The 57671-nt window shown below is 36.5% G+C and carries 47 protein-coding genes, 1 tRNA gene and 2 pseudogenes (2 of these 50 cut by a window edge); 24 read left to right on the forward strand and 26 right to left on the reverse strand.

The genetic code is table 11. The features are described from left to right. The 3 genes from Bccel_RS19715 to Bccel_RS19720 all read right to left on the reverse strand — a co-directional run. Positions 1-62, reverse strand: a tRNA-Tyr gene (locus Bccel_RS19715); it reaches 24 nt to the left of the window's first position. 110 nt (positions 63-172) lie between these two features. After that, positions 173-310, reverse strand: a complete 138-nt coding sequence (locus tag Bccel_RS30330) for a hypothetical protein (protein WP_154673418.1) — start codon at positions 308-310, stop codon at positions 173-175. Positions 311-631: 321 nt separating this feature from the next. Continuing rightward, positions 632-1108 (reverse strand): hypothetical protein, encoded by a 477-nt coding sequence (locus Bccel_RS19720; RefSeq protein ID WP_050753659.1) that lies wholly within the window; start codon positions 1106-1108, stop codon positions 632-634. 237 nt (positions 1109-1345) lie between these two features. Between Bccel_RS19720 and Bccel_RS19725 the strand changes: the two genes are divergently transcribed. Together Bccel_RS19725 and Bccel_RS29135 are read left to right on the forward strand one after the other, a co-directional pair. Next, the gene (locus tag Bccel_RS19725; protein WP_036936175.1) at positions 1346-2056 is read left to right on the forward strand and encodes a DUF421 domain-containing protein; all 711 of its coding nucleotides are present in this window, start codon (positions 1346-1348) and stop codon (positions 2054-2056) included. 212 nt (positions 2057-2268) lie between these two features. Then, positions 2269-2445: a DUF1540 domain-containing protein gene (locus Bccel_RS29135; protein WP_081926728.1), complete on the forward strand. Its 177-nt coding sequence runs from the start codon at positions 2269-2271 to the stop codon at positions 2443-2445. Between the two features lie 114 nt (positions 2446-2559). Here Bccel_RS29135 and Bccel_RS19730 read toward each other — a convergent pair whose 3' ends face one another. Together Bccel_RS19730 and Bccel_RS29140 are read right to left on the reverse strand one after the other, a co-directional pair. Continuing rightward, the gene (locus Bccel_RS19730; RefSeq protein WP_036936172.1) at positions 2560-3693 is read right to left on the reverse strand and encodes a right-handed parallel beta-helix repeat-containing protein; all 1134 of its coding nucleotides are present in this window, start codon (positions 3691-3693) and stop codon (positions 2560-2562) included. Positions 3694-3863: 170 nt separating this feature from the next. Continuing rightward, the gene (locus Bccel_RS29140) at positions 3864-4697 is read right to left on the reverse strand and encodes a LysM peptidoglycan-binding domain-containing protein (protein ID WP_081926727.1); all 834 of its coding nucleotides are present in this window, start codon (positions 4695-4697) and stop codon (positions 3864-3866) included. A 126-nt stretch (positions 4698-4823) separates the two neighbouring features. Between Bccel_RS29140 and Bccel_RS19740 the strand changes: the two genes are divergently transcribed. Further along, complete coding sequence (locus Bccel_RS19740) at positions 4824-5567, forward strand: hypothetical protein (RefSeq protein ID WP_036936170.1); 744 nt, start codon at positions 4824-4826, stop codon at positions 5565-5567. Positions 5568-5639: 72 nt separating this feature from the next. Here the strand turns inward: Bccel_RS19740 and Bccel_RS19745 are convergent, their stop codons facing one another. The 4 genes and pseudogenes from Bccel_RS19745 to Bccel_RS32640 all read right to left on the reverse strand — a co-directional run bounded on the left by Bccel_RS19745 (position 5640) and on the right by Bccel_RS32640 (position 10050). Beyond that, positions 5640-6734 carry a GerAB/ArcD/ProY family transporter gene (locus Bccel_RS19745; RefSeq protein ID WP_036936167.1) on the reverse strand — a complete coding sequence of 365 codons (1095 nt, stop codon included), beginning with the start codon at positions 6732-6734 and terminating at the stop codon, positions 5640-5642. Positions 6735-6774: 40 nt separating this feature from the next. Continuing rightward, a complete protein-coding gene (locus Bccel_RS19750) occupies positions 6775-6954 on the reverse strand; it encodes a hypothetical protein (protein ID WP_036936164.1) in 180 nt (59 codons plus the stop codon). Then, positions 6951-8258, reverse strand: coding sequence for a Ger(x)C family spore germination protein (locus tag Bccel_RS19755; protein ID WP_036936162.1), 1308 nt, complete (start codon positions 8256-8258; stop codon positions 6951-6953). Before Bccel_RS19755 ends, Bccel_RS19750 begins: the two co-directional genes overlap by 4 nt. Then, positions 8258-10050, reverse strand: a pseudogene (locus Bccel_RS32640) (spore germination protein). The gene Bccel_RS19755 and the pseudogene Bccel_RS32640 overlap by 1 nt, the downstream one beginning before the upstream one ends. A gap of 204 nt (positions 10051-10254) precedes the next feature. Here Bccel_RS32640 and Bccel_RS19765 point away from each other — a divergent pair. The 5 genes from Bccel_RS19765 (at position 10255) to Bccel_RS30335 (ending at position 14885) form a co-directional block, all read left to right on the forward strand. Then, on the forward strand, positions 10255-10464 hold the full coding sequence (locus Bccel_RS19765) for a hypothetical protein (RefSeq protein ID WP_036936159.1): 210 nt from the start codon (positions 10255-10257) through the stop codon (positions 10462-10464). 107 nt (positions 10465-10571) lie between these two features. Next, positions 10572-12353, forward strand: coding sequence for a spore germination protein (locus tag Bccel_RS19770; protein WP_036936155.1), 1782 nt, complete (start codon positions 10572-10574; stop codon positions 12351-12353). Then, positions 12350-13447 (forward strand): GerAB/ArcD/ProY family transporter, encoded by a 1098-nt coding sequence (locus tag Bccel_RS19775; RefSeq protein WP_036936152.1) that lies wholly within the window; start codon positions 12350-12352, stop codon positions 13445-13447. The genes Bccel_RS19770 and Bccel_RS19775 overlap by 4 nt, the downstream gene beginning before the upstream one ends. Further along, positions 13440-14723, forward strand: coding sequence for a Ger(x)C family spore germination protein (locus tag Bccel_RS19780; protein ID WP_036936150.1), 1284 nt, complete (start codon positions 13440-13442; stop codon positions 14721-14723). The genes Bccel_RS19775 and Bccel_RS19780 overlap by 8 nt, the downstream gene beginning before the upstream one ends. Continuing rightward, on the forward strand, positions 14724-14885 hold the full coding sequence (locus Bccel_RS30335; protein ID WP_154673417.1) for a hypothetical protein: 162 nt from the start codon (positions 14724-14726) through the stop codon (positions 14883-14885). A gap of 81 nt (positions 14886-14966) precedes the next feature. Here the strand turns inward: Bccel_RS30335 and Bccel_RS19785 are convergent, their stop codons facing one another. Next, complete coding sequence (locus Bccel_RS19785) at positions 14967-15155, reverse strand: DUF1858 domain-containing protein (RefSeq protein ID WP_036936147.1); 189 nt, start codon at positions 15153-15155, stop codon at positions 14967-14969. A gap of 273 nt (positions 15156-15428) precedes the next feature. Between Bccel_RS19785 and Bccel_RS19790 the strand changes: the two genes are divergently transcribed. Next, positions 15429-16139: a L,D-transpeptidase family protein gene (locus Bccel_RS19790; RefSeq protein ID WP_036936145.1), complete on the forward strand. Its 711-nt coding sequence runs from the start codon at positions 15429-15431 to the stop codon at positions 16137-16139. Between the two features lie 13 nt (positions 16140-16152). Here the strand turns inward: Bccel_RS19790 and Bccel_RS19795 are convergent, their stop codons facing one another. Together Bccel_RS19795 and Bccel_RS19800 are read right to left on the reverse strand one after the other, a co-directional pair. Beyond that, on the reverse strand, positions 16153-17598 hold the full coding sequence (locus Bccel_RS19795; RefSeq protein WP_036936142.1) for a DEAD/DEAH box helicase: 1446 nt from the start codon (positions 17596-17598) through the stop codon (positions 16153-16155). 51 nt (positions 17599-17649) lie between these two features. After that, on the reverse strand, positions 17650-18348 hold the full coding sequence (locus Bccel_RS19800; protein WP_036936140.1) for a DUF6796 family protein: 699 nt from the start codon (positions 18346-18348) through the stop codon (positions 17650-17652). Positions 18349-18678: 330 nt separating this feature from the next. Between Bccel_RS19800 and Bccel_RS19805 the strand changes: the two genes are divergently transcribed. From Bccel_RS19805 to Bccel_RS30340, 4 genes are read left to right on the forward strand one after another with little or no spacing between them, the layout of a single operon-like run. Next, positions 18679-20451 carry a spore germination protein gene (locus Bccel_RS19805; RefSeq protein ID WP_036936137.1) on the forward strand — a complete coding sequence of 591 codons (1773 nt, stop codon included), beginning with the start codon at positions 18679-18681 and terminating at the stop codon, positions 20449-20451. After that, the gene (locus Bccel_RS19810; protein ID WP_242857033.1) at positions 20441-21553 is read left to right on the forward strand and encodes a GerAB/ArcD/ProY family transporter; all 1113 of its coding nucleotides are present in this window, start codon (positions 20441-20443) and stop codon (positions 21551-21553) included. Before Bccel_RS19805 ends, Bccel_RS19810 begins: the two co-directional genes overlap by 11 nt. Further along, on the forward strand, positions 21540-22850 hold the full coding sequence (locus Bccel_RS19815) for a Ger(x)C family spore germination protein (protein WP_242853041.1): 1311 nt from the start codon (positions 21540-21542) through the stop codon (positions 22848-22850). Before Bccel_RS19810 ends, Bccel_RS19815 begins: the two co-directional genes overlap by 14 nt. Further along, positions 22850-23020, forward strand: a complete 171-nt coding sequence (locus Bccel_RS30340) for a hypothetical protein (RefSeq protein ID WP_154673416.1) — start codon at positions 22850-22852, stop codon at positions 23018-23020. Before Bccel_RS19815 ends, Bccel_RS30340 begins: the two co-directional genes overlap by 1 nt. A 367-nt stretch (positions 23021-23387) precedes the next feature. On the opposite strand, the gene Bccel_RS30345 is transcribed toward Bccel_RS30340, so the two are convergent. Beyond that, on the reverse strand, positions 23388-23555 hold the full coding sequence (locus tag Bccel_RS30345) for a hypothetical protein (RefSeq protein ID WP_154673414.1): 168 nt from the start codon (positions 23553-23555) through the stop codon (positions 23388-23390). Positions 23556-23691: 136 nt separating this feature from the next. After that, on the reverse strand, positions 23692-23868 hold the full coding sequence (locus Bccel_RS30350) for a hypothetical protein (protein WP_154673413.1): 177 nt from the start codon (positions 23866-23868) through the stop codon (positions 23692-23694). A gap of 272 nt (positions 23869-24140) precedes the next feature. Between Bccel_RS30350 and Bccel_RS19820 the strand changes: the two genes are divergently transcribed. From Bccel_RS19820 to Bccel_RS19835, 4 genes are read left to right on the forward strand one after another with little or no spacing between them, the layout of a single operon-like run. Beyond that, positions 24141-25667 (forward strand): spore germination protein, encoded by a 1527-nt coding sequence (locus Bccel_RS19820; protein WP_050753660.1) that lies wholly within the window; start codon positions 24141-24143, stop codon positions 25665-25667. An 8-nt stretch (positions 25668-25675) separates the two neighbouring features. Further along, entirely contained in the window at positions 25676-26893 is a 1218-nt protein-coding gene (locus tag Bccel_RS19825) for a Ger(x)C family spore germination protein (RefSeq protein ID WP_036936130.1), read from the forward strand. A gap of 2 nt (positions 26894-26895) precedes the next feature. Then, entirely contained in the window at positions 26896-27096 is a 201-nt protein-coding gene (locus Bccel_RS19830) for a hypothetical protein (protein ID WP_036936128.1), read from the forward strand. Positions 27097-27102: 6 nt separating this feature from the next. Continuing rightward, positions 27103-28191: a GerAB/ArcD/ProY family transporter gene (locus Bccel_RS19835; RefSeq protein WP_036936126.1), complete on the forward strand. Its 1089-nt coding sequence runs from the start codon at positions 27103-27105 to the stop codon at positions 28189-28191. A 496-nt stretch (positions 28192-28687) separates the two neighbouring features. Here Bccel_RS19835 and gdhA read toward each other — a convergent pair whose 3' ends face one another. Continuing rightward, the gene (gene gdhA / locus Bccel_RS19840) at positions 28688-30025 is read right to left on the reverse strand and encodes an NADP-specific glutamate dehydrogenase (RefSeq protein WP_036936125.1); all 1338 of its coding nucleotides are present in this window, start codon (positions 30023-30025) and stop codon (positions 28688-28690) included. Between the two features lie 344 nt (positions 30026-30369). Beyond that, a complete protein-coding gene (locus Bccel_RS19845; RefSeq protein WP_036936122.1) occupies positions 30370-31767 on the reverse strand; it encodes an IS1182 family transposase in 1398 nt (465 codons plus the stop codon). Between the two features lie 568 nt (positions 31768-32335). On the opposite strand from Bccel_RS19845, the gene Bccel_RS19850 reads away from it, so the two are divergent. The 3 genes from Bccel_RS19850 to Bccel_RS19860 all read left to right on the forward strand — a co-directional run bounded on the left by Bccel_RS19850 (position 32336) and on the right by Bccel_RS19860 (position 36335). Further along, on the forward strand, positions 32336-33181 hold the full coding sequence (locus Bccel_RS19850; RefSeq protein ID WP_036936120.1) for a sulfide/dihydroorotate dehydrogenase-like FAD/NAD-binding protein: 846 nt from the start codon (positions 32336-32338) through the stop codon (positions 33179-33181). After that, complete coding sequence (gene gltA, locus Bccel_RS19855; protein WP_036936118.1) at positions 33174-34565, forward strand: NADPH-dependent glutamate synthase; 1392 nt, start codon at positions 33174-33176, stop codon at positions 34563-34565. Before Bccel_RS19850 ends, gltA begins: the two co-directional genes overlap by 8 nt. A gap of 147 nt (positions 34566-34712) precedes the next feature. Further along, on the forward strand, positions 34713-36335 hold the full coding sequence (locus Bccel_RS19860; protein WP_050753035.1) for an IS1182 family transposase: 1623 nt from the start codon (positions 34713-34715) through the stop codon (positions 36333-36335). 199 nt (positions 36336-36534) lie between these two features. Here Bccel_RS19860 and Bccel_RS19865 read toward each other — a convergent pair whose 3' ends face one another. Then, positions 36535-36756 (reverse strand): YuzB family protein, encoded by a 222-nt coding sequence (locus Bccel_RS19865; RefSeq protein WP_036937660.1) that lies wholly within the window; start codon positions 36754-36756, stop codon positions 36535-36537. Between the two features lie 250 nt (positions 36757-37006). Between Bccel_RS19865 and Bccel_RS19870 the strand changes: the two genes are divergently transcribed. Both Bccel_RS19870 and trpB read left to right on the forward strand, forming a co-directional pair. Next, positions 37007-37597, forward strand: coding sequence for a cupin domain-containing protein (locus tag Bccel_RS19870; RefSeq protein ID WP_036937658.1), 591 nt, complete (start codon positions 37007-37009; stop codon positions 37595-37597). A gap of 139 nt (positions 37598-37736) precedes the next feature. Further along, positions 37737-38921 carry a tryptophan synthase subunit beta gene (gene trpB, locus Bccel_RS19875; protein ID WP_036937656.1) on the forward strand — a complete coding sequence of 395 codons (1185 nt, stop codon included), beginning with the start codon at positions 37737-37739 and terminating at the stop codon, positions 38919-38921. A 62-nt stretch (positions 38922-38983) separates the two neighbouring features. Here trpB and Bccel_RS19880 read toward each other — a convergent pair whose 3' ends face one another. The 3 genes from Bccel_RS19880 to Bccel_RS19885 form a co-directional block, all read right to left on the reverse strand. Then, positions 38984-39298: a hypothetical protein gene (locus tag Bccel_RS19880; protein ID WP_036937655.1), complete on the reverse strand. Its 315-nt coding sequence runs from the start codon at positions 39296-39298 to the stop codon at positions 38984-38986. 227 nt (positions 39299-39525) lie between these two features. Further along, positions 39526-39678 (reverse strand): hypothetical protein, encoded by a 153-nt coding sequence (locus Bccel_RS30355; protein ID WP_154673433.1) that lies wholly within the window; start codon positions 39676-39678, stop codon positions 39526-39528. A 251-nt stretch (positions 39679-39929) separates the two neighbouring features. Then, the gene (locus Bccel_RS19885) at positions 39930-42377 is read right to left on the reverse strand and encodes a glycoside hydrolase family 3 C-terminal domain-containing protein (protein WP_050753661.1); all 2448 of its coding nucleotides are present in this window, start codon (positions 42375-42377) and stop codon (positions 39930-39932) included. A gap of 392 nt (positions 42378-42769) precedes the next feature. Here Bccel_RS19885 and Bccel_RS32180 point away from each other — a divergent pair. Next, positions 42770-43660, forward strand: a pseudogene (locus Bccel_RS32180) (damage-control phosphatase ARMT1 family protein). 92 nt (positions 43661-43752) lie between these two features. Here Bccel_RS32180 and Bccel_RS19900 read toward each other — a convergent pair. From Bccel_RS19900 to Bccel_RS19910, 3 genes are all read right to left on the reverse strand, one after another. After that, a complete protein-coding gene (locus Bccel_RS19900; RefSeq protein WP_036937645.1) occupies positions 43753-44961 on the reverse strand; it encodes an amidohydrolase family protein in 1209 nt (402 codons plus the stop codon). A 52-nt stretch (positions 44962-45013) separates the two neighbouring features. Continuing rightward, the gene (gene ppsA / locus Bccel_RS19905; RefSeq protein WP_036937643.1) at positions 45014-47671 is read right to left on the reverse strand and encodes a phosphoenolpyruvate synthase; all 2658 of its coding nucleotides are present in this window, start codon (positions 47669-47671) and stop codon (positions 45014-45016) included. Positions 47672-47846: 175 nt separating this feature from the next. Continuing rightward, positions 47847-48356: a hypothetical protein gene (locus Bccel_RS19910; RefSeq protein WP_242853066.1), complete on the reverse strand. Its 510-nt coding sequence runs from the start codon at positions 48354-48356 to the stop codon at positions 47847-47849. Between the two features lie 243 nt (positions 48357-48599). On the opposite strand from Bccel_RS19910, the gene Bccel_RS19915 reads away from it, so the two are divergent. Then, entirely contained in the window at positions 48600-50012 is a 1413-nt protein-coding gene (locus tag Bccel_RS19915) for a PQQ-dependent sugar dehydrogenase (protein ID WP_036937637.1), read from the forward strand. A gap of 371 nt (positions 50013-50383) precedes the next feature. Here the strand turns inward: Bccel_RS19915 and Bccel_RS19920 are convergent, their stop codons facing one another. The 3 genes in view from Bccel_RS19920 to Bccel_RS19930 are tightly spaced (at most 56 nt apart) and all read right to left on the reverse strand, a layout consistent with a single transcriptional unit that may run on beyond the window. Continuing rightward, positions 50384-50893: a DUF6630 family protein gene (locus tag Bccel_RS19920; protein ID WP_036937635.1), complete on the reverse strand. Its 510-nt coding sequence runs from the start codon at positions 50891-50893 to the stop codon at positions 50384-50386. A gap of 56 nt (positions 50894-50949) precedes the next feature. Continuing rightward, positions 50950-51738 (reverse strand): hypothetical protein, encoded by a 789-nt coding sequence (locus tag Bccel_RS19925; RefSeq protein ID WP_036937633.1) that lies wholly within the window; start codon positions 51736-51738, stop codon positions 50950-50952. Positions 51739-51762: 24 nt separating this feature from the next. Further along, positions 51763-57671, reverse strand: the 3' portion of a protein-coding gene (locus Bccel_RS19930; RefSeq protein ID WP_036937631.1) for an Ig-like domain-containing protein. It continues 3874 nt past the right edge of the window; only the last 5909 of its 9783 coding nucleotides appear in the window; the start codon falls outside the window, past its right edge; it ends in the stop codon at positions 51763-51765.

Genomic DNA, 57671 nt, shown 5'->3' on the forward strand with positions numbered 1-57671 from the left:
CACCGGTGTTTCACTGTCACGGTTTTACAGACCGCTGCCTTCTACGCTCGGCACACTCACCCATATGATGTTTGATTCATGCAAAATCCCAAAAATAAATAAAGAGAGCAGTTATCCTTTTTTAGGACTTAACCACTCTCTTTAATAAATGCCGTTATGTAAAACCCTAAATTCAACCCGGGTATAACCTTTCTCTGCATTTATACAATAGAGGATTAAGCCAATGTATATAATTATAAATACCTGGTTTACTTGATCCTTCTAATATCATATTCCTTTGTTCAAGTTTATCGTTTGCTAATCTATACATTGTAATCCTCCCTTCTCTTACTTATTAATTTTGCCTGAGATAACTAATGTCAGCAACATTTTCCAAGGCATAGTGATTAATATTTTACTACAAATAACAACTTCATGTCAATACTTATTTTTCATTTTTAGTACTATTTTTTATTTAATCCCTATTTTCCTGTTGTTGCATTGATAATAATTAGGAAATAAAATAAAAAGTGCTTAATCTATTAAATTTGCCTTATATACCGATGAAGATTTCAATGCTTGTTCTGCCAAATGTTAGATTAATACACTTTTTATTCAATTATAGTTCTAATCTAAAGCCCTAATTTAGATATTAATATGGGTATGGATAGCCTCTAAAGCCACCATAATAACCTGGATAGCCATAATAACCAGGATAACCGTAATAGAATGGACGTCTTCTGCGAATCAAGCTGCCTATTAACAATGCACCTATAAAATCTCTCAGTATACGTCTTCCCCCTCCATAAAACTGTCTGTCACCTTCAGTAGCACCTTCCTTTGTTGCCGCCTCGACATCTGCTTCTACCTTGTTGTATACTTCATCTATCATTGATTCCAACTGTTTATGGTTCGGTGTATGCATCTGACCTTGAGTATTAGCCATCATATCACAAACACTTTCAACAGCTGGCTGAATGATGTTGTATGTTGTAGGATACATTTCTTCAAGCTGCTGCTGAGGCATTGTGGCCATCTGTACATACTGAGTAGGCATTGCCGCCATTTGTGTAGGCTGCTGAATAGGCATCGCCGCCATTTGCATGTAATTGCGATCAAAGTATTGCATATATGATCCTCCTAAATACAAAACTAGTTTTAAAACACTCTTTACTGTATATGTTATGCATTTAAGATTATCAAGGTTACAATAATTAGTTGTTATGTTGATAATACATTTCAACCACCACAAAAGCTTTTTTACAGCAAATTTACATAATTGATAGTAAATAAAATGATTAATTTTGAAGAAAATATATTAAACATAAAAATTAATAGAATTTAAATATAATGTTGAGGTGACACTTTGGACCAGTTAATATTAGTTTCCTGGAAATCAGCTTTAATATTTGCCATGCTGGTTATACTATCAAGAAGCATAGGAAGAAAGCTTCTTGCCCAGATGTCCTACTTTGATTTTACAGTTGCAATAACAATCGGCTCCATATCAGGTTCTTACGTAGTACAAATGGTTAAGGGTATGTGGGTCCTTATTGCTCCAATATTGCTGGCATTGCTCGCAATATTCTTTGACTATATTCATTTAAAAGGCCTGCGTATAAGGAAGATTGCTGAAGGAGAGCCTGTGGTGGTAATACAGAACGGTCAAGTTATGGAAAAAAACATGTTGAAATTGCGATACCATTTGGATAATTTGGAATCCCAACTTAGAGATAAGGGTATATTCGACTTTAATGAAGTAGAATTTGCTGTTTTAGAGCCTCACGGACAATTGAGTGTTTTAAAGAAGTCACAGTATCTTCCAATTACACCTGACGATATGAATATTAATACAAAATATAAAGGGTTATCTACAGAAATAATAAAAGACGGGAAAGTACTGGAAAAAAATCTCAGACAGAATAATCTGTCAAATGATTGGCTCAATCAAGAATTGAAAAATCGTAATATAAGCAATATATCTGACATTATGTATGCAGCACTTAACACAAGCGGAGTTCTATATGTCAGCCTGAAGCAGAGTAAATTTAAATACATTCAGAAAGTAGAGGATTGATCTAACTCCGGTTATTAAGTTCACTGGCTTCACATAATTTAGTATATACTGGTGCATAATTTTCCATCTTGTTCCTTGGATTTATATTTTGGTATTTAAGGCATAGAAAATGATTTCAGTATTTATTATTTGCATTGGTGAAACAATATATATGAAAATCAGTTAATTGATTTTAAATAATAAACAATAGAACTATTCAAGGAGGGTATAGTATGTCAGTTAAAAAAATGGATAGACCTAACAGTGGAATTAAATGTGTTGTAAATTCATGTCATTATTATATGTCCGGAGATTATTGTGCTGCTGAAAGGATAGAAGTACAGCCACGAAATGCAGCAGATTCACAGGAAACAGACTGTGCAACATTTATACCTGAAGCGAAAGCCTAAACTATATTAAAAGTGTTATTAATATAATAAAACAGATAAACAGCGAAGTCTAATAACATTTAAAATAGCAAAATAATTAAATCTGGGGGATCACTCCCCCAGACAAACAAAACTTTACTTTAAGAATTCGCCCTTATAAAAAGTATTGTCACTTATATCTGTATTTTCAAAAACCACTGAATCCTTATTTTTAGCCAAGTGTACACATTTATTTTTATTTATCTTTGAATCTTTTACAACAACTTTTTCGCTCAGCTTTATGTTGAATAATGAATAATCATAAAAACTATATTCCGGATCGTAACCGGTATAGTTATCCTTAAAATTACATTTATTAAATAAAATATTACTGCTGTTATCGACATTTACAAGGTCAAATTCACGATTCTCTGTAAAACTTGAATTTATAAATTCAATATCTTTACAGTCCTTAACTGTCATAATATAATAAGTGCAATCATAAATCTTCGAATCAACAAACTTTAGCTTTTCCACACCTTCTATATTAAGTCCTTCAGTACCGCATCCATATAACTCTGATTTGTTTATATCAATACTTGTTGAGTCTTTAAAGCTGTAAACTCCACCGACACAAGACCCTTCCTCAGTGTGTCCTGCCTTAATATTGCTTATTTTAACACCATCAGCATTAATAAAACTTAAAACATATGCATATCTTGGTTCAACTATTATTTCTGAAGGTTCTTGACCCATACCTTCAATAGTCAAATTATTAATATCCTTTACAACCAGTTCATTTCCATCGAACACTTCCTGCCAATAAACTTGTTTGTTTTCACTGTAAGTTTGCTTTAGTTTTGAAAGATTATATATACCTGGCTTTAGCAATATTTTTTTATTGGATCCAAGTTCTTTTACCAACTCTTCAGGTGTGCTTACGGTTACTTCCTTCTGTTCCTTTATCTCCTTTGTTTCTTTTGTATCTTCAAAAGGTTTATTACCTACATAAACACTGTTGGACTCACCATCCCAGCTGACTGGTTTGCCAAGTGCTTCAGATACAGCCCTTACCGGCAAGTAAGTAGTCCCGTTATATATAAACGGTTCAATATCATTTCCCTTTGCATCTTTAGGTTGTACCAGCTTTCCATCAACATAAAGCTTTATATTGTTATAAACTGCATTAATTGCCTTCCCAACAGGATCTGCAAAGCCTGTAAAAACTGCAGCGGATATAAAAGCTGTTGTTACAACCCCCGTCATAAATCCTTTAATTTCTTTTTTCATAAAATTATTCTCCTATAGTTTATCTTTTTAAATGGTAACTTTATCCCACTCAGTACTTATTTTAGCTCCAATGTCAAAACATATCAATAGTTATTTTGCCTTATATAGGTTTGTATATATAATCACGTCAACCACCGGAGCTTTGCTCATTTGCTGCAATATAATATTTATCACACAAAAATTGTTTTAAGCATTGCATATAGACTTGGTCCTAGCCCTTCTGCCGCTTCAGTATTTGGAATAGAAACAGTAAACCTGAACAAATAATTTCCTATCCTGATAAGGATTATATTCTTAGACAAAGTGTTGCTGGAAGCATGCAGGAAAAATACCGCATTTCTAAAGAAAGGATCAAAAATCTCTTCTCCCTTCATTTCAACAGGAGTACCAACATATTGCAGCTCAAGCATTGAATTTGTTCGTATCATATTTGTATCTGCATTAAGCGGAAGCATCTCGATCCTCACATCAAAACCGCTGTCATAATTTGAAAACACTAAATCTCTTCCCGGTTCTTCACCTGTAAATGTAAAATTATTCAGAATATATATATAATATCCCTGATAACTTCTATATAGTCTGGCTTCTCTGTATTCAGTCTGTCCTTCCACAAATACCGGAATATTTTTTATAAGAAGCAATGTTCCTGTAACATACGGAATGCATATCCTTTGGCCTATCATAAGCCTATACGGATTTATTCCGGGATTTGCTCTAAGAAGAGTTTCAAGGGGTAATCCTATGATATCCGCTATTTCATAGAGTGTATCTCTGTGTCGTATTGAATAATAATACCCTGCGGTACACTGTGGTGCCTGAAGTCCCGAGGGAATGCAAATCACCTGGCCAATGGACAAACGGTTTGGATTGATTCCCGGATTGGTATTCATTATTGCTGCAAAACTTGTGTTATAACGCCTTGCAATGCTGTAAAGAGTATCCCCTGCTTTTACGGTATAAGCCACCGAGTTTGCAGGACATTGTCGGTAATGCTGTTCAAACATATTCCTTAACCTCAAAAATTAACATTATATGTTAATATATTATTTGATTTTTGAATATGACACCTAATTATTAATGGGGGCATATTGATATAATGTGCAATTTATTGTCACCATAAAGGAGATCTTATGTATAGTTATAGGCCTGAAGCGGCAAACCCCAATATTATCGCCCATGCAAGAGGGGATGTAAACGGAAACCGTATACCGGACAATGTATTTTTAACAGGCATAAAAACACCGGATAGTCCATTTGTACAAAATATTATGTTATTGATTCAGGATGGAGCTACTAATAAACCAACCATAATACCATTTGAAGAAAATGCAGGATACAATCCTACACTTTTTTTAGGTGATTTTACAGGAGACGGAGTGGATGACATCCTAATTAGCATTGCTTCCGGCGGTAGCGGAGGAACAATGTATCATTACATATTTTCATTTTTCAACAATATATCGCATCTGTTGTTTGACTATAAAGTATTTGATGAGAAATTTGAATATGAAGTTAATTACAGAAATAATTACAAGGTTGAAGTGCTCAGTACCATAAACAATAAAAAATATGTTTTGGACATATCAATCAAGGGTAAAGACTATTTAAATGAAATCTATGATAATAATGGTAATCTTAAAAGTCCTATTGCCGGATTTGTTAATCCGTTAAGCGGTTTATACCCTGTAGACTTTGATTCAAATAGAGTATTTGAGCTTCTGACTTACCAAAAAATCGCAGGAAGGTATAATGCAGATTCATTAGGTTATGTATTAAATACTTTAAAATGGCAGAATAATAGTTTCTCTTTGTTAAATCAAAACATAGCTATATTTGGAGCAGAACAAAATCCATTGAGGTTTTGTCAACCTTGATGGTCGTAGTGAGAAATTGTGGTGTAGTATACACCATAATTTCTCAGACAGTGAAAATAAATCATACACAAATCAAGCTTTACCATGCTTCTTCTTCCTTGCTCTAGCTATAAGGAGCAATATAATGGTCATTCCAAAAGTAACAGTCCATGCCCAGTTTCTGAAATAATTAACCTCAAGCTTTACTGCATCTACAAGATTATCGGGAAGAAAACTTATGGTCATTATAAGAATGGCAAAAGGCAGAATAAGCGGCTTATAATACTCCAGCTTAAATGTCTTTTTAAAAGTGTGAAGAATAAAATAAAAATTCACCGTTACAAAAAGCAATGATGCTGCAGCCCATATAATAATAAAGACCGACTCTATTCTTTGGAAAAACCTTCCGTAATTAATAAGCCTCGCAAGATGAAATATTGGAATAGTCCTCTCAAGAGCCAATGGAACAGGTAAGACAGTGATAAAAATCAATGCCGATATAAAGAGAAAAAATGATGAAAAGCCTAAAGCCCAAAAACCTGATACTTTAAAATTCTTATTTGTCCTTATATACGGTGCCATAAGAAACAGCAGCAGTAGTTCTGCAAATATAGACACTTTCATGGCCCCATCACCAAAGATTTTGTAAGCTCCTTCCCCCATGATGGGCAGCAACTGCGAAAAGTCTACGTAATTTGAAACTCCCACCAAAATAATAAGGAATCCTATCGCTATGGCAGGCACTGCAATTGCGTGAAGCCTTGCAATAGCCTCCAATCCAAAGTAAGCACCTGCTACCATGCACACAAGGAAAAAGAGCTCTACAAAACTAAGAGGTGAATTTGTAAGTGCTACTAATTTCATATTTTCACTGAATGTTCTAAGGTACACAGTTGTAACATATATCAAGAAGAACATTACAGTAACACCCACTAATATTCTGATTGTGCCTCCACCAACATGTTCTCCGATATCAATAAGGTCCTTACCCTCCATAGGTTTATAAAGCCTTTGTATTATATAAAAACCTAAAAACGCCAAAAGAGAAACATATATGGTAAAAATCCATCCTGCGGTACCACCCTGTTCTGTAGCCATTCGAGGGTAGTTTAGAAATATTTTAGTGCATATTACATTAATAAGAATAGTTACTACTTCCCAATTACCGAAAACAATTTTCTTTTCCATTAAAGTCTCCTACCCTTTTACTTTTGCTTTACCCTTATCCCTAGCCTTCCCGAACAAATAATGCATATAGAGGAAGGACTACTGTAACCAATGCAACAAGAAAAACCATTGCAGCTCCAAGTTTGTTTTTTCTTTTCCATGTCCATATGCCAAAGCTTATTACATAAGCAGCTATCCATAGTAATAAAATTAATATAAAAATCCTGTCTGTAGTTATCATTTGTCGTTTTCCTCCGTACCCTCAGAGCCAACTGATGGAAGAGTCTTCAATATAAGTCCTGGCCGTCTTATTTTGAGATTTATATCCACATTAAAAGTTGCATCTTTATATTTCGATTTCCAGTTGTATTTCTCCCACTCTTTCCATGTCAAAAAATACTTTTTTGCATAAGATCCAAAGCCGCAAATGTCGGAATTAAAGTCCTTCGATGTCTTCTCTAGAAATCTATGCATCTCTTTACCTATTAGTTCTTCTACATATTTTTCTAGTAAATTTGTCAATTCTCCCTGCTCATAATCCACTGTGCTTTGAATAGATAAAATATCTGCCTCCAAGATGATTTTTACATCTATATAAGGTTTCTCGTCAACCAGTTTCACCTTATGCTGTGGTCTTCTGCTTTGCTTGATATCCAGAAGAACAAATTTCCCCTCCTCTTTTTGGTCGGGTATAGTCCAGTAAGCATGTCCATATTCGCCTGTTGCCAATAGAAGATATTTTGAATCAGTACCGTCCATTTCCCCTACCATTTTATCTCCGTTAAACACTGCAAGACCCATGTTCTCCGTATCAACCCCGCCTGTTTTTGTTACAGTGCCGGCAAAAAAATCTCCTCCTATAGGAACCTTATGCCCTCTTTCTCTGAAGGTTGATTTTTCAACACTAAAATCATCGGATGACTTGAAACTCCCTATCCCCCCCAATATCGCTACAGGATCCTTGTATAACGACTCGGAATACTTATAAAAATCATGGAACTGTGAATTTGGAATAAGTCCGGTATAGCTGTAGCTCTGGAAGGCAAGCTCATAGTATTTTGATGGATTTAATACCAACTCGGGTTTTACACCTTTTAAGTATTCTTCAGCAGAATTTCTTGAAACTACCATATACATACTCGGCCTGAATTCTCTGCCCCTTAGTAAAGCATGAAGGTAGGCTTCCAGTCCTTCCCTTGCAAGTTCCTCGGAAAACACCACAACCTTGTTATGGGACAAATTAATCTGCTTGCTTGTAAAAGTATTGGCCATATTGATCCCTGCATAAATGGAAGGTGCCTCAACAGTAATGTTACTATATGGCGGCTCTCCTCCACCACCTCCACCGCCTCCACCGCTCTCCCCTCCTGCATGAGGTTTTGCTATCTGAAATGTCAGTTTCAGATAATTGGTTTTACCTTTATCGAGTCCTAATGCAATGACATACCCAAGTTCGTCCACCTCTTTTTTGTCAAAGCATCCCGTCATAAGGCTGCAAAGTGAGACTAAAATAATGATCACACTTACTGCTCTTTTTAATTTCATTATTCTTCCTCTCCTTCATCTTCGCTATTGTTATTACTCCTATCCCATGCCCTGCTGTATTTGGGCTGCATTTTATCTTTCTTTGTATTCATATAATCAGGCCGTTTTTCTTGTTTCCATATAGGTGCCTTTAAAATATTCTCAACAAAGCTGCCCGATGTGCGTGGTGCAAAAGGTGATATATAAGGCACTCCAAAGGACTTTGCACTAACAAACCATAATGCAAGTAGGAATATTCCTGTAGTGATCCCTAAAAATCCTGCTGATACAGCCAGAAGTATAAATGCAAACCTTAATACCCTGAAAGCAAAGCCTGCTGAAAAGTTGGGTATGGCAAAGGAACCAATTCCTGTAACTGCAACAATTATAATAAGTATAGGACTTACAATATTGGCAGCAACAGCAGCCTGTCCAAGTATCAAAGCTCCTATGATACCAAGTGTAGGACCTATTGGTCCTGGAATCCTTATACCCGCTTCACGTATAAGCTCAAAGGATACTTCCATGATAAGCACTTCTATTATAGCCGGAAAAGGCACCCTTTCACGGGCTGATGCTACCGCGAGAAGCAAGTCTGTAGGAATCATCTCGTGGTGAAAGTCTGTTATGGCTAAATATAAACCAGGCAGCAGCAGTGACATTAAAACTGCACCAATTCTTACAATTCTCAAAAGGTTTGCATAAGGAAACCTTAGATAGTTATCTTCCGCTGCATGGACCAGATCATGATTAGTAATTGGAACCACAATAACAAAGGGACTGCCGCTCATTATAATAGCCACACGGCCTTCGGCAAGCATTGCAGATACCCTGTCCGGCCTTTCGGTGGCTAATACCTGGGGTGTTGGTAAGAATGGGTTATCCTCAATAAACTGTTCAAGCTCTCCAGTGTCCAGGATATGGTCCACTTTGATTTTTTCAGGCGCCTCCTAACTTCCTTTACAAGAGAGTCGTTGGCTATATCTTTTATATAAAGTATGGAACAAGGAGTTTTGCTCCTTCTTCCTATCTGTATGTTTTCTACAATAAGATTTTCATCCTTAAGCCTCTTTCTTACGAGCGAGGTATTTCCCCTTAAAGATTCATTAAATCCCTCCTGGGGGCCACGTATTACCAGCTCAGTGTTTGGCCTTTCAACGCCTCTTGCCTGCCATCCCTTCACATCGGCCGTAAAAGCTACACTTAAACCTTCGATATAAATACCACAGCCGCCGAAATTAACATCATCAACCACATCCTGATGTTCCGAAACTTCTTTTATCTGGTTGTGGGGCAGTATATTACCTTTGATATATTCAGCAATATCTTTTGCCTGGCTTTTAATATCCAGACTGGACAGCATCATGAGGGGCTGCAGTATATCAGAATTTACAACCTTCCTATCCACCATACCGTCGATAAAAACCATAAAGGCAGGTATAGCCTTTTCTTTTACAATAATATCAAACTCTCGAATCACAATATCTCCATTGTTTGGAACGGAGAATTTATTCTTTATGAATTTCAGGTTTTCTGAAAGCTTACCGCTTATATCAGACTTTTTATCTTTTTCCTTTTCTTCTGGCTTATCACTTTTAGAGCTGGCAAGCTTTGTAAGAACCCCTTCACTCTTCTTTTTAGGAGGTTCTTCTTTTTTTTGAGGCTTTTCCTCCTCATTAAGCTCAACTTCCCTTTGTGTTTCCTTCAAAATGAAAGGCTCTGTTTTTGTGGGCTCTCTAAAGGAAATCAGGTTTAAGAAAATCTTTTTAATATCAATCAATTGGTTCACTCCTTTTAAAGCCAGTTTTACCATCGTATAACCATCAAGACTTATTATTGGCAATTAAAAAGATAAATATACAGGTATTAATACACCATAATTTCCTAGACATAAACAAATTTTAATAAAAACTTTCAAGATTTTATAAATAATTGATTACAACTTAAATAAAAGGGGATACTAAGTAAAAATCAATGAAAATAAACAGTTATTCTAATAATGAGAGAAGGTATTTATATGAGATTAAGTGATATGAAACCTGATGATGAAGTAATAGTTTTTGATAAATTAAGCAGAAAAATTCGGAAAAGGCAGGGAAAATATATTGCATCAAACAGCAATTTCCTGACTATACAATTCCAGCATTATAAAGATACTTTGCTTATGTCCGATTTAAAACAGGGAAAGGCACAAATATTCAAAGATACCGAAGCAATTACATTTTGATTTACCTATTATATATTAGATTCATATGAAAATTTTGTATCACATGTATTAGCAATACAGACAAATACTACTTATTAAGGGATATTACCAAATAAGTAGGTGAATATATGCAAGAAATTTTTCGTGGGATAAAAAATTTGTTTTCATATAACGAATCTAAAAGTAATAAATTGGACTTCGAACTTTTAGAAACATCAAATGAAGACGCAAAAGATGAGTCAGAAATTCCCAGTGATAACAAACAAAATGCGACTGGCGAAATCAAGAAGTATACATTAGAGCAAAGAGAACAGCTAAAAGTGCCTTTAAGCGTCAGTCAATGGAATGAAAAAAACAGTGAAAAAAAACATGCTGTTAACCCACAGGAATCACAAAAAGGCATGCTGTATTCCCAATTGTCAGAGAACATTCAAGAAATCAAGCATAGATTCAATATGCCCAAAAATAAGGACATCATTATAAGAGAGTTCAATATTGCCAGAAAAATAAGTGCATGCCTTGTTTTTCTGGAGGGAATGGTTGATAAAACCGTAATCAACCAATTTATACTGTCACAGCTTATGGATACTAATAATTTTACTGATTTTGACGGAAACTGCCCCATAGATTATATAGAAAGAAATGTATTATCCATAAATCAGGTATTCAAAACAAATAAGTTTAGTGATATTATAATGCAGGTTTTAAGCGGTGTTTCAACACTTCTAATAGATGGCTGTGATGAGTGCCTTCTTATCGAAAGCAGGGGCTATGAGAAAAGAAGCGTTGAATCACCAAAAACCGAGTCAGTTATAAGAGGGTCCCAAGAAGGCTTTACCGAAAACCTTCGGACAAACATAACTCTAATCCGGCGAATAATTAAAGACTCAGAGCTTATTACGGAGACTGTTTCTATAGGAAAAAGAAGCCACACTAACTGTGCCATACTTTACATTGAAAATATAACAAACTCAAATCTGATCAAAGAAGTTAAAAGAAGGCTGTCAGGTATAAATATAGATTTTATTGATGGAGATGGAATGGTGGAACAGCTTATTGAGGATAATCCTTTTATGCTCTTCCCACAGGTGATAAACACAGAAAGACCTGACAGGGCAGCATCTTTTCTAATGGAAGGACAGGTTGTGCTAATCACTGAAGGTTCCCCCTTTGCCATCGCTCTACCTGTAACATTTTTCGGTCTTTATCACACATCGGAAGATTCTATGGTCCGATGGCCCTACGGCACATTTTTAAGACTGATAAGGGTAATAGGCATTACCCTGTCGTACCTTTTCCCTGCCTTATACATTGCTACTACCCTATATCATAAGGAGATGATTCCCACACAATTACTAGCTGCAATTGCACAATCCAGAGAAAATGTGCCCTTTCCTGCTGTTGTTGAAATACTGATGATGGAATTAGCATTTGAGCTAATACGTGAAGGCGGTATTCGTGTGCCTGGTGTTATAGGCCAAACAATAGGCATTGTAGGGGCATTGATACTTGGTCAGGCAGCTGTTTCAGCGGGACTTATCAGTCCAATTATGATAATAATTGTTGCAGTTACCGGATTAGGAAGTTTTGTAACCCCCAGCTATTCCTTATCACTTGGTTTAAGAATTGCAAGGTTTGTTTTTACAATATCAGGTGCCTTAGCAGGCTTTCTAGGTGTAGCTGTTGCCCTTACAGTAATAGGATGTATAGTTTGCAATATGAAGTCCTTCGGTGTACCCTTCTTCTCACCCATTGCTCCAAAAACCAAAGCAAATCCTGATATTATTATAAGGCAACCCTTATGGAATCAGAAGATACGACCTGATTATCTTAATCAAAAAAACAGAAAACGTCAGGGAGACAACCCTATGGGGTGGAAAAACGGCAAAGGAGGGAATGGCAAAAAATGACACAAGAAGGGAAGTTCGGAGTTCATGAAGCTGTTTGCCTTTTGACAATAACCTCTGTGGCTAAAGTATTTTATACCAGTCCTGCACTTCTTGTGGGTATTGTCGGTACCGCAAGCTGGTACATGACACTGATATCTGCAGCTACCGCTGCTTTTGGTTTCACATTTATCTACTTTTTGCTAAAAAGGTTTCCAGGGAAAAATTTAATGGAAATATACGACAATGTGCTTGGCCGCTTTTTAGGATTTTTATTCTCACTTATGCTTTTATTTATTTTAACAACTACAGGCATATCAAATCTAAGGGAGTTTTCAGATGTACTTAAAGTCTATGTATATCCCGATAGTCCGTTAGGTTACTTGATGGGAATTATATTATTCACAGCTGCTATATTAAGCTTTTTAGGTTTGGAAACCATAGCAAGGTACTCTAAATTTGTTGGATATGCTTTGATATTTGGGTTTGTATTGGTAATGATACTATCAATACAGAACTATGAATTTTTCAGAATATTTCCTTTATTAGGTCATGGTATTAAAACTACAGTATATACCGGGATAATGCGCAGTTCAGCTTATGCAGAAATCATAATAATTGGTATCTTCGCAGGATCACTTCAGGGAATTTCCCATATAAAAAGGGCTGCTTATACAAGTTTTATGTTGGCAGGAATTATCGTCTCGTTTTCTTTACTGGCGTATGTAATGTCTTTCCCTTATACCGTAGCACAGGAGCTTACCGCACCTATGTACGAAATGGTTGGAGTTATTAACTACGGAAGCTTTTTTCAGAGAGTAGAACCGATTTTCCTTTTTGTATGGAGTATTAGTTCATTGATCTCCATTACTGTGTTATTTTACATGGCACTTTTAGTATACTGCCATATGTTTAGAATAAATGATAAAAAGCCGCTTATTATACCATTTAGTATAATATTTTTTGCTCTGGCTTCTATGCCTTTAAGCATCATCCATCTAATAAAAGGATTAATACAAATATTAAGGTCCTTTAGCTGGACTTTCTTTTTTATTCCGCCAATAGTTACCTTAATTACAGCAACAATATTAAAAAAGAAAGGATCTACCAATGCGTAGGATAATTATACTTTTTATATCAATCATAGTTTTTATCACAACTGCTGCTGCACTTACTTCATGTTATGATGCCCGTGAAATATCAGATCTGTCTTATGTCACTGCGGTAGGGGTAGACCGGGGTGTATCGGATAAATGGAGGCTCACCATGCAATTACGCTCCATGTCGGGTGAAGGAAACGGTTCGGAATCTGGAGGAGGCGGGGGAGCCGGCAAATCTAAATATACAACTATGACCATTGAAGCCCCGGCATTTATTTCTGCAGTAGAATTAGCAAATACAAGCCTTCCCCGCAAAGTAACCTTTATTCATACAAGGCTCCTGGTTTTTTCTGAGGACTTTGCAAAAAGCGGACTATTGGGTGAGTTTATTGCACCCATAGTAAGGTTTAGGGAGTTCAGGCGGTCTATGAATATAGTAGTAAGTAAGGAACCGGCAGAGGAGTTTATAAATAACCTTAAGCCGACAATTGGCAATACCGTTGTAAGGGATATTGAGGAACTTTTGAAGCAAACAGAAGAAACCGGGTACCTGCCATCTGTTACCCTTTATGAATTGTACAACGGCTTAAAGTCCGCTTATCGTCAGCCTATTGCTATTGCCGGAGCTGTCAATAAAGGAGAAAATTTCAGTGAGAAGGGTGAGCTTTGGGGGAATAAATTTAACATTTCAGGGGATTATTATGCGGGAGATGTGGTGAAAAAAGGCGGAAACAATATAGAATTACTGGGTTGTATAGTTTCGGACGGTGATAAGATGGTAGGAAAACTGACTGGCTATGAAACACGAATGATGATGATTGTAAGAGGAATATTTCAAAAGGGGACATTAGTGCTGCGTGATCCTAAAAAGCCCGAGCTTGTTTTTGGTGCCTTATTAAAAGAGGTATCACATCCAAAGATAAAAGTCGGGTTTGAAGGTGAAAAACCTTTAATAGACCTTAAGATTAACATGCATGGTGATATAACCGCAATACAGAGCAGGGTAAACTATGAGTCCCCCGAGATGCTCCCTATACTGGAAAAAGAAGTAGAAAAAAGCTTGGAAGAAGGTATTAGGCGTACCATAGATAAGTGCAAGGCCTTAGACAGTGATGTATTCTTTTTCGGTACTTATGCCGTAAGGCACTTCGGTACAATCGAAGAATGGGAGAAATACAACTGGAATAAACATTTTAAAGATGCTCAAGTGAATGTAGATGTAAAATTCAAAATAAGACGCACTGGAACACAAATAATGAGTGCACCTATAATTTCAAAGGAGGGAACAGAATAGATGAAATATATATTAATTCTATTAATACTATTACCTTCCATATATACCTTTAATTTTGCAATATACAGTTGGAAGAAAAAAAGAAGACCCTCAGCTATAGGGTCGGTATTGATGGCAATAATTTCGGTGGCACTTCCCATATTCTTACTATTTTCAGATTAGATGACATTATAATTATCTTTATATACAATAGAGGAGAAACAATGCTCTCCTCTAAAAATATCGCTCAATTGATTTTTATATTTAGCCTTGATTTAATGCTTCCAGCAATTTGTCAATGCTTATACCATGGACCATTGATGCTTCTTCCAATGTCTCAGCCTGTGAAGACGGGCATCCTATGCATCCCATACCAAAGCTCATTAAGATCTGTGCTGCCTGGGGGTTAGTCCTTATTACCTGTCCTATAGTCATTTCCTTAGTTACCTTCATGTTAATATCCTCCTCATTTTTTATTAACTCTATTGTATTAATTAAATAAAAATCTGTCTAAAACGTTATATACCCATTATTTAATGGTATATCACTTTTTTATTTTTATTATCTCACATTTTATTTTTTCCAAATCCATGCTTTTTATTACCGCACCTCCAAATAGAATCAATGGGCCCCATAATTTTCATATAAAATCTCTGATTACATGAATGAGACTTTCTGCCATTCTATAATCCTTCATACCGCATATATATTTATGGGGTGAAATTGATGATTGTTATTATAAAAAAAGGCCAACTTTTTTTGCTGATATCCCTCATATTAGTTACATTAGTATTTGAAGGCGGTTACCGCATTTATTATATGGAAAACAGCAAGGCAAGGCATGCAATAAAAAATCAACCTGAGTATATGATACTGGTACAGGTAGATGAAAAAACATTATATTTATTTGAAGATGGCAAATGCATTAAGCAGTATATGATAGCCTCAGGCCATCCGAAATGGCCTTCTCCTATAGGTAACTGGAAAATTATAAACAAAAGCAAATGGGGTGAAGGATTTGGTGGGCGTTGGATGGGACTGAATGTCCAATGGGGGGAATATGGGATCCATGGAACAATGGACCAAGGCTCCATCGGCAGAGCCGCAAGTCATGGCTGTATCCGTATGTTTAACCGGGACGTTAAAGAATTATATGATATAGTTCCAATAGGCACTCCTGTAATAATCAAAAACGGTACCTTTGGGCCTTTTGGAACAGGCTTCAGAAAATTAATGCCTGGAGACAGGGGAGCAGACGTCCTGGCTGTACAGAAAAGGCTTAAAGAGCTTGGTTATTTTAAGGGATATGAATCAGGAATATATGAGGATGATTTAAAAAGAGCCCTTATTAAATTTCTAAAAGACAATAATCTTAAAGTAGACACCTCAATTACCCGTCGTGTTTATAATGCCATGGGCTTTAAGGAATTTGAATAAGCAGAGAAGTGTTTTACATATCCACTCTGCTTACCTTGCGAATCCTTCCTTTAATAGGCCTGTCCTGTAATTCTGCTAATACCATTTCTCCCTTATTGTTCAATACTTCCACAAAAGTTGATACATCCATTATATTGATGATACCTATATCATCTGCAGTAATCCCCTTTATATTGCACAAAGTACCCACAACATCAACCGGCCTCATCTTTGTTTTCTTACCTGCATTGATATGCAGTTTAATTATATCCTTACTAAGCTGTGCACCTTTTATTTCTTTAATTTCCGGTGCTGCATTTGCCTTCTCGACAAATTCATGTTTTAAACTGCTTACCGTTTCTCTATCAGGCTTTTCCTTCAAGGGAATTTCTTTACCGATATATTTATATATATTATAAAGAAGCTTATCTTCATTTGGAGTTACAAAAGTTATTGCCCTGCCCTCTTTGTCTATACGCCCTGTTCTGCCTATTCTGTGTACATAGCTTTCACTGTCTCTAGGTATATCGTAGTTGATGACAAGTGAAATATCATCTATGTCAATACCCCTGGCTGCGACATCTGTTGCAATAAGATACCTGAAACAGCCTTGCCTGAAATCATTAATTGCTCTTAGCCTATCACGCTGCTCCATTCCTCCGTGAATCCTTACACAAGCGTAATTTAAATCTGATAGTTTATTATAAACCTGATCAACCATTAGCTTTGTGTTACAGAATATTATACAGCTGTCTGGGTTTTCAACTACGGTTATATCACGTAAAAGCTGCATCTTATCCCTTTGATCTACGGCATACCTTTCCTGATAAATTCTCTCAATCGCAGGGTTTTGATCTTCAATTTCCACGTATATGGGCTGTCTCATATATTTTTCACATAAAGCCTTTACGTCTTTAGGCATTGTAGCTGATAAAAGGACAGTAACTCTCTCTATTGGCAAACTGTTTATTATAGTCTCAATTTGTTCAATAAACCCCATATCCAACATTTCATCAGCTTCGTCTATAATAAGATATTTTATTTTTGATGTATCAAATGTTTCTCTTTCAAGATGGTCTATAATACGTCCTGGGGTGCCAACCACCACATGGGTCTTTTGCCGGATCTCCTTTTGCTGATTATAAAAGGGAGACTTACCCACTATTGCAGCAACTTTAAGCCGCTTAAACCTGCCGATATTAAAAATATCTTCTTTTACCTGCATTGCAAGTTCCCTGGTAGGAGCAACAACTAATGCTTGTGGTTTATTCTCTTCCCAATCCACCAATTCGCAAATGGGAATAGCAAAAGCTGCTGTCTTTCCGCTTCCAGTCTGTGACTTCACTATTATATCCTTTCCTTCCAATATGGCCGGTATAACCTGATGCTGCACACTAGTAGGTTTTTTATAATTCAGCATGTCTACTGCTTTTTTTATTTCATCACTTAATCTATATTTGTCAAAATTAATTCTTTCCATTTTTCCTTCTCTTTCTAAATGTTTTGCAATAATCATTTTACATTTTTAATATTAGTCTTCGGTGCTTTTCAATTCTTTATAAATTACAAATGTTGATAAACTCATAAATACCAAGGTGGATATATTAAAATATGCCGGACCTATAAACCCGCCAATTGGAGCCGGAAGTATATAAATCACAGGAAATATTATAAGCGAAACACAAAGTGGGTTAAATACCGCCATCCATTTAGGATATCTCGTTTTGCCTCTGATTACCAGCAGCACAAAAATTATTGAGCTAACTAGAAGCTCAAACATCATTATAAAAACAATTATCTTCCAGTAGAAATCAAACTTTTCGACTATCGCAGATGTAATTTCATTTCCAGGCTCTGCTTTATGAAATAACTTCCACCCTGTTCCAATATAAGCATAGGATATGTGAAACGCAACTCCCATCATGAGTGCATGAGCAGCAGTAATTACTGCCATCAACGGTATTACTCTACCTGAGGGTTTTAATCCATAGTATATGGAAATTAACCCTGCTATCTGGAAAGGCAGCACAATAATGCCCATAAAAGTACCTACAGTTATTCTCCAGCTCGGTAAATAAGCCATGCTCTCTGTTCCGAGCTTTAGAAATGAATTTGCTGAATTGGGTCTTCCAATCAATATAAAATCGCTTATTATCGTAAGTAAAACACCTGCTATTCCTATTAATCCTAATACCAATACAATCCTTGCCTTGCCGGCTTTATCATCCAAATTCTCTATTCCTTCTTTTCAAATAAAATGGTGTGTAAAACCAATTATACCATAGTTAAAGGCTTCGCCCTACCCTTTTGGTAAATGTATTCCCATTAAAGACAATACTCTCGTTTAAATTCTTGATTTCCATAAAAACGCCTCCTCTCATATTATATTTTGCCAATATATTATTTTCATTCACTGTCCTTTTATTTCAAGGTAATTACTCACAGTTCAATCATTAAGTTAATGCAATATTTTGGAACTAACATACATGACTAACTTTCTCCATTTATGCAAATTATAAAATGCGTATAAGTTTATCAATAAATGCTGAAGGTGGTACTTATGGCAAAGAAATCAAATGCTTTAATAAAACTTTTATCCTATATAATATACAAGGAAAAGAAGAGAGTTAAAGAATTCTATATTCCTGAGGCTGACGAAATCAGGAAACAGCAGGATAACCTCAAATCCAATAGTGAGGGTAATACAACCTCTCAAGAGCAGAAAAGGAAGGATATTAAAAAACCTGTCCCAATTTTTGAAGATGGAGAGAAAAAAAATTTAGAACCAAAAAAGGCTGATGACAATACAATTACTAATAATATTAGTGAGAACATGAATTATATCAAAACAAAGTTTAACGCACCAGTTAACAAGGATATAGTTATTCGAGAATTAATGATCTCCAAAAAGCATAAAGCTTTTATTGCTTACATAGACGGAATGATTGATAAGAATGTGGTTAATAATTCTATATTGCGCCCGCTCCTAAATGCTGAAAAGTTTAAAGACAAAGATACGGACTGCCAACTGGACTACATATTACAAAGTGTATTAGAAACCAATCAAAATAAAAAGATAACCAAGCACAGTGATGTGGTTTTTGAATTACTATCAGGGAACACCCTTCTATATGTTGATGGCTGTGATTTTTATGTTTCGAATGAAACCAAGGGTTTTCCTGCCAGAGGAGTGGAAAAACCTGTCATTGAAGGCGTTATAGCCGGGGCACAGGAAGCTTTTAACGAGAGCCTAAAAACCAATATAGCACTTGTGAGGAAAATTGTTAAGAACCATAATCTCACTACAGAGTATATAAAAGTCGGCGAAAGAAGTCAAAGTTTGGTTGCCATTATGTATATTAACGGGATTACAAATCCTGCTATTGTTGATGAAGTAAAGCGAAGACTGGAAAGCCTCGACATAGATTTAAATTTGGGAGATGGAATGATAGAACAGCTAATTGAGGACAATACTTTTTCTATAATTCCAACTATGCTGGCCACTGAAAGGCCGGATAGAACCGCCGCCCATATCGTTGAGGGCAGGGTTGCGATTTTTTGTGAAGGCGTCCCTTTTGTGAAGATTGTACCCATCACGCTTTCAGCACTCATTCACAGCCCGGAGGACGCCTATATCCGTTTCCCTTACGGTACATTATTACGATGGATAAGGTTACTTGGAATATTTTTTGCAGCATTGCTCCCTGGGCTTTATTTAGCAATTACCAACTTCCACCAGGAAATGATTCCTACAGAGCTTTTGATTGCCATTGCAAAGGCAAAAGAAAATGTACCTTTTCCAACAATTGTGGAAGTTATTCTCATGGAACTCTCTTTTGAGCTTATTCGTGAAGCAGGTATCAGAATACCGGGTATAGTTGGTAATACACTGGGCATCATCGGTGCTTTGATTTTAGGGCAGGCAGCTGTTCAAGCAAATATTGTAAGCCCCGTTTTGATTATCGTTGTGGCAATCACAGGGCTTGGGAATTTTGCTGTACCCAATTATGAACTGGCATTAGGCATAAGACTTATAAGGTTTGGATTCATAGCATTTGGATTCTTATTTGGATTTTATGGTATAGTAGCCCTTGTTATGCTCATCGGAATTTATCTGGCAAGTCAAAAGTCCTTTGGAGTACCTCTATTAGCTAATGTTGCACCAAAAACATCAAGAAGTAATGACCTAATAATGAGATACCCAGTCTGGAAGCAGGAAAGAAGGCCTGACCCTTTAAACCCATTGGATTCTAAAAGACAACCTAAGATTTCAAGAAAGTGGACTCAGGAAGACCCCAATTATAGCTATGACCGGGAGGATAATGATGATTAAGGAAGGCAAAATAGGTACTATGGAAGCAATCAGTATCTCTACAATATTTTTAACCACCAAGGCATTTTATATAAATCCCGGTACTGTTATTAAGCTTACCGGTACTGCTGGCTGGTATACAACGCAAATATCTGTATTAGGAAGCGTATTACTTTTCATGATAGTTTATCTCTTAATGAAGAGATTTCCTGGAAACGATCTTATCAATATATTTGATATCGTAACGGGTAGATTCCTCGGAAAAATATTTTCACTGATATTCTGTGGTTTCTTTGTATATTATTCAGGAATAAGCATAAGGGAATTTGTTGAAATGATAAAGGCATATATACTCCCGTACACGCCGCCAAGTGCGATTATATTTCTCTTTATTGGTGTTGTTCTGGCATATGCATATGTAGGACTTGAGGGAATAGCCAGAATGGGATATATCAGTTTTATTGTTATACTTATTGGATTAATACTGATATTAGTATTACCCTCTCCCTATTATGAAATAGACAACATCTTTCCAATGGGAGGCTATGGTTTAGGTGCATCTATCCAGTACGGTCTTTTAAGAACATCTGCATATTCTGAAGTCATTTTCTTAGCATTTATTGTAAAACCCCTTCAAGGGATTAAGAATTTTAAAAAAGTCGGTTTACTTAGCTTGTTGTTTGCAGGAATTATTATAGGAACAATTATCCTATGCAGCCTCCTGGCATTTGAATATCCTCAGGGGGGCGAGAATTTGTCTGCACTGTTCCAACTGTCGAGAATAGTTTACTTTAGCAGGTTTTTTCAGAGGATAGAGACTATTTTCATTTTTATATGGGTAATGGCTTCAGTTATAACGGTATCATTAACTTTTTACCTCTCAGTCAGCACTTTTTGTAAAACATTTAGAATTTCTAAACATAGACCTTATTTGCTTCCTTTTGCCTTTTTCACTTTTTTGGTTACTTTGCTGCCGGAGAATATTTCAGAAATTGTGCAGGTACACACCAATTTTTTAAGGTCCTACAGTATGTTCATCGTATATCTTATACCCATTTTGGTATTGTTAATTGCAATTATCCGTGGTAAGAAAGGAGTGAATAAAGAAGGTGAAAAAGTATAGTATACTGCTCTTTACAATCATAATTATATTTATACTGACAAGCTGCACTACAGATAGACATGAAGTTGACGATCAGGTTTACACATTGGTTATTGGGTGCGACAAGGGTATTCATAACAAAGTAAGAATCACTGTACAGTTTCCCACTTATAAAGAAAGCGGTGGGAGCGGCAGTCTGGAGAAAAAAGGCGGAGGAAGCAGTGAAGAAATATCCGGCACAATAGTTGAGACTATAGAGGCCTCCTCTATACTTGAGGGCATCAACCTTTTAAACACTGCTACCACAAGAAGAATATCCTTCGTTCACACCAAAACCATTATATTTTCGGAAGTAATGGCAAGAGAAGGTGTAAAAGACTATCTCCAGCCAATCGCACGCTTCAGGGAAGCACGAAGAATTATGCAAATCATAGTTTGCAAGGGAGCTGCGGAAGATTTTATAAGAGAAAACAAAACACAGATTGGCGAGAGTTTGGCAAAAGCCATGGAACTTGCTGCATCTCAATCGGAAAATAACGGATATTTCCCGGAAGTACCCTTTCAGGAGTTTTACACTGCAGCAATATCGCCCTACAGGCAGGCGTTCACCTTATATGCCGGTATCAACGAGTTTAAAACTTTAGAGCCTGAAAGCGAAGAGAGTGCCAATAAAACTTCGCCTTTAATAACAGAATTTAATGCACAGCCCGGTGAAATACCAAGGAAAGGGAGCCGAAAAATTGAATTTGCTGGAACAGCAGTATTTAACGGAGAAAAGATGGTCGGAAGCCTTACTACTTATGAAACAAGATACTTCTTAATGGTAACCGGGCGTTTTAATAAAGGTATATTTACTATAGAGGATAAAAACAGCCCAGGTGATGCTATTCCCCTTGACCTTAGACCGGGAAGAACCCCTAAAATCGACGCACATTTTGAAAACGGTGTTCCGATTATCAATGTTAAACTAAGTATGGAGGCAGACCTTGGGGCTATTCAAAGCAGAGTAGCGTATGAAAAGTTAAATAAAATTAAGGAATTAAATAAATATGTAGAATCAATAATTAAGGAAGGTGTTGAGAAAACTATAAGAAAAACTCAGCAAGAGTGGAATACTGACATTTTCGGCTTTGGCAAAAAGATTGCCCATAGCTTCTTTACAGTTACGGAATTTGAGCAATATAACTGGCTGAAACATTACAAGGAAGCTAAAGTCAATGTTGAGGTGCTTGCAAATGTACGAAGGACAGGGCTTATGATGAATTCTTCAAAGATTCGTAATAATGAAGAAACTATCCTGTCTAAGGAGGAAAAATAATGGCCTATATTTTTATACTTTTCATGGCATGCTGTAATACTTATACCTTAACCTACGGGTTTCACCAATGGAAAAAGGAGGACAACAAACTAGGAGGTGCAGCAACTGTTATCTTCGCTGCACTTGCTACTCTGCTTCCTGCGGCGGTTTTATTGATAAAGAGCTCATGAATCAAAGTATTTTTGTACCAGTTTTTCTGCTGTACGGGTTGCCAAAGCTTGCGTGGTCAAAGCCCATTCGCATTGTACATTCAATATGTCCGAAAGTGGCCGGCCAATCTGAACAAACTTTTTCTTAGCCCCTGCTTTTACAAGCATATCCGCGGCTATTCGACACAGCTGATCACGCTTTCTTGCATCATTTAAGGACGGAGTATACCATACCCTCTACCCACCCATGGGTTATGAGGCAATCTGGAATTAAGCCATAATCGGGGTGAGTCAATGGCACCTGCAGCCAATACAATGGCTTTAGCATATAGTTTTCCGGTTTCCCCTGTCCAAGTATCTCGGTAAGTAACACCACATTTCCTGTTGTTTATGCAAGAGGAAGATAGCTTATATTTGTGGAACGCAAAGGGTTTGTTCCTACTGCTTGCTCCTGGGGTAGTATTGCGTTGGGCTGCGGGCGAAGCAAAGGGCTAATCACATCCTTGGTTTTGCCATATTGCCACCCTTGCTTTCTTTCCCCTAATTCCTTAGCCATAACCATCCCTCATCCGCCTGCTCCAATAACTATTACATCTGCATCGTAATACATATAATCCTCCTGATTTATTAACAATAACTGTATATGATTGGTTAGTTTATGTTAAAGTAGGTCCCGAGTAGCCAATTTGCTGTCAACTGATAGGAGTATACTGTAATACTCTTTCTTCCGATGTGAGGAGGCGGATAGTGTCATAGCCTGCACATTCCGAATAATATCCAAACATGGTATACCGATTAATCAAATCAACTACCATCTGTATCCAGTTTCCATTATATTTAAACGGTACTGGTAAAATTTCCAGATCCACCTTTAACTTCTCCAAGTAATTTAAAGTTAAAAGTCGATCATGACGTGATAAGGAGCAAAAAACTCCCCCAGCAAAATAGATAAATCCAACTTACTATCTTTAATTATTTAAGTAGCTCATTAAATGTTACAAAATATATCAAATTGGAAAAATATCAGGATAATCTAAAAATGCGGCAGATATGAATAGACCTTTTAAAACATATATCTATATGAATGATTAAGAAAATATGAGGAATAATAATAAAATGTTAATATTAGGAGTGATAAGTGTTGTTTAGGTTCAGAATGAACAAAAATGACGTTAAGGCCATGGATTTGGATGAAAAGTCTGAAATCAATAAATTAGAAATAACTACAGAAAATATCAAAAAGATTTTATCCGACAGCAGTGACATAAACTATCAGGTTCATTATATAAATAGCTCTCGTCATATTCCCGTTTCGGTAATTTTCATTGATGGATTGGTTAATTCAAAAATTATCAATGACGATATACTAAAACCTTTGACCCAGCAAAAAATTTTAAAAGAGGTAAAGAATTTTGATGATATTATTGAGCTTATAGAACATGGAACAGTATATCACTCTTCCAGAAAGTTGCAAAATACACTAGGAGATACTCTGGATAGTATCTTGGATGGTTCAGTAGCATTGGTATTTGACAAGGAAAAGAAAGCCATCACCTTTGATACCAAAGGCTTTGAAAAAAGGGCAATCACCGAACCCACTACCGAGAATGCTTTAAAGGGAGCAAAGGATTCATTTATTGAGGTTCTGAGGGTAAATACATCATTGGTGCGCCGTAAAGTTCGTACGCCCAATTTGCGCATAAAAGAAACTATCATAGGACATAGAACAAAAACACCTGTTGCTGTAGTATATATTGAAAACCTGACCAATGACAAAATTGTCAAAGAAGTCTTTAGGCGTTTGGAAGAGATCGATATCGATGCGGTAATCACCCCAGGGCATATTGAAGAATATATCATAGATAATAAACGCACGGTGTTTCCACTGATAATGAGCACTGAAAGAACCGACAAATTTTGTCATAATATAATTGAGGGAAGAGTTGGACTTATAGTTGACGGTGTACCGGTAACCTACATTATTCCAGCATCTGTGAGCATGTTTTATCAGGCTCCTGAGGATTATGCACAAAACTATGTTATAAGCACATTTATTCGAATTATAAGGTATGTAGGTGCACTGGTGACATTATTTTTACCTGCATTTTATGTTTCTATAACCACCTTTCATCAGGAGATGATTCCCACTGTTCTCGCTGTTTCAATTATTAAAAGCAAGGCTGAAGTGCCTTTTCCGACAATAACTTCAGTTTTCATAATGCTGATAGCCTTTGAGGTTCTGCTTGAAGCTGGACTTAGGCTGCCAAGGGCTATCGGTCAGGCAGTATCGATTATTGGTGCATTGGTGGTAGGACAAGCCGCTGTTCAGGCAAAACTCATATCACCTGTTGTCGTAATAGTTGTTGCGGCTACAGGTATTTCCAGCTTTATAATGCCCAATCAAGATTACTCAAATGCTATAAGGATTTTCCGGCTTGTGTTTGTGGTATGTGCATCCATAGCCGGCCTTTATGGACTTTCCCTTGCTTTCATAGTCCTTGTGTATCATTTAAACACCATTGAAACTTTCGGCCTTCCTTACTTTACTCCATTTGTAGCTAATGAAGGACGAGATCTCACTAAGGATACATTGATACGAGTTCCTCTATATTTAATGAAAAAAAGGCCTTCAAGCCTTAAGACTACTAATAAAAAGCGTCAGAAGTAAGGTGAATTATGAAAAAAATTCTTTTTAGTATAGTGCTCCTATTGCTAGTAATTTGTTCAACAGGATGCAATATAGATTTTTTACCTCCGCGTAGAGAAATTGATGACTTGCATCTGGTTCAAGTAATTGGCATTGATAAGTTGCTAGACACCTCCAATAATATGATGTTAACTGTAGCAAGTCAAAAAATTACTGATGAAGGCGGCGGGCAGGAAACACAAGGAAAGAGCGGTGAAGGTACATCAAACCCCGGTGGAAAAGCACTTATTGAGACTTCTGTAGGAAAAACAATCTTTGACGCAGCCCGAAATATCCAGACCCACAGTGATAAAACAATATTTTGGGCACATACCGAATATTACCTTGTCAGTGAGGAAGCAGCAAAAGAAAACATCGTAAAATATATAGACTTTTTTACACGTGACCACGAGCTTCGAATTGACGCAAAGATATATATAGTCAAAGGCTCAACAGCTAAAGAGGTGATAGAAGCTGTTAACAAGACAGAGTTCTTTGTTATTGACAAGCTGAAAAGCCTGGGAAGAAATATCAAGTTACTCAGCATATCTGAGGAAATGAAAGTATCTGAATTGATGAGGTTTATTGATCTCCACCATTCCTCTGCACGTGTACCTTGTATGGAACTAGTCAATCGTGAAAGGGGAAACAAGAAAATATTAGATATGGACATATACGGCTATGCAATATTCAAAGACCTGAAACTGGTTGGATTTATTGGAAAAGATATATCTCGCGGTATAAACCTGCTTACAGATAAAGTTGATTCCTCCATTGTTGTTGTAAAGGATTTATCTGGGCAGGAAGTATCTATTGAAATTACCAGGAATAATACTGAGGTCATCCCTCATTTTATTGGTGACAATCTTACAGAAGTTACAATAAAGGCAAAGGTGACAAGCAATTTAGGTGAAGTTCATTCTCACATGAAAGTTTTAAACGAAAACTCAATTCATTACATGGAAGCACAGCAATCAGATATTCTAAAGAGAGAAATGGAAGATGTCCTCAAAAGGGTATTGGAAATGAAATCGGATTGTCTTGAAATTTGTGACAAAATAAGAATGAAAAGCCCTTTAAAATGGCATAAAATTGAAAAGCATTGGCTGCAAATTATTCCAACTCTAAGGTTTAATATCGAAGTTGAATCCAAAATAGAAAGAACCTATGACTTGAGAGAACCAAGCGGCTATAGAGGAAAGGAATAGACATGATTTACTTAATAATCGTAATTTTAATCATAAGCATTTTTGATATTAAAGATATGAAGAAAAATAATCAAAAAAAAGACATGATTGTATATATATCATTTATGCTGCTTATTGGAGTTTTTGGGATTCTTTATTTATCAAACCCCGATCAGGACAGTCTCTCGGAAATATTTCTTTCATTAGTTGGGCAGGAGGGCTAATAGTAAATGCTCGCATCAAAAGAGAAAATATCAACACGTCAGGCAGTAATTCTGTTTCTGACCCTCGTTTATTCCCCAGCTATCCGTATATTCCCCGTTTTTTCAGCAAAAATTGGGGAACGTGCAGGATGGCTGACACCTATTTTGGCCGTATTACCTCTTATTTGCCTTGTATATACCATGAATGCATTATTTAAGAGGGAAAAAGAAGCCAACCTCTCTGATATGCTTATTAAAATTTTAGGAAGGATTCCCGGAAGAATATTACTTTTCATATACATTTTATGGCTAATGGTTTTACTGAGTTTGTATGTAAGGTATTTTGCTGAAAGGTTCTTGACATCATTACTTCCCAATACTCCGATGCCGTTTTTTACTTTTACTATTCTAATAGTCGTATTTTATGTCGTTCGAGGTGGAATAGTCCCATTAACCAGAACCACAGAGTTCCTTTTTCTTGCTTTCTCTGTAATATTTATTATTATATTTATGTTAACTCTTACTAATGTTAAAATAACAAATCTTCTCCCTGTAACTTACTATGATATTTGGCCTATCACAAAGTCTACCTATTCTATTCTTGGTATATGGGGTTATTTTACTTTTATCTTCTTTTTCGGAGATAAGATAAACGACAAGGAACATATCAGAAGATTTGGTCTTCAGGGTGCTGTCTATTTGGTAATTGTGACTTTATTGCTTCTAATACAGACCATTGGAGTATATGGTTATACCATTATAGAGCGTTTATCCATGCCTTATTTTGTAGTTGCAAAAAGCATATCCATATTGGATACCATTGAAAGAATAGAGTCTGTGGTCCTTGCATTTTGGATAATAGTAGACTTCGTAATAATATCTGTTTTTATGTATATAATATTAAGTATGATTAAATCCCTTTTTAATCTTACAGGTGCAAAGTCTCTTATTAGTCCGGTTACTATATTTACATTTATATTTTCATTTTACCTAGCCAAAAATAGCTTTGAGTTATCAAATTTTTCAAGCTATATAGGTTTGCCAATTAATATAGTATTAGGATTTATTATTCCATTTATTTTGCTTATGATAGGAAAGGTGCGAAGAGTAATATGATAAAGCTTGCCCTACGTTTTCTTGCAGTTTTTTCCCGCTAATTTTGCATAGTGACTAACAATCATTCAATAACCCAAAAGCCTGCACCAGAATACTTATTATCCGCAGGCATTTTGCAATTTATATATTAATGACATTCATTTCTTCCATTAAAATTATTCTTCCAAATCCGGAGTATAATTATTGCATTCCATCTTCAATTTTGTTTGTTGATAAGGTAATCCTGAAACAGTACAAAAGAATTCGTCAACATTTTCGAATTTAAAAAAGCAAAGATTTTTGCAGAAATAACAATTCTTTTCACAATACATATTGTTCCCTCCGTTGGGTTAAATATATCCGACGCCCTTGCCGGAATGTAGGAAATTTATACTTACATTCATATTATGATAGAATTATATCAAAATTGAATTGATTTGAAAATAATTTTCATAAAAAATAGCCTGCTGTTTAATTTCAACAGAAGGCTATTTTTGAGATTTTGGAATGTTTTATCTTAGTATGCTATACCATGTGCATACATTGCATCTGCAACTTTCAAGAATCCAGCGATATTAGCACCCATAACAAGGTTGTCTTCATCACCGTATTCTTTCGCTGCCGCACTTGCAGCTTTGTATATGTTAATCATTATATTCTTTAATTTAGCATCAACTTCTTCAAATGTCCATGAATATCTCATGCTATTCTGGCACATTTCAAGAGCTGAAGTAGCAACTCCACCTGCGTTTGCTGCTTTTGCAGGGCCATAGATAATTTTGTTTTTGAGGAAAACATCAACTGCTTCTGGAGTTGATGGCATATTAGCACCTTCTCCAACTGCATAGCATCCGTTAGCAACAAGAGTCTTAGCAGAGTTCTCATCAATTTCATTCTGAGTAGCACTTGGAAGAGCGATGTCACACTTGATTGACCATATTCCTGCACAACCTTCAGTGTACTTCGCATTTGGATGGAATTTAACGTATTCGCTAATTCTCTTTCTTTCAACTTCTTTAAGTTTCTTAACTGTATCTAATTTGATTCCGTCTGGATCATAGATATAACCGTTTGAATCACTTAATGCAACAACCTTACCACCTAATTGGTGAACTTTTTCAGTTGCATATATAGCAACGTTACCTGAACCTGATACAACAACTGTTGTTCCTTTGAATGATTTTCCCTTAGCTTTTAAAGCTTCATCCATGAAGTAGCAGAGTCCGTATCCAGTAGCTTCAGTTCTTGCCAAACTACCACCCCAAGTTAATCCCTTACCAGTTAAAACACCAGTAAAGTCGTTTCTTAAACGTTTGTATTGTCCATACATGAAACCGATTTCTCTTGCTCCTGTTCCGATATCTCCAGCAGGAACATCTGTATTTTCACCGATATGTCTTTGTAATTCTGTCATAAAACTCTGGCAAAAACGCATAACTTCTCCATCGGACTTACCTTTTGGATCAAAGTCACTTCCGCCTTTACCGCCGCCTATTGGCAAACCAGTCAATGAGTTTTTGAATATTTGCTCGAATCCGAGGAATTTAAGTATACTTGCATTAACTGAAGGATGAAGTCTCAAACCACCCTTGTATGGACCAATTGCACTGTTAAACTGAATTCTGAATCCTCTGTTTACATGTACCTTACCATTGTCGTCAACCCATGGCACTCTGAAGAAAATTTGTCTTTCAGGTTCAACTATTCTGTCAAATATTCCAGCAGCAACCCATTCAGGTTTCTTTTCAGCTACAGGCTCTATTGACTCCAATACTTCCTTAACTGCCTGATGGAATTCAGGTTCATTTGGATTTCTTTTGATTACATTTTCCATTACACTTGCGAGTATTTTCATGATAAAAAACCCCCTACCGTTTTAATTTGTTATTATTATTTCAAATGCTATAAACTATTAAATTACATAACGTAACCCTACATTATTATAACCATTACAAAAGCACAGTATTCTTAGAATAACAACTGCAATTGGCTATGGTAATAAAAACTCTTATAGCATCCAATTTCAACATATGCATCATTGCACATCATACAGGCATACGCCATCGTCCAGGCTGTCCGAAAATTAAATTTTTAGATATTTTACAACATTATGCAATTTTAAATATAGAATAATGATTGGAATCTGGAAAGTTTGAAAAATAACACTTATTAAATTACCCTACATTCACCTAAATCATCTTAAATTGAAGCGACTATTTCCTTTGTTCCTTTGATGTTTATTAACCTTTTCATATTATAACAAAAGAAAGCTAGGCCTGTTTCGCCTGAAACAAGCTTTTTGCCACGAAGTAAGAAATATTCAAAATTCATAACTCTTTTTAGTGTTCCAAATGGATGTTCCACAATCATTTGTCTTTTTTTGTACTTAGCACCATTAGCATTAAATCGTTCTATAGCATTTTCAACTATCTCTTCCTTTGGGTTGCGTTCAATGTGACGACCATATTTTGATGTTGTGCATTTATCCCGATATGGGCAATTTTGGCACTCTTCATAATTATAATAAATTTTCATCTTTACATCTTCACTTTTTGAACGCATATATAATTTTTTCCCAGCCGGGCAAATGTACATGTCATTATCCTTGTCATATATAAACTTTTCTTTTATATATCCAGAATCGATATTTGGTGTTACTACTTTTTGTTTTGGAACATATGGCACAATTCCGTTTTCTTCACACTTTATAATATCTTCACTTTTAAAATATGCTTTATCTGCTAATACTTCTATACTGTCAACTCCCAATTTCTCCTTTGCATTTTTAGCTACATCATATAACAACCCTTGATCAACTGCATCATTTCTCACTTCATAATCTATTATTAATTTGTTTTTCTCATCTACTGCTGTTTGTACATTGTAGCCAATTATTGTTCCTTTTGTATTACCAGTTTTCATTCTTTTTGCATCAGGATCAGTTAAGCTTATTCCTGAGGTATCGTTAAGCACTTCTTTAAGTTCATTGTAGAGCTCTTTCTTTTCTTCAAGGACTTTAATTCTATCGCTAATTTCTTTTGTTGCTTCTTTACAATCATTTTCTTCCAATGCTTTTAAATATTCCTTTAACTTTTCCTCTGTCAACTCTTCCATGAATTTAAGTTTCTTTAAAGTATAATATTTACTCTTGGCCGCATCTGCTCTTATTTTAGTCCCATCTATAGCAATTAATTCTTTTCCTATTAGGTTAAAATCATTACATATATTAATAAGGTTTTTAAATAGATTATCAAAACAGTCAATATGTTCTTTACGAAAATCAGATATTACTGAATGTTTTGGTTGTACTCCTTTCAATAACCATTTAACTTCCAAATTTATTTTTGCTTGTTTTTCTAGCTTTCTAGAACTTCTTATACCATTGAAATATCCATATACATACAGTTTAATTAAATCCATTGGTGAATACATTGATCTTCCAGAATTCTCATTATTCCCTTCTTTAAATCCCAGATCTTTAATATCCATTGATTCAATTAATGCATCAATTGCCCTAACTTCACTTTCTTCATCTATATGGTCTTCTAGGCTACTTAGCTCAACCTGTTTTCTACTAATGCCTTTTACATAATTCATAATTTTATAAACCTCAAAATTATTATTTGTTATATTATATCATATATGTTAATATAATGCATGATTTTCGGACAGCCTGTCGTATACCCCCAAAAATAAACGTTTGGGGATAATTGAGAGATATGATAAATCAACATTAACGATTATATCAAATGCATTTTCGTAATGCAAGTACTTATTTAAAAAATTTCATTTATTTTTACAACTTAGTTTATGTTTTTTTTGGGGAATTAATACACATTTCTCTGATATTCAATGTTTTGGACCACCTATATACTTATAACGCCACTTATGCTAAAACCGAAAGTATTGAATATTTTTTACCTCCGACTTTCATTTTCTTTTGCAATAATGCCTTTCTTTCTATATAATTCTCCCTTTCATTTTATATGATTATATTGTATAATGATTGTTATTCAAGGGTAATTATTTATACTCGTATAATATTGCATTTGAATAAATAATTATGAATTAAGACATTTCTAAACAACACTTAGTCATGATAAAAAAATAACTTACGCTATAAATTGGACTTTTCATATTTGTAATTGAGGGGGGGAACATTAATATGTATAAAATCGTAAAGAAAGAAACATTAAGCCCTGCTGTTAAGCTTATGAAAATAAACGCTCCCTATGTAGCACGTAAAGCTGAGCCTGGACAGTTCATCATTCTACGGGTAGATGAATTTGGTGAACGTTGTCCTCTCACCATCGCAGATTATGATAGGGAAGAAGGTACTGTCACTATTATTTTCCAGGAAGTTGGTCAAACAACCAAATCACTGGGTATGCTTGAAGAAGGTCAGGATATTCTTGACTTTGTTGGCCCTTTAGGAGTTGCATCACATTTTGAAGGTATTAAAAAGGCTGCTGTAATAGGCGGTGGGCTTGGTACCGCTATAGCATATCCACAAGCTAAAAAGCTTCACGAAATGGGTGCAGAAGTCCATTCAATAGTTGGATTCAGGAACAAGGATTTAATTATTCTTGAATCCGAAATGTCCAAAGCAAGCAGCAAACTTATCATCACTACTGATGATGGCTCCAACGGAACAAAGGGATTTGTAACCGATGAACTTAAGAAGCTGATCGAAGAAGGAAACACATATGATTTAGTAATTGCCATAGGTCCACTAATAATGATGAAAGCGGTTAGCAATCTTACCAGACCATACGGTATAAAAACCGTAGTAAGCATGAACCCTGTTATGATAGATGGCACCGGGATGTGCGGCGGATGTCGTGTTACCGTTGGCGGAAAAACCAAGTTTGCCTGCGTGGATGGACCTGACTTTGACGGCCATGAAGTTGATTTTGACGAAGCCATGAGAAGGCAGTTAATGTATAAGAACCACGAGAGACAATCACTTGAAGACCACAAATGCAACCTTGGAGGTGAGACTAATGCCTAACATGTCACCTGATAAAGTTAAAATGCCTGAGCAAGAGCCTGATGTAAGAAACAAAAATTTTCTCGAGGTAGCTCTTGGCTATACACCTGAAATGGCACAGGAAGAAGCAAAAAGATGCCTTCAGTGTAAAAACAAGCCTTGCGTAGCAGGATGCCCGGTTAATGTAAAAATACCTGAGTTCATTCAGCATGTTGCAAATGGTGAGTTTGAAAAAGCTTATGAAAAGATAACGGAAACAAACAGCCTTCCTGCCATATGCGGACGGGTATGCCCCCAGGAGTCTCAGTGCGAAAAATTATGTGTAAGGGGTATAAAAGGCGAACCTGTTGCTATTGGCCGGTTGGAAAGGTTTGTTGCCGACTGGTTTATGCAAAACAGCAAGCCACAGGCTAAGAGCATTCAGAAGAACGGCACTAAAGTGGCTGTAATAGGTTCCGGTCCTGCAGGGCTCACATGTGCTGGAGATCTTGTGAACCTGGGTTATGACGTAACCATTTTCGAAGCGTTCCACACACCGGGCGGAGTTCTTATGTATGGTATACCGGAGTTCAGACTGCCAAAAGCTTTAGTTCAAAAGGAGATAGATAGCTTAAAGCAGCTTGGAGTTGAAATCAAGACAAACATGGTAATAGGTAAGGTCCTTTCTCTTGATGAACTGAAAGATGAAGGCTATAAAGCCATGTTTATCGGCACAGGTGCAGGATTGCCCAATTTTATGGGTATACCCGGCGAGAATCTCAACGGTGTTTATTCATCAAATGAGTTTCTAACCAGAATCAACCTTATGAAGGCGTATCTGTTTCCACAATATGGTACTCCGGTTAAGGTTGGTAAGAATGTAGCCGTTGTCGGCGGCGGTAATGTTGCTATGGATGCCGCAAGGAGTGCAAAAAGGCTTGGTGCGGAAAATGTATATATTGTCTACAGGCGTTCAGAAAAAGAACTGCCTGCACGACTGGAAGAAATTCACCATGCAAAGGAAGAAGGAATTATCTTCAAACTTTTAACCAACCCTACAAAAATCATTGGTACTGATGAAGGCTGGGTTAAAGGTATTGAATGTGTTGAAATGGAGCTGGGCGAGCCGGATAGTTCAGGCAGAAGGCGTCCTGTGGTAAAGAAAAATTCCGAACACATCATCGATGTGGATACTGTCATCATTGCAATCGGGCAAAGTCCAAACCCGCTCATCAAGTCGACTACAAAAGGTCTTGACACCCATGACTGGGGAGGCATTATCGTTGAGGAAGCTACTGGTGCAACCAGCAAGGAGGGTGTATATGCCGGCGGCGATGCTGTTACAGGTGCAGCAACAGTAATTCTTGCAATGGGAGCTGGAAAAACTGCTGCAAAAGCAATTGATGAGTATTTAAGGAATGATTAAAATATTTCTTCCGAAATGGTGTCGTTAATTTCATAAACATTTTAAAATGGGGCTGTTGCACTAAGAAATTAGTGTAGGAGCCCTTTTTACTTGCAAAAAACAATTGCCAGACTATTCAAAGTCCGGCAAAAGGTGTAAAATATTTTTATGCTAGTAAAAAATTTAACACATAAAGATTATACTACGCACGGTGGTTTCTATCAATTAAAATTGCCGTTAAATGTTGAATGTATGATTCCGAATGATGATTCTGTAAGGTTGCTGGGTCAAATTGTAGAGGAGATGAATTTATCAGAATTATATAAGACTTATTCCCGTTTAAGGAAAAAACAAGCAACCCCAACACAGATGCTGAAGATCATGCTATATGCTTATATGAATAGTAATTATTCTACAAGGAAAATCGAAAGAGCCTGCAAGCGGGACATTAATTATATGTACCTTCTTGAAGGCTCGCCTGCTCCGGATTATACAACAATTGCAAGATTCAGAAGTATTCATTTTGCACCTGTTTCAGAAAATCTTTTGGCACAGTTTACGCAGATGCTTGCTGAAAACAAAGAAATTTCAATGAAAAATCTATTTATTGATGGGACAAAGCTTGAAGCTGCATCAAATAAATATACTTTTGTCTGGAAAGGTTCTGTCACTAAGAATCAGAAAAAACTGATGGATAAGCTCCCAACTTTTTTAAAACAAACAGAAGAGAATTTTGGATTTAAGATTTTATATGGTGAAGAAATCAAGATGCACCATTTGAAAAAGCTCAGACGTAAACTTTGCAAAATAAAAAACGATGAAGATATTCAATTTGTCTCTGGTATAGGAAAAAGAAAATCTCCTCTCCAAAAAATATTTGAACAGCTGGATGAATACATATCAAGGCTCAAGAAATATAATAAGCATCTGCATCTTATGGGGGATAGAAATAGCTATTCAAAGACAGACCCTGATGCAACCTTCATGAGGATGAAAGAAGATGCTATGAAGAATGGGCAACTAAAACCCGGCTACAACATTCAGTTTGGGGTAGATGCTGAATATATAGTATGGATTAGTGCTGGACCACAGCCTACAGATACAACCACGCTAATACCATTTTTAGACAGCATAAAGAGTCGTTTGAAGTATACTTACAGAAATATAGTTGCAGACTCAGGCTATGAAAGTGAGGAAAACTACGTCTATCTCGATGAGAACGGTCAGCTTGCTTTTATCAAACCTTCCAATTATGAAATTAGTAAGACACGGAAATATAAAACTGATATCAGTAGGAAGGAAAATATGAGCTATGACAAAGAAAACGACTTTTATATATGTAGCAGCGGTAAAAAGCTTGTAGCCACAGGGATTAAATTCAGCAAAAGCAAGACTGGCTATAGAAGTGAGAAAACCTGTTATACATGTGAAGATTGCACTCAATGCCCTATTAAATCAAAATGCATTAAGGGAAACAGCAAAAAGCCATTGGAAGAACGAACCAAGCATCTTGAAGTTTCAAAACTATTTCAGCAAAAACGTGAGGCAGCGATAACCAGAATCCTTAGTGATGAGGGAAAAGAGCTCAGAATGAACCGAAGTATTCAGTCTGAAGGTGCTTTTGGAGAAATAAAACAAGATATGGGATTCAGACGTTTTTTGTGTAAAGGGAAAAAGAATATCTTGGCAGAATGTATTCTTCTTGGCTTAGCTCATAATGTAAACAAACTGCACAACAAAATTCAGTCAGAACGATGTTCTACTTATTTACATCCATTAAAAACAGCTTAGATAAAAATGTTTATAATAAAGAGCATAAATCAGTAAGCTTTATTTGCTATACTCTTTTTTCAAAAGAAAGAAAAAGAATATAATATTTTGGTTAAAATATTTCACTATCATTATAGAAATGGGGCGTTGTACTACGATTATAAATCGTAATTGCAACAGCCCCATTTTTTCTTAAATATTACTATTACATGCATACTTACTAACCGATTATTTCACAAATAGCTTCATACAACTCATCCGCCGAGTCTGCCTGGACCAATTCATCATCCACCAGTGCAAAAGGCCCTTCAGCACAATCACCGCAGTAACCCAAACATGATTCAACTATAACCTTTGCATTTTCATTGTTCTCCTGCAATTTACTTATAACTTCCTCCACACCATGCACAAAATTGTTCTCACAAAATTTAATTTCTACCATTATACTTCACACTCCTTTAATTTTTATAGCTCAATTGATTCTAATACTAAAATGTATTGGATTTACTAGGATATTATTACCCAACAAAATGCATTCTATGAAATAAGCAGCACTAACTAAGGAATGATTAAAATATTTCTTCAGATTTATGGCAGTAGTTATTTCTTAGCCATTACTAACGTTACTAAATGAACATCTCCTTTACATAAAACATATAATAAATTATTCAATTATGAAAGGAATGATTATTATGTATAATAATATGCATCAAGGACATCCCTGCCCTTATTGCGTTAACGCACCAATGAATAACTTATATAATATGTATCCCTGTACTTACTTATTTAACATGCCAGCATATAATCCATATTTTGAAAATCAGTTTTCAAACCAGTATCCTACCTTTACCAGTAAAACAAAAAACGATGTTTTTATTGAGTTAAAGGATTATGGACCGGAACCATTTGTAGTTGATATTGAAAAAGCTACAATTCAAAATAACAATTTTCGTACTGCTTTATGGACAGGAAAATATCTACAGCTTACTTTGATGAGCATTAAGGTAGGAGAAGATATTGGTTTGGAAATCCATCCGGATCTTGATCAATTTATACGTATTGAAGAAGGTCAAGGACTGGTAAAAATGGGAGATAGCAAGGATAATCTGGATTTTCAGGCAAATGTTCAAGATGATTTCTCATTTATCATACCTGCCGGTAAATGGCACAATCTAATCAATACAGGCAATACACCGCTTAAATTATATTCAATCTATGCACCGCCTCAGCATCCCCATGGTACAGTACATGTAACTAAGGAAGATGCACAAGCTGCAGAATAGTAGTTTCATTACTCCATCGTAATTTCATCTTTTATAAAAGAAACTTTTTTAGTATAATGGACATAGTGGTATCTTTAATTAGGTATAGTCCAGTTACCAACTATTATAAATGATGATTGAGACGAGAGGAGACTTCAAAATGAGTATACCAAGCAGCACAGGATTTTATGGTGAGTTCGGAGGACGCTTCGTCCCAGAAAATCTTGTAAAGGTATTAGATGAGGTAAAAGAGGCGTTTTTAAAATTTAAGGATGATCCGGAATTTAAGAAGGAGCTTGATTATTACTTCAAGTATTTCGTAGGAAGGCCAAACCCCTTATACTATGCGGAAAGACTGACCAAACAGATCGGTGGAGCAAAAATTTATTTAAAAAGAGAAGACCTCAACCATATGGGGGCACATAAAATAAACAACACAATTGGACAGGTACTTCTTGCAAAACGCCTTGGAAAAAAGAGGATTATTGCAGAGACAGGAGCAGGACAGCATGGAGTTGCCACCGCTACAGCATGTGCATTATTTGAAATGGAATGTATTGTTTATATGGGTGAAGAGGATACACGCAGACAGGCACTAAACGTTTTCAGAATGGAGCTTTTAGGTGCCAAAGTTGTTCCCGTAAAAACAGGTACAAGAACACTTAAGGATGCTGTAGATGAAGCATTGAACGATTTAATGGAAAATTATGAGCACACTTATTATATGTTGGGTTCTGCTGTTGGACCTGATCCTTATCCTGAAATGGTTAAACATTTTCAGTCTATAATAGGTAACGAAGTAAAGGAACAAATCATGGAGCTTGAGGGAAGACTTCCAGATTACCTAGTTGCCTGTGTAGGAGGAGGAAGTAATGCAATTGGCTTATTCGCCCCCTTCTATAACGACAAAGATGTTAATATGGTTGGAGTAGAGCCTGCCGGTAAAGGTATTGATACACCAGACCACGCGGCTACCATATCCTTGGGAAGCCCTGGAGTTCTCCACGGTTTCAAATGTTATCTCCTTCAGGATGATAAGGGAGAACCGCTTCCTGTTTACTCAATTGCAGCAGGATTGGATTATCCAGGCGTAGGCCCGGAGCATTCTTTTTATAAGGACAGCGGCAGGGCACAATATGTTACAGCTACCGATAAGGAATCCATAGATGCATTTCTCAAGCTTTCAAAGGTAGAGGCTATAATACCTGCAATTGAAAGCTCTCATGCAATAGCATATGGTATGAAGCTTGCAGGCGAACTTGGCAAAGATAAGATTATTGTTATATGCCTCTCCGGCAGAGGTGATAAAGACGTTGCAGAAATAGCAAGTATTCTAGGTAAATAATTTATTAGAGATGCATTGGTGGAACTACACTTGCTAATGCATCTCTAATTTGTTTATTTATACTATATTACGCTCTTCTTCTTTGATCCTGTAGTTTTCGTCTTCCTCATAACCTTACTATTAGCTTCCTCAAATTCCTGCTGTTTTCGTAATTCTTCCGCTTCAATCCTTTCTTGTTTATCACGCAATTCCATCAATACACTCATCTCAACATCAAGATTATGCAGCTTAAGGCGATCTCCAAATGCATCAGGATATACAAACTTTTTTATTCCATACTGCTTTGCAAACTGAATAGATAGAATATCGTTTTCCTGGCTAATCACCTTACCATCTCCATATAGTATGTGTGTTAATTGTTCATTTACCATATTCATAAATTTTCGTCCATCTCCTATCTTTTTTATTTATATCCAAGTTTATTTATTGATTCCATATGACTAACCCCAATACGCTATAAATCAAAATCACAAAGTGGTTTTTCACCATTGTTAACAAAAATAACAACGTGCGGCTTTGACAACTGGACTTACGTTTATCAAAACAACACGTTGTATTATAATTTTATCATTTTTATATTTAGCGATGTAAGTAATTTTTTAAATTATTTATTATCTATGTCACCTTTTTTATTATCATCATCCTTTGTTTCCATTTTTAATGGATGGTTAACACTAATAAACTTTTCAATTAATTTTTGTGAAGGAGATATACCAAAATGCTCTTGATACCAATCAATATACTCATTCAAATCCATAAAAAAACATCCTTTCATATAGCAAAAAGTTGAATTAATATATATTAAAAGTGATAAATGTAAGATTATTAGCACTTTTAATATATATAAATATTTTACCACTTCAAAATTTTTGATGTAAGCATTTTTTACAAAGAAATTCGTGTTAACTTTTTCCATATAAAAGAATTAAATTTTCAGGCACCTTTTTACAAATCCAATTGGATGCTGTGTATCCTTTGCAGGTTCTTCAACTTACAGCCATAGGCCAGTTAATTATTTGATAATAACTTATTAGTATCATCGGTAACATCTATTCCTTTTAGCTCTTTACATATCTGATCAATAATAATTTCTATTTCCATTGTGGTTTTATTTTTAAGCAAGGGAACAAAACTTTTTTCCCATATTTCAGAAAATTTCGTACTTGGAAAGAAAATCATGTCATTGCTGACAATGTCCATAGGATCAATGTTATACTCTGCAAGTTGCTTTCTTATTACATCTACTGCTCTTATATCGTTAAAGAGTCTTCCGATTATCGAATCAAGCCCATAGCTATAGGGATTTTCACCCACAGCCTTGAAGCGTCCCTCCAGAGTGATGTTTCTTGATGAGTTGCCTATAAGAATCTTATAATAGCCGGGCTCTGCAGTCCATTGATTTAGACCTGTATCAAAGCTCGCCAGATCATCTTTCCCCAGTTCAAAAATAATTTCCTTTTCTTCTCCAGGCTTAAGAGCAATCTTCTTAAAAGCTTTTAGTTCCTTGGGAGGCTTTTTAAGCATAGATTTTTCAGCTTCTATATAAAGCTGTACCACTTCCTTACCAGCCATTTTTCCTGTGTTTTTAACTTTGACTTTAACATTAAACTTTTTACCTTTATCCATATCAAATATAGATGATTCCAGATTTATATCCGAGATCTCAAAGCTTGTATACGAAAGTCCATAGCCAAAAGGAAACAGCGGCTCTATACCTTTAAAATCATAATAGCGATAACCCACATATATTCCCTCACCGTACCACACTTCCCCATTTTCTCCCGGGAAGTTTCCATATGTGGGACAATCTCTGTAATATTTAGGAAAAGTAAGAGGAAGTTTACCTGATGGGTTCAAATCTCCAAAGAGAATGTCCGCAGCTGCATGTCCTCCCTCCATACCTGGGAAGAATACACATAACACCGCATCTACATCATTGATCCAATCCATCATGCCAACCGGACCCGATATATTTAGAACTACAACAATCTTGCTACAGGATGCCTTAGCTTCTCCAATAACCCTTAATAACATCTCCCTGTCTGCCAGATCAATATCCATATCCGGCCGATCGGAGCCTTCCTGCCCCTTAGCTCCAACTGTAATTATAACAGCTTCTGTGTCTATATTTATCTCTTCAAAGGATACCAATTGACTGCCTATCTTTTCAATTGTACTATCATATAAGTTGGAACTTAAGTCAGTCCAAACTTCAGCACTTCCTCCTCCTGATTCTATAAACTTCCTGCTGTTTTTTCCAAAGAAACTTACTTTTGAACTTTTATTAAGCGGCAGAACCTCTCCTTTGTTCTTAAGCAGTACAGCACCCTCAGCCACTGCCTTGTATGCAGCCCTTTTTGAGAAATCAGTGTCGATATCAGTGTATTTGCGTCCTTTCATTACAGGCATCTCAATAAGAATTTCAAGGAAGTTTTCAATGCATTTATCCAGAACACTCTCGCTCAATCTTCCTGCTTTAACAGCATCAATGAGAGGTTGGGCACTTCTTGGTCCGGGCATCACCAAATCATTCCCAGCCTTTGCCGCTTCAACCTGGTCATAGGCTGCACCCCAGTCAGACACCACAAAGCCATCAAACCCCCATTGATTCCTCAATACTTCAGTTAATAGCCATTCATTTTCAGTACATGCCTTGCCGTTTATCTTGTTGTAAGCTGACATTACAGTTTTTACGCCGCCTTCCTGCACACAAGCCCTAAAACCTGGAAAGTATAACTCATGAAGTGCACGTACAGGAATATGTTCATTAATACCCATTCTCTCTGTTTCCTGATTATTGGCAGCAAAGTGTTTTACATTAGCTGCTACGCCCTGACCCTGTATACCTTTAACAAACTGGGGAGCCAATTTGGCTACAAGGCACGGGTCTTCCGAATAGCCTTCAAAAAGCCGGCCGTTTAATGGGTCTCTGTGGAGATTTACGTTGGGAGTACCTAAAAGCACATCTATTTTATATGCATTAGCTTCTTTTCCAAGGGCTTTGGCACATACATATACAGTTTCCGGATCCCATGTTGCTCCCAACAGCATTCCGGGAGGAAAGCATCCTGGCTCTTTACCTTCCGGCTTCATAGAATTCAATTCGGAATTGGCCATGGTAAGTATCTGTTGATCCTCTTGTGAAAGTTTACTTGGATTGCCTATATAAGGAAGAATTCTTCCAATTGAGTATAAACCCTCCAAGTCTGATTTATTTGAATTTTCCTCTTCATTGTCATTAATTTTATAAGTGGCTTGATATATGAATTCCTGATAAAGCTGCATAAAGTTGATACCTGTTCCGCCGTCCAAAAGTAATACCGGAGGAATACCCAAATGCTCAATACCACAGGTACGAAACACAGACATTCCTGTAATGAGGCTTGCTTTTTCTTCTAACGTCATATCGTTTATAACTGCCGGGATGGATTCTTTGTCTGTTAATTTTCTGCTCATTTACCATTTCTCCTTATATTTTTTTATAACAATACTATTTATCTCCATTTAATTGATTTTAATAGATTTGCTTAAGACAACTGTAATAGATTTATCACTTTTAATACATTAAAAATTCGATAAACATTAATCCAATTCCTTTTTATTCAAAACAAAAATTACTCCCATCGGCTTTATTATAAGCATAAAATTTTACATTCTAATTTTTAGAAGCTTTGGAAACCCGATCAATATTGATCAGTTTATGTTGAACCTTTATAAAATATAAGATTTGTGATTTATGAAAAATGTTTTAGAAAATGTTGCTAGTATATATTATAATTAGTACTATAATTTCATAAAAACTACATTTGTTCTATATAATTTAACAATTGTAAATTAGGAGTAAAGTAATGAAACTGAATGTAAATTGCTTAGTTTGTAATTTGAAGCAAACAATCAAGGTTACAAATATGTTGAAAATAGATTCCAAAAAACAGCAAGAAATAATTAGAGAAGTACTTTTAAGCTTAGCAGAGGCTGATTTCGACAAATGTAATCCTGAAATCATGAAAAATACCTGGAAAATAATAACCCGTCGAACAAATACACAAGACCCGTACTCCGAAATAAAAAGGAAAAACAACTTACAATTACTAGAAGTTTTTGATGATGTTGAAGAATTTATTAATAGCTCTGAAGATGAGTTTTTATCCTCATTGAAGATAGCTATTATTGGTAACATGATTGATTTTGCAGCTAACGATGATTTCGATTGCGAAGGATTGAATAATATTTTGAAAGATATTAAAAACAAGGAACTGGCAATTGATAATAGCAAGCTTCTTTTTGATGGATTGAAGAATTCAAATAAATGCCTGTACATAGGAGATAATTGCTGAGAATGCGTTTTTGACAAGATATTTATTTGCAGGCTAAAGAAAATCTTTCCTCACTTAAAGATTTATTATGCAGTTAGAGGATACCCTGTGCTAAATGACGTAACGAGAAAAGAAGCATTGGATATAAACATGGATAGTATTGCAGAAGTCATTGAGAGTGGAGATGCTGCTCCAGGGACTCTGCGATTTAAATATCTAAATGATCAAGGTTATTTTAGAGAGCAGGATAACGAAAGTAATATAATTTCTCTTTCTGGTATAGAAAAGAAAGCTGAGATTTTAGTAAATCTATTAATTAAGTTCAACCTTAATAAAAGCGGTCTAATAAGGGATAAGATAATAAATACACTTAATGAAATAGAAAAAGAAGAGTATGGTATTCTGAAACAATACATCTATTGAAAGATTATACAAATTATACTATAGCTTTTTAGTCTTGAACCATTTATTCATCAACTTTCATTTCATCACAGCTTCCTGGGTACAGACACTTACTAGATTCGGTACAGTTCCTTGGTGTTATCCCGCAGGATTCTCCTTGCGATGAATACGGCGTCTTCATGTGTATAGAATCCCTGATCCACCTGAGCAGACAATACATTAGCAAGTGCATGCTCTATCGCCAGAACTGCACCATAGCTCTCCTCACTGGTCCAAGTGTCGCAGCCCCAGTGGATTCTATGGGTCTGCCCCACCTCAAGCAGCTCTAATATCATTCTCTGGGAGGCAGATGTAGAGATAATGGGCAGCCAGCATAGATCGGCATAGGTATTTGGGTACTTGTGTACAAGTGCATATACATCCTCCAGCCAGGGGTAGCTGCCATGGAAGAGTACAAACTTGGTATCAGGATTACGCTCGATCAATTCCCGAAGCTGCATTGCGTTCGTCCGGTCGATAGCACCAAGCCCTGTGTGATGCTGGAAAGGGATATCCAGCTTAGCGGCAATTTTGCAGGCTGCATCAATCACATAGTCTGAGAAGTCATGCCTGTCCTTGCCGGTGAGCAGTCTTTTATCCATCCGGTAAAGTTTGGCTATATGATCTCGATCCTGGGGCTGGTAATGTAAATCCCGACCATAGGCAAGTGCACTCTTTAGAGCACTGCAGCCGCTATTAACCTTTTTAGTAATTTGCTCCTCCATCCAAACGATGAATTCCTCCAGGTCGCCGGGCGGAGACTTACGGGAGCATTGTTCATAGAGGCAAACATTATCGTGGTCATGCGGGTTTTCATCCAATGCATATGTGAACATGTTGATTCGGTAAGCAGGTGCAAAAAGATCGGGATGTCCAAGGTCACTGCCCGGCTTCCAGAAAGCATCCTGCACCACCCGATTGTATCTGCAGTGGTTTCTAAGAATATCCAAGTGCCGTTCGGAATTATTCTCATAGGCAGAGGTTATTTTTTGGGATATCTCATCCCAATTGTTTGCAGTAATCCGCTCGGGGATATCATACAGTTCTCTAATAGCCTTCTCCAGCCAGAGTAAGTAGGTGTTATACCGATTACGCTCAAGGAACAACGCACGCTCATCATGGTTCCGTGCCGCCAACGGCTGGGTGAAGGTGACGTAGCTGTTAGACAGTATCTTGTCCAGTGACATATGTGAGTAAAAACTGTCCTCCCTGTGATGACAATGTGTAGAGTAGATGCGAATGGCCTTAATATCTTCCAAAATGCGTTCATATGTTTTGTTCATACAAAATTCTCCTACCTTAATAAGCTTTAAACCTTTGGTAATTTCAATTTTATCACAAGATTTCTACATACCCTTCTGTTCCATGCACACGAATTCTTTGCCCATCTTTTATCAGTTTTGTAGCATTTTCCACTCCCACAACTGCCGGCAATCCATATTCACGTGCTATAACTGCACCATGGGTCATCAGACCACCAACTTCAGTGACTAAGCCTTTTATGGATACAAACAATGGTGTCCAGCTGGGGTCAGTAAAGGAAGTTACTAATACATCTTCATCTGTAAGAATAGCATCTTCCATTTTTAAGATGACACGTGCTTGTCCCTCTATAACTCCAGAAGAAACAGGCAGGCCTATAATAGCACCCACTGGGATATTTTCTCGTCTGTACTCACCCACAATGATTTCACCATCAGACGTGATAACACGTGGGGGAGTTAGCTTTTCATACAATTTGTACTCGTCTTTTCGTTTGCTGACGATTTGTCTGGTCGCAAGCCCTACTTGCTGCTCGACCAAGCAATTCGAATAACCTAATCTATTTGTGCGTACGACTTCGTGAAGCTCTTCAAATGTGAGGTAATATATATCTTCTATTTCATGAATAACGCCTACTTGTACGAGTTGTTCGGCTTCTTTCAGTAAAGCTTTCTTATAAACAAAGTAGCGACTAATCATACTGTACTTTGGATATTCACGATAGCCGGTAAAATTCCTGATTAGGTCGATCATTTGCTTTGTTTCTTGAGCTTTTCGTTTACCATTCGGTAATTGCTTCACCCGATTCACTAACTCTTGCTCTTTTTCGAAAGCTTCCTGTAGTCCTTGTTCAAATTTCCGACTGCTGCTATTTGGCTCAAAGTTTTTTATATTACTGAGAATCAAGGGGACAAGTGTAGTTGGTTTTTCGCTCCAGCGGGGCTTCGTAATATCGATTTCCCCGGCACATCGCATTCCATATTTGTTGAGATAGGACAGGATTGAGTCCCTGGTTTCCTGTCCGCCGTCAAACTTAACCAGTCCATCTAAAAAATTGTCATCTTTTACATGTTGTAAATAATCAATTACTTCCGGATAAGGGCGAATCACATCTGCGACATCCAATAACTCCAGACCCATTCTTGATGTAATATTGTTTGGCACAGATTGAGAAAGGATATCTGCTACGTTTTTCTCGCCTAGCCACTCCTTCATTTTTTCATTGATCCATGATGAAGCATTCATAGCAGCCATAATCACACCCATGTTTTGTGGATTAAATAAGCTCTTCTTTAATTGCTGGATATCTTCCAGTATAAAATCAAATAAATCTGATCCTGATCTTGTTTGGATGTTTTGTTTTAATGCTTGGATGGATGTTTGACTGCTTTCAATCAAACCAGAAACGATTGCCGGATTATTTCCTACTTGTGCCTGAATATCCGCAGGCGACATACCTTTATTGCTTTTTCCGGGACCTTGTTCTTTATTGTCATTTGGTAGCAATTTTATAAAATCCCCCCGCTCTATTATGGTAATCAGTGCATCCTTTATGAGGGGATCGTGTTGTCCCATGTTATTTAATAAAATTTCTCTGCTGTCAGGTGAAGTGAGCATATTGGCAACATCAACAAACAACCTTCCACCAGCTTTAAACATATGTCCGGCTGCTGTTAACTGCCATAAAGACAATCCCAACGGTTTCATGGCATCGGTCATCATTTGCTGATGGCCAACAGATATATAAACGTGATTTTCTTGGGTCTCTGCTTCAGGAATGGGGAATAAAGTTGTGATCGGCCGACTCTGGACAATATAAAATGTATCATCAGCCAAACACCATTCAATGTCCTGGGGGCAGCCGAAATGTTCTTCGATCTTTCTGCCCATATTTGCAAGGCTCAAAATTTGCTCGTCGGTAAGTGTTTGTCTTTTCTGCTGCTCAGATGGGACCTCCTGTTTTTTCGTACCCCCATCTTTTAAGGCATAAATAGCCAGCTTCTTGGTAGATATCTTCTTATGGATAACCTGGCCATTACGCACTTTATAGTTATCAGCATTAATCAAGCCGGATACCAAGGCTTCACCAAGTCCGAAGCTAGCATCAATGGATAAAACCTTCCTGTTAGAAGTAACGGGATCAGCAGTAAACAAAATCCCTGCTGCCTGTGGGAAAACCATCTTCTGAACAACTACAGAAAGATAGATTTTGCGGTGGTCAAATCCGTTTTGAATGCGGTAGATTACTGCCCTCTCAGTAAACAGCGATGCCCAGCACCTGCTGATGTGCTTTAGTATCGCATCCCTTCCGATAATATTCAAATAAGTATCCTGCTGGCCTGCAAAAGAGGCCGTAGGTAGATCCTCTGCAGTTGCACTGGATCGTATTGCATAGGCATCTTTTTCAGCAAACTTTGTGAGATAACCAATAATCTGTTCTTCTATATCCTTAGGAATAGATATTCTTTCGATGACCATGCGAATTTTCTTGCCAATTTCACTAACTTTCTCCCTATCTTCTACTCTGAGATGTGATAACTCATCAAATAAACCGTTGAGTTCCTCATTATTTCCAGTTATCTTTTCATATGCTTCTGTGGTAACACAAAACCCTTCCGGTACTAGGATTCCATTAGCCTTGGATAGTTCACCCAGGTTGGCACCTTTACCCCCAACCATGGAAATCTTTGTTTTGTCAATTTCCTGAAAGCTAAGCACATATGAATTCATCATATTCTCCTTCTCATTCTCTAGGTATAGGTGAAACAATTGTTTTTGAAGTGGTATATTCTCCTATAATACACACAATAAGTGCAAATTATAAGCCTGTTATCAAAAAATTTTATTTGATATAATAAAAGTAGAGGGAGAACATGTTGTCCTAAAGTAAAATTCCCTCAAACTATCAGTCTGTGGAAATTAATCTAATTTTGATAAGATAATTCGCAAATTTTCTAAAGCATATATTCCATATACTTACGTAAATAAGTGAAAATATGAAAAAAGTTAATAAAGTGAAAGGTAATGATAAAGTATCGGCTAAATCTCCAAACCCTGGAACACCTACTATATATGTTAATATAATCATTCCGCTCGATAATATTATAGCAGAAGATAATATAGAGACTATTATTCCTTTCCTATAAAGCAATGTTCCCATAACTGCACCAAGAATCCCCGTAGTGAAAAGAAGAATTATTGCTTCCTGCGGGCTTACCATAATAAGAATTAATGCGGAAGAAAACAATACTGTAATACCGAGAGAAATATCAAAAACAGCAGCTAGTGCAATAGGCAGGGTACTTAATGGGCTTAAGGCCAGCCCGACTACCGGTAAAAACACAGGTGCTGACTGAAGCAATACAGTTAATGATGTTAATAAGCCTCCTACGCTTGTAAACCTTGCTATTTCCATCTCTTTCAACTTAAATCCCACCTCTCATATCTAGTAGCTGCACTTCCATATTATACGTTTTGTTTACCTAAATTGTGAAGATTATGTTTGGTGTAAAAGTACCATCCTGAGGTATGAACAGTACAATTGCACGCTCAGCATCCTCCCGGGTAAGCCCTCGTTCCTCGGCATAAACTTGGTACTAATAAAGCAGCTCAATCATATTCTGATAAGGGAAAACAATATAAAGGAATGTAATGCTAGTTGAAAAAAATCAAAGTCGGTTTACAACCCATTGTTAGCAAGATAAATTTACCCACTGTTCTAAAAACAACTATACTTCCGGGTGACTCAATTGAAAGACTATTTATTGCAACCCAGGTAGGAGAGATCTTTTACATAGGAAATGGAGTAATAGGGACTTTTTTAGATATTCGCTCGAGAATCATAAAGCTAGGTGTTTCTAACGGTGGATATGATGAACGAGGATTGCTAGGTCTGGCGTTTCATCCGGAATTTTATTATAACGGTCTGTTTTATCTCCATTATTCAGTGGCTGGCACACAAGGTCGAGGTGCTCTTCCTGAATCTTTTAAGCCTAACCCATGTGACCCCGTAACCTTAAACCTAACGTGGATAAATAGAGAAACTCAATATGATCATATTGATACAGTTGAAGAATGGATTTTACAACCGAATGGCCAACCTCAAAAACGGCGGACATTACTTAACCTAAGAAGACCATTTTTTAATCATAATGGTGTCAATAGCTTGAACTTTTCACCTGAAACAGGAAAACTTATTTTAACAACCGGAGATGGTGGATCAGGCTATGATCCATTTAACTTAAGCCAAAATGATATGGAAATCGCCGGTAAAATAATTGAAATTGATGTAACTAAGAATACATTTATCTATAACCCACCCGTAGTCACACGTTTTAATGAACTTTCTGCACCTATTCAGGAAACACTTACGGTAATTGCAAAAGGGGTACGCAATATACCCGGTATCTCATTTCAAAGGTTTTATAATCAGTATATCAAATATGTGGGAAACGTCGGACAGGACCTGGTAGAATCGATTTTTTCATTCGATCATTATAAACCACTACCAGTTACTCGGCTTGTTCAAGCTTCCTTAATGAATTCCGAACTTGACCAGGAAGGATTCGTAAACCTTGGCTGGCGTGGGTGGGAAGGTGCTTTCCCTACTTCTATTATAAGGGACTGCTCTGAAAATCCAGCTTTGAATGAGAAAACAATTGCTTATTACAATGAAGCAGTAAAAACTTCAGTACGGCGTCTTCAGCCCCTAACCAGTTATTTTCATCAAGATCCCCGACCCGATAAGTTTGAAGGTTCTGCACTTACAGGAGTCCAGCCATATATGGGAAATAGCATCCCCGATTTAAAGGGAAGCGTTGTGTTTACCGACTTTTCCCAAGAAGTATCTCACCCTCCGGTTAGAGGGACTTTAGCTTATACCATAGCAAGAACAGATAGTAAACTAAATGATTTTAGTGTTATAGAAACCAATTATAATTTTGGGTCCCAGTCTGCTTTTTATGTTAGTTTGGGAACAAATCTTGATCAAACCAGACTATATTTAGGGGTTTATAGCTCAATGAATGTGACTGATTTAAACCAAGGTACTGTTTTTGAAATTGTTCCATAATCCACAACTATAAAATGCTATTCGGTACTGGATAAATGCCTTTTTGGGATTTACTTAAGCGAAGTACAAAACAGACAAGTGGATTAGTTCGACATTTGTTAAGTCATAATTTTTGACGGTGTATGCATTCAAATGATGGACTAATCCAAAATCATCTGAATCTCTTATGTCAGACTATTTCCGCTCTATCAACGCCACTGACTCCACATGCCTTGACACGTCGATGGTGATATAAATACGCGTAAATAGGAGATTCGCGAAAAGGTACACCCCCCATCCCCATTAAAAAGGGGGGGTTGCTCTGAATTTGAATTAAACCTTTACGCAAAATCACTTCTTATATATAAATGCAATTATTTGTAATGAACTTACTAAATAAAGCTGCGTATTGAATACCCGGCTTTTTCAGCCAATTGGCATGCTTCAGCAAAAAACACTTTAGGAATAACAACTAATACGTATGAATCACTATCTATATCCAAATAAATTAAAGTTAAAAAGCTTTTGCTCAGCCTTTTAGAAATATCAACGAGTATACATTCTAATTTTACACCAATGCAGCTCTTATAGAAGCTTTGCTTATTTTCTACAAAGCCTCTTTTTATTATTAAAGTATTAATAATACTAAACACCTCTTCTAATGAATGTTGCCAATCTATCTCCCATGCTAATTTTCTTTCAATTAAAGCATCTGCTAGAGCTACCCAAGGCAAGTCCTCATCTGGTTTGTAAATCCCTCTATCCTCCAATCTACTAGCATATTTTTTTATATACTCTTTTGGGTTCTCTAACACAAGAATAATATCCTCCTCAACTTCATTAGAATACATAGATAGTTTCCTGGCAAGTTCTAATAAAGCGTCCCTTTTTTCCTTAGTCATGGCCTCACCTCAAATTTAAAAGGCTCTCCTTGATAAACAGAGAGCCTTTTAAAGAATCAAACAAAATCCACTTCCGGACATTTAATGTCATAATACTCTAAGACACCCATTGGTATAGCAGAATCATTTAAACTCACATCAATCCCTTTTTTCAAGGCCATTTTTGCCAAGCCTAATGCTGGTATGCATAATAATTCCTCTGGAGTCTCCTTAATATCGCTTTTTAGTTTTTTATGACATTCCACTACAAAATTCAATCCTTCGTTCACTAAACTACTGTCCTTATTCACAATTCCTAATAAAGTAAGTGCATAACTTTTATCCCAACTAAGTTCTTTTGCATTTGAAAGTTCTTTTAACTCTTTAATATAGGCTTTTTCCGTTATATCTTGATTTAACAAAATGTATTTTATACTATAGCCAATACATTTATCTATTGAATCATCATCAATTTCTTCTTTTTCCCTTCCTCCAAACAACTGTGCTAATGATTGTATAATTTTATCTTGATCACTTAATAATGCTAAAAACAACTTTGGATAAAAAACTGTTGATACAAAATCAGCACTTATATTATTTTGTTTACTGTCATACATAGTATAAATTGCTTCTTGGGCTTTGGCGGCATAATAAAAATACACTTTAGCTTTTTTAAAATCCTCTTTAAGTATGATTTCTCCTATACCAAGGTCACGGAAATCTCCAACCATACCACTTAGATAGAAACTTACGTTTGCAGGAAACCCATTAGCTTTAAACTTTTTAATGCGTTTCTCTACCCTTTCAATCATTTCCTGATAAATTTCAGGGAAAATTTCAAGATAACTTTTTTTACCTTTTACCATTATTATAAACCCTTCCCTTGATTATTATAAATTTTTCCATCTGTTTACACCATTTGATTTCAAACGATTCAACTTTTTAATAATTGTACCACCATTATCTATAAAGTCCTGCAAAAGTCCAGCTGCTCTCCTAACATTACGGTCAGGTGATCTTAACATTTTTTCTAAATTACCTTGTATCCAAGAATCACTCATTTGTTTACCCATTTTTGTCTTGCCCAACCTAGAACTTCCAAATTTTGATTCGTTCACTATTGCTTCTACAAGGCTATCACCCTCTTCTGAAAACTTAACAAATAGCCCATCATAACCATTATTACTTCCAACTTTAGAAGGCAATTTCGTATATCCAGCTCTAGTATAAACAAGATCTTGAATTTCTTCTCCAATTTGACCCTTCTGAGCGTTAGTAGTTGCCTGTGCAATTTTATTTTTTAATGCTTTATATGGCTTTGTAATAACATTATTAACAACATTACCAGCTGAAGGTCCGCACCCATTATGAACATATATGCTCTCTTTGGATACGTAATAAGTATGCCAATCCTCAACTTCAAAATTGTAAACCTTTATTGGCTTTTCAAGTCGCTGGCGGGTGACTTTTGTTATTTCTCTTTCTTCACCTGTAACCAACTGCAGTTTGTCGTTTACTCTTAGGTTACCTGCCTGTACCCATCCTTTACCTACTACAAAGAATGAATGTGTTACCGTTGTACTAATTTTTGTTTTTCCAACAAATATGTTTACTAGTTCATAGCAATCATTTACAAATACCTTCTTGACTTCTTTAAGTCCTTTCTCACCAGTATCTGCATCTTGAGCGTATACTTTGTCCCCAACTTTTATTTTACTAATTGGCTTAAATCCATTTTTTTCTTTGACCAGTGTATCACCTGTAAAACACTTCTGCAAGTTAGGATGTTTACACTCGCCATAAGCTAAAGACTTAATCTTCGTAGTAACCCCACTTACCTTAGACATTACCTTACTTGTAAGGCTTTTTGCTTTAGCTATAACAGATTTACCAAAGGCTGTCTTGGCTAAGTTACCTACGATTTTACCCCCTACAACACTCAATGCTTTACCTGCACCCATACCTATAAGGTTTCCGGCACCTGAGAATGCAACTTCGCCTAAATCTACCTTACCAGTAGTTATTAACTGTTTTGCAGCATTTCCTGCCATTGATGCAACTGTTGTGGTCGTAGCCAATGCAATGAGAGATGTTCCTCCTGTAGCTGCCGCGGCTCCTCCAACTGCAGCACCTTCGACAAATGCACCAGCATAGTCCTTAAAGCCTTTTGTGAACTTGCCATGCTCAATATAGTCTGATGCTGCTGTAATCGCAGTATTAACAATTCCACCAACCAAAGCACCAATAGCTATATGGAGCCAGTGACCGTTAGGATCGCTATAGGTCAGCGGGTCATTCTGACAGTATGTATACAGATTTAGGCTTAACGGGTCGTTATATTCTCCTGAATATGTATCTTCCGATATAAACCTTGCAATCTTTGGATCATAAAACCTTGCATTCAGGTAATAGTAGCCTGTTTCATCATCAAAGTAATATCCGCAATACTTATATGGATTCGGTTTGGTTTCCAACGTGTATGTTGAATTGCCGAAAACATCATAATCATACTCATTTACTCTGGCTCCGGCTTTATCAGTTACTTTTACTACATCTCCGTGACCGTTGTAATTGTAGTACAATACATCATTGCCTGTTTTACGTGCTATTAGGTTAACACCCTGTACGTTCCAGAACGATACTCCATCACTTCTTGTTTCCAGTATAACATCTTTATCGTCATAGTAAAATATGGTTGTTACATTTCCTACTGTCTTTTGGGTTCTCTGACCTAAAGCGTTATATTTACTTAAAATGTCCTGGTTCCCTGCACTTGATGCTTTTCTAAGCTGGTTAAACCCGTCATAAGTATAGTTGCTTTCTGTTATAGCTTCATTTTCTTTTACTGTTACCTTTGTCTGGTTTCCATTATTGTCATACTGGTAAATGGTCTCTATATTCTTGCCATTTCTTACTTCCAGTGTATCTGTGAGCCTGTTTGCTCCGTTGTAATGGTAAGCTATGTTGGAATCAACTTTGTTAAAAGCATCCTTTACTATCTGGCCGCTGCGGTTGCCTGCATGGTCATAAGCATATTCCGTTACTCTTGCTCCAGGCTCTGTTACATTTTTTAATCTTCCGAGATCATCATACACAAAGCTGGTCTTACCTTTTGGTTCTATTTTGCTTGTTTGCAGCTTGTTCTCATCATATGAATATTCATAAGTGGTATTTTCAGTTCCAATTGTATTAGCAAGCTTTGTCAGCACATTCCTTGCATCATATTCATAAGTAGTGACAGTTTTATTTGGCAGAGTTAATGATTTACGGCTGCCGCTCAGATAATATGCATATGTTGCCGTACCATCAACTGTTGAAACCGTCTTCAACCTGTTTAGCTCATCATATTTATAATTTGTCTCATTTCCGTTAGGATCCTTTAGATACCTTAAATTGCCTGCCTCATCATAATCATAGTCAATAACCTTGTTACCAGGCAGTGTCTTGTAATCCAGTTTGTTTAACACATCATATGTAAATACTGTTGTACCCGTTTCATCAGTGATCTGATACATGTTGCCTACTGCATCGTAATAGAAGTTACGCTTATCGGATATCCCTACTCCTGTTACTGTTTCCGAGCCTACTTTATAGAATTCATTGTAAGTGTAGACATGGACATTTTTATTTCTATCCGTCTTCTGTAAAAGGTTGCCCAGTAAATCATATGAATCATATGTTTCAGTCTTGCTATCTCCGTCAGTCTTACTTACCAGCATGTAGACCGGGTTATAATCAAATGTTGTAGTTCTCTTCTCCCCGTCTTTGATTTCTTTTATGTTGCCAACCAGATCATATTTATACTCAGTGTCTTCACCAAGGGCGTTTGTAACTTTCCTCAACATATCCAGATCATCGTATGTGTAAACGGTTCTCATACGATACTCTGTAACTCCCAAATCATTGACTACTGTAAATACATTTGGTTCAGTGCTCTTATGATTTTTTCTGTCAGTTTCCCATATCTCTCTTCCAAATTCATCATAGCCAGTGTATTTAACATTTGATAATGGATCTGCTTCTGCAACCAGTCTGTTCAACCCATCATAATCATAACGGGTTGTGTTATAAAGTGCGTCAGTTGCAGTACGTTTATTACCAGCCGGGTCGTAGGTTACCCATGTTTCTATCTTTTGTTTAGTGTTCGTTTCATCTGTATACCAAGTTGTGGTTTTAGAAGGACGATTAAGCTTGTCATATGTAAATCGTGTCTTGTTCTTTCTTTGATCGATCTTTTCAACATTATTACCTAATGAGTCATAGACAGCTTCAATAAAGTAACCTTTCGCATCGGTAATTTTAATAGCTTTACCAAAGGCATCATATTCATAATATGCAGGTTGTTTTTTCGCATTGATGCTTACCTTCAGATTACCGACTTCATCATAATCATTTGTGGTTTCATAAGCTTTTACTGTATCAATGCTTTTTCTGGTATGTCCCATGGAATCGTTTACTACAACGTTAAATACAGTAGGTGCCGGCAGCTCATTTTTCTCTGTCATTACCTCATAAACACTGTCGTATACGCTCTTATACTCATACTGATATGTAGTAGTCAATGCAAGGGTATTATTATTTTTGTCCTTCAAAGGATTACCGCTTCTATCCAATCCGTCAATCTTGCTTGTTTCCCTGTTTATTGCATCAAATACATGCTTTGTTACTTTGTTGAGTGGATCAACTTCCTTGACAACATTATCATTTCCGTCATACTCAACTTCATTTACCCTTTGCTGCAGCTTGCCGCTATCATCCTTATATTGCTGGCTTACCTTTATTTTTCTGTTCAATTCATCGTATTCATAGTTGGTAATCGCCTGTTTTGCAGCATCTTGTTTAACCTCAGTGACCTTAATTACATTTCCATTGGCATCATAATCGTAGCCGGTAATATTCTTAAGGGCATCTTCCATTTCATATACCTGGTTTATATCATTATACCTGTATTTTGTACTGAATCCTCTTTGGTTAATTACTTCAGTTTTGTTTCCTGCAGGGTCATATTTATAGGATACCCTGTAGCCTTGCGGATCATATACATATATTGGCTTATTCTCACAGTCAAATACAGTCTCGGTAACAAGAACCTCACTGCCAAACTCCGGACGGTCCACAACAAACCTGTAATCCTTTATGAATCTCTTATTACCAACATAGTCATACTGGTTCTCAGTTTTCTTCAACACCTTGGTGTAATCTGTTTTGTCATAAATTGTCTCAGCCTTAACTCTGTCGTTATTGTCATAATCGTATTCATTTATAAAGCCGCGGGCATTTATAAGCTGCTTCAATCTTCCGGCTGCATCATAGGTTTCATAGGTATGGTTGCCCAATGAATCAATTATTTCAGTCCTGTCATTGTAAGGATCTTCGTATTTGTATTCAGTTACCTTAAATTCTACAAGTGCACTTTTGGGATCTGTCTGGTCACTTCTCCTTCTTTCGGTAACCTTCCATACAAGCCCTTTTAACTTGATAGCTCCTCCTACAGGGTAGTAAATATACTCGGTCTCATTTCCCATAGGGTCAAGCTCTTTTTTAATCTGAACTCCTTCATCATCATAAATGTATTCATAGGTCTTCTGGTTTTTGTCAGTCTTTTTCCATAGATTGAATTTACCTTCTCCGGGATAGTAAACCATTGATGATGTAATGCCTTTAGCATCTTTTGTTGATATCAGGTTATGGTACTCGTCATATTCATTAACTGTCGATTTGCCTTTCGCATCATAAATCGTTTCTTTTGTTTTTAACTTTCCGGCATTCTGCTTTGTTATATAATCCCTATAAGTTCTTGCTTCCAAATTACTTGTATTCTCCAGATCCTTCATATCAACATTTGGGATAACAACATATTTCTTATTTGCAGCATCATAATATGAATACTCATATCTGTTCTTGTTTCCTAATGCGTCTGTTTCCTCAACAGGCCTCATATCAATATTGAATCTGATCCTTGATAACTTGCCGTTTTCGTTGATAGTAAATCTTTCATTAGCAAGATCATTATATACTATGTATTTTGCATTACCCTCTGCATCATATTGCCTTGCCATCCTGCCAAGCAAGTCATACTCAATACGCACCGCTGCATTGTCATTTGCGTCAATTACCTTATTAATACGTTTTGAGCCATCATATTCATACTTGGTAGCCTTTCCCTCACCATCAGTAACATTACTGAGATAATATTTACCGTTGTCAAGAAGATAATCATATTTCACCTTTCTGCTGGTCAACGGGTCAAGTATATTATCAAGCTTGCCATATGTTTTGTAATTGAATTTCAGCTTCCTTCCGGTTATATCGGAGACTGTATCAATTTTTCCATCTGAAAGATAATTGATTGTCAATGAATTTCCGCTTCTATCTTCCAGTCTCTTAAGCCTTTTAACAGCACCTGCTATATCTGAATCAAATACAAGCTTGGATTTATCTTCTTTTGTAAGAATGTATTCCTTCTTTGTAGTATCAAGCACTAATGTATCACTACACCCAGCGGGCTCCACCAGTTTACCGTCTACATTTTTAAATACTGTTTTTGTACCTGTAGGGTATGTAACCTCCACTGTAGATTTTTCATCAATATATTCCCCTGAAGCATAGGCATTTTTATTTCCTTTATAGTTAAGATTGTGCCATACGCCGCTTGCATTCTTTTTAATGATTTCAATCGGTGAGTCTTTTGTTACTTTTCCTATAACAGGATAGTTTGTTCCTGGACCAGACCTTATATTCAATACGCTTGATGTAACAATGCCTGTATTTGTTTTCTCTTCAAGCTTTGAATCATAGT

The sequence above is a fragment of the Pseudobacteroides cellulosolvens ATCC 35603 = DSM 2933 genome, from assembly GCF_001262605.1.
Taxonomy (GTDB): Bacteria; Bacillota; Clostridia; order Acetivibrionales; family DSM-2933; genus Pseudobacteroides; species Pseudobacteroides cellulosolvens.

Excerpts from the sequence above, each read along its gene's own strand:
- Bccel_RS19880 (WP_036937655.1), bottom strand. The coding sequence starts at position 39,298 with ATGAATATGGTAAATGAACAATTAACACACATACTATATGGAGATGGT.
- Bccel_RS19850 (WP_036936120.1), top strand. The coding sequence starts at position 32,336 with ATGTATAAAATCGTAAAGAAAGAAACATTAAGCCCTGCTGTTAAGCTT.
- ppsA (WP_036937643.1), bottom strand. The coding sequence starts at position 47,671 with ATGAATTCATATGTGCTTAGCTTTCAGGAAATTGACAAAACAAAGATT.
- Bccel_RS19865 (WP_036937660.1), bottom strand. The coding sequence starts at position 36,756 with ATGGTAGAAATTAAATTTTGTGAGAACAATTTTGTGCATGGTGTGGAG.
- Bccel_RS19720 (WP_050753659.1), bottom strand. The coding sequence starts at position 1,108 with ATGCAATACTTTGATCGCAATTACATGCAAATGGCGGCGATGCCTATT.
- Bccel_RS29140 (WP_081926727.1), bottom strand. The coding sequence starts at position 4,697 with ATGTTTGAACAGCATTACCGACAATGTCCTGCAAACTCGGTGGCTTAT.
- Bccel_RS19920 (WP_036937635.1), bottom strand. The coding sequence starts at position 50,893 with ATGACTAAGGAAAAAAGGGACGCTTTATTAGAACTTGCCAGGAAACTA.
- Bccel_RS29135 (WP_081926728.1), top strand. The coding sequence starts at position 2,269 with ATGTCAGTTAAAAAAATGGATAGACCTAACAGTGGAATTAAATGTGTT.
- Bccel_RS19775 (WP_036936152.1), top strand. The coding sequence starts at position 12,350 with ATGACACAAGAAGGGAAGTTCGGAGTTCATGAAGCTGTTTGCCTTTTG.
- Bccel_RS19900 (WP_036937645.1), bottom strand. The coding sequence starts at position 44,961 with ATGAACAAAACATATGAACGCATTTTGGAAGATATTAAGGCCATTCGC.
- Bccel_RS19755 (WP_036936162.1), bottom strand. The coding sequence starts at position 8,258 with ATGAAATTAAAAAGAGCAGTAAGTGTGATCATTATTTTAGTCTCACTT.
- Bccel_RS19825 (WP_036936130.1), top strand. The coding sequence starts at position 25,676 with ATGAAAAAAATTCTTTTTAGTATAGTGCTCCTATTGCTAGTAATTTGT.
- Bccel_RS19765 (WP_036936159.1), top strand. The coding sequence starts at position 10,255 with ATGAGATTAAGTGATATGAAACCTGATGATGAAGTAATAGTTTTTGAT.
- Bccel_RS30340 (WP_154673416.1), top strand. The coding sequence starts at position 22,850 with ATGGCCTATATTTTTATACTTTTCATGGCATGCTGTAATACTTATACC.
- Bccel_RS19740 (WP_036936170.1), top strand. The coding sequence starts at position 4,824 with ATGTATAGTTATAGGCCTGAAGCGGCAAACCCCAATATTATCGCCCAT.
- Bccel_RS19830 (WP_036936128.1), top strand. The coding sequence starts at position 26,896 with ATGATTTACTTAATAATCGTAATTTTAATCATAAGCATTTTTGATATT.
- Bccel_RS19810 (WP_242857033.1), top strand. The coding sequence starts at position 20,441 with ATGATGATTAAGGAAGGCAAAATAGGTACTATGGAAGCAATCAGTATC.
- Bccel_RS30335 (WP_154673417.1), top strand. The coding sequence starts at position 14,724 with ATGAAATATATATTAATTCTATTAATACTATTACCTTCCATATATACC.
- Bccel_RS30330 (WP_154673418.1), bottom strand. The coding sequence starts at position 310 with ATGTATAGATTAGCAAACGATAAACTTGAACAAAGGAATATGATATTA.
- Bccel_RS19770 (WP_036936155.1), top strand. The coding sequence starts at position 10,572 with ATGCAAGAAATTTTTCGTGGGATAAAAAATTTGTTTTCATATAACGAA.
- Bccel_RS19910 (WP_242853066.1), bottom strand. The coding sequence starts at position 48,356 with ATGGAAATAGCAAGGTTTACAAGCGTAGGAGGCTTATTAACATCATTA.
- Bccel_RS19845 (WP_036936122.1), bottom strand. The coding sequence starts at position 31,767 with ATGAATTATGTAAAAGGCATTAGTAGAAAACAGGTTGAGCTAAGTAGC.
- Bccel_RS19750 (WP_036936164.1), bottom strand. The coding sequence starts at position 6,954 with ATGATAACTACAGACAGGATTTTTATATTAATTTTATTACTATGGATA.
- Bccel_RS19790 (WP_036936145.1), top strand. The coding sequence starts at position 15,429 with ATGATTGTTATTATAAAAAAAGGCCAACTTTTTTTGCTGATATCCCTC.
- Bccel_RS19780 (WP_036936150.1), top strand. The coding sequence starts at position 13,440 with ATGCGTAGGATAATTATACTTTTTATATCAATCATAGTTTTTATCACA.
- Bccel_RS19805 (WP_036936137.1), top strand. The coding sequence starts at position 18,679 with ATGGCAAAGAAATCAAATGCTTTAATAAAACTTTTATCCTATATAATA.
- gltA (WP_036936118.1), top strand. The coding sequence starts at position 33,174 with ATGCCTAACATGTCACCTGATAAAGTTAAAATGCCTGAGCAAGAGCCT.
- Bccel_RS19925 (WP_036937633.1), bottom strand. The coding sequence starts at position 51,738 with ATGGTAAAAGGTAAAAAAAGTTATCTTGAAATTTTCCCTGAAATTTAT.
- Bccel_RS19730 (WP_036936172.1), bottom strand. The coding sequence starts at position 3,693 with ATGAAAAAAGAAATTAAAGGATTTATGACGGGGGTTGTAACAACAGCT.
- Bccel_RS19795 (WP_036936142.1), bottom strand. The coding sequence starts at position 17,598 with ATGGAAAGAATTAATTTTGACAAATATAGATTAAGTGATGAAATAAAA.
- Bccel_RS19870 (WP_036937658.1), top strand. The coding sequence starts at position 37,007 with ATGTATAATAATATGCATCAAGGACATCCCTGCCCTTATTGCGTTAAC.
- Bccel_RS19885 (WP_050753661.1), bottom strand. The coding sequence starts at position 42,377 with ATGAGCAGAAAATTAACAGACAAAGAATCCATCCCGGCAGTTATAAAC.
- Bccel_RS19835 (WP_036936126.1), top strand. The coding sequence starts at position 27,103 with ATGCTCGCATCAAAAGAGAAAATATCAACACGTCAGGCAGTAATTCTG.
- Bccel_RS19745 (WP_036936167.1), bottom strand. The coding sequence starts at position 6,734 with ATGGAAAAGAAAATTGTTTTCGGTAATTGGGAAGTAGTAACTATTCTT.
- gdhA (WP_036936125.1), bottom strand. The coding sequence starts at position 30,025 with ATGAAAATACTCGCAAGTGTAATGGAAAATGTAATCAAAAGAAATCCA.
- Bccel_RS30355 (WP_154673433.1), bottom strand. The coding sequence starts at position 39,678 with ATGGATTTGAATGAGTATATTGATTGGTATCAAGAGCATTTTGGTATA.
- trpB (WP_036937656.1), top strand. The coding sequence starts at position 37,737 with ATGAGTATACCAAGCAGCACAGGATTTTATGGTGAGTTCGGAGGACGC.
- Bccel_RS19785 (WP_036936147.1), bottom strand. The coding sequence starts at position 15,155 with ATGAAGGTAACTAAGGAAATGACTATAGGACAGGTAATAAGGACTAAC.
- Bccel_RS19860 (WP_050753035.1), top strand. The coding sequence starts at position 34,713 with ATGCTAGTAAAAAATTTAACACATAAAGATTATACTACGCACGGTGGT.
- Bccel_RS30345 (WP_154673414.1), bottom strand. The coding sequence starts at position 23,555 with ATGGCTAAGGAATTAGGGGAAAGAAAGCAAGGGTGGCAATATGGCAAA.